Source organism: Candidatus Villigracilis sp., from assembly GCF_057083605.1.
Window position 1 is genome coordinate 1 of sequence record NZ_JBXMTI010000095.1, and the last position, 55,155, is coordinate 55,155.

Sequence of the window (55,155 nt, forward strand, 5' to 3'; positions counted from 1 at the left end):
AGCACGGCTCCCTGAACTAGCTGATCGTTTCTTGAACCAGTTGAATTCGACTGCTTTCAAAAGCTCCTTTCTAGAACGCTACGGCTATGCCGCGATTTGTCCGATGTTTAATTGATTCGTCCATAAGGTCACAAAGATAGTAGTTTATATATGTCGTTGCGAGGAGGGCTCTTGCTCTTCCCGACGAAGCAATCTGCTGTAATTGGGAGACTGCTTCGGAAAAATACGAGAGCGCCTCGCAGCGACATTATTTATTTAGGAGGCATCCCATGTTAGTCGGCGAAAGAATGTCCCGCCCTGTTATTTCGATCACACGAGATATGCCCATTCACGATGCGTTGGCATTGTTCAAGAAGGAACATATCCGCCGTGCACCTGTGCTGAAAGATGGCAAGCTGGTTGGCATCATATCGGACAAGGATTTGTTGAACGCATCCCCATCGCAAGTCACAAGCTTGAGCGTATGGGAAATGAACTATATGCTCAGCAAGATCACGGTCAATGAAGTGATGACGCGCAAAGTATTAACCGTGCAAGCCGATACACCCATCGAAGAAGCTGCGCGCCTGATGGCAGATAACAAGATTGGCGGCGTGCCTGTGATGAAAGCTGACAAAGTCGTTGGCATCATCACCGAGACTGATCTATTCAAAATCTTTCTTGAATTCATGGGCGCACGCACTGTTGGAATCCGCGCGACGGCTGTGGCGGAGGATCACCCGGGTCAACTGGCGAAGATTACCAAAGCCATTGCGGATGCAGGTGGGAATTTTATTTCCTTTGGGCAATTCTCTGGCGCCGATGCGAAGACAGTTATCGTCACCTTCAAGGTGGCTGAAATGAAAATGGAAGATGTTAAGAAGGCGTTATCGAAAGTGATTGTGAAGTTTGTGGATTTGAGACGGTGCTGACCCCGCCACTACGAAACTTTTAAAACTTTTTGCAGCACTGCCAGCAGTTTTGGCCAACTGGTTCCCTTTTCTACAAAGGCATCGCAGCCAGCCAGTGCGCCGCGTTGTTTTGAAACGGCATCGCTATGAATGGAAAGTAGAACTACCAGGGGTGGATGTGGTAGAGCCTTGAGTTGTTGGGTGACAGAAAATCCATCCGTATCAGGTAATTCAATATCGAGAATTACAACATCTGGTTTCAATTTCCTGGCCAGCCGAATCGCTTCTGAGCCGCTGGCTGCCTCGCCTGCCAGTGTCAAACTGGATTCGTCTCGCAGTAACCAGCCCAGGCTCTCTCGTACAGCCTGAGAATCGTCCACAATCAAGATGCGATGGGTGCCTTGCGAGGTACGCATTTACATAATCCTCAATGGATAGTGCCAAGCATAGGTTTGTGGAAATTAGGAGGCGACAAGGGCATGAAGATGAGTCGTGATCTCAACGGCGCTGATGAAGAACATTCCTTATTGCAAACGCTCGGCGAATCACGATAAAGTACGCAGCCATCTTATCTGAAGCGCCAAGCCTATTAGGAATGCCACAAGCAACAAAAGGTATACAGTCTTCAAGACAGGTTCATAGGGAGAAGCCACCAGAGGATTTCCAGGCGGCAGGCGAGTCAACGTCTCTGTTGCGGCTGGAAGCAAATGAAAGAGGATGGTGCTGGAGTAGCTGATGGCTTGAACATACCGCGAGGCGCGTCCAAACCACGTTGTGAGCGCTCCCAGGGTACCGACTCCCAATGCCACGAGAGTGAGTATGGCAAGGATATGTTGCGGTCCAAAGCCATCGTGTTGATAAATCCCGAGAGAGGTGGCGGCAGTTACCGCGGTCAACAAAACATAGGCCTGTCCCAATCGATTTTGGGGAGAAATCTCCTTATGCCGAACCAGCTCAATGAACCCGCAGAACAATGCCACAAGCGCAAAAGCCGTATGAAACACTCCAAGTGCGGTTAGCCCTGGCATTTATTCACCTCAGGTTAGAGATTGCTTCCAACTACCCATTGCCAAATACAATCCACACAGCCCTAAAACAGCGGCAAGAATCAATCCAATCCACAACGTGGGGCTTGCCCAATTCACTTGATTAGCATAACGAGCCATTTGTATGAGGAGAGTTGGCAGAAGCAGAATCAGGATGGGGGTCCCGAGGCGGACGCGTGCTTTGTCGTTCTCGCGAACCATGCCGATCATTAGAACTCCCAGGATCATAATCCAACCGCATAGCGAACGGGCTGTGAGTGGAGTCAATTGCCAGGGGAAGATGGGTATCGGCACGTTTGGAAAAATAAAGACGATAAGCGCGCCCAATGCTAACAAACTGCCGCAGATGATAAACAGCCAGCGCAGCCATACAGGTAAAGGCTGATCTGATTGATTGTTTTGCGGCACCGCCCGGCGTTGATGCCACAAGTACGCGGCGACAAAGATTGGCGGCGGTAAGAGATAACTGGCAAACCAAACATAAAAAGGCGTTATGCCAATTGAGAATTTATCCCAATGAAGAAAGGTTGCCACCAATTGGACGGTAGAAAAGATGGCAGTTGGCAGGATCATGACGCGAATCATTTCCCAGCGTTTGGCAAAGAAGGGAAGCAGGAATAGCAAAGCAGAGGATGCATAAAGAGAACCGAGCACAGCAGCCATTACGACGGGTTGAATCGGCCAGGCGAAATTCGTCTGTGTATCTGCTGGAGAGACGCCAATCGCTAATACGGCACCAATACCGAAGAGCACTTCCACTGCCAACCAGGTTCGCAGGGGCCAGGCAATAGGGGTTCCTTGTGCATTCATGACGCAACCTTTCTCATAGCAATCGAATGATAGATAGTTGGCAGGGCGGCTAATAGAGCCAGCGAGCCTAAAAATAAATGAAAGGGATGGTCGAACGGCTGTAGTCCCAATCCCAATTGTTGACCACTGAGCCATCCTGCTAAACCCAGACCCATGTAAAACAGACCGAAACCAAAAGCAAACCAAAAGGCGCCGCGTTCGCCGCCTCGATAAAAAATTGCGATTGCCAGTATCGAGGTCACAAGATGCAGCGTTGAGTGGATGGGGATCATGTGAGGGATGGCTTGCAAAAAGGGGATGGCTTGATCCAGCATTGGAAAGAAGTAAAAAGCAAATGAAAGCGTGGCTTGAAACACGCCCAGAAAACCGTAAACCGCTGTGTAAAGACGGGCAGGCTGTTTGATCATTTTGAATCTCCCATATAGTTTTTACCGCGCATGACCAGCACCCCAAGGATCAGTGCTGCAAGTGCGAAGCCTCCAAACCAGAGCCAGGTGGATATGTTTGAAGCAGAGAAAAGCGAACGGTGGATAATCGATGCGACAAGCACACCGGCAGTAAGTAGAAGAGATGCCATCGCTACAATACGGACCTCGAGCCAGGTCCGCTGACGACTGAGCATTAAACTCCCGAGGCCATAAGCCAAAAACGGCCCCGCATAAATTTGAACCAACATCCGCGTAACTTTCCAGGGCCAAACATTCACCATTAATTCTGGTGCTGATAACAAAGCCAGTGCAAGTATGGTGAAGAGAAGACCTTGAATGAAGAAATATTTTTGAATCCAGCCTGGCAAGCTTGAGCCAGTGGACTCGCTGCGTGCATTGCGGTGAGTCCAGGTATACCAAAAACCGATTATTGGATAAAGGATATAGGCCCCAAACCAAAACAAAACAGGGCCTCGGCTGAAATCAAACTCGCTCAGATAGAAGAGCGAGATCAGGAACAACATGCCTGTCCATGCAGAGACGATAAAACCTGCCGACCACACTTCTGCATAATGGTGTGCCATCATTGAAGCGGCCATGAGGATCACTGCGGAGAGATAAATGACTCCGATAAAGCGGGCATGCAAGGGCGGCACCAACCATGGGATCGCTTTATCTATATGCTCTGGAATAAAAACCCCCCAGATGCCAACCCATAAAGCCAACAGGCCCACTGCGGCAAAGTATATTTTTTGACCGCGAGTTACAGGTGTCATGGGTTTAACTCCTTAATTTTAGTTCAAGGTGACTCCCTGATGGAGCGTTTTTCGCGAACGAAGGGTCTCGTTTGTCAGTGCTAGAGACCCTTCGCTATCGCTCAGGGTGACACAATTTGGAAAAGTCGAAAAAAATTAGGGTTGTCCACTTCCAACTGTTAGTGCGCCGATAACCACTTGGGCGGCTGTGGAAGCGGGGTCACCCTCAGTCCACGCCATGAAGAGGGTATCGTTGGAAGCCACAGCGTTGAGGCCGAAATCCGAAAGGACGGCATCAAAGTTAAAGCCACCGGAGGGAGTATCCAATGCCCATGTGCCTGTCTGTGGATCGGAGGCGAGATGGCGGAGCTGAACACTTAACGTTCCCGCACCATCATCCTCAAGCCAGGTCACGTATGGTACATTCCCAACGAAGACAATGATCGGCGTGCGTGCATCATGATTCGGGTCCGCATTGAGGCTGCCGCCTACTTGTACAAAACTGTTGCGTGTGGTTGTATCAAGCCGCGAGACGAAGATCTGCCACTTACCGTTCTGGCCGATCTCAGGCCATGCAATCCACGGGACGGTTGATTCTCCGGCCAGTAAACTGCCAGCCGCCATGGATGCATCCTTTGCATCTTTCAGCGGGTTGATGTTCAAAGCACAAGCGGTTTCATCCGGCTGGCAGGCGGGGACGTTGATCCAATTGAAACCACCGGGAGCATTTGCATCCGCAACGCCGCGCGCCGTGAATATTCGGCTGGGGCGATCATGGTCGGCTTCGTGCCAGGTCACCCAGGGAACTGAATTGGCTGTCTCGGCAAAGACCCCGGTAGGATGAAGTGAGTTGCGGAATCGATCCACACTTAAAGTTGGCAGACCATCAGCAATGATCTTGCCGACTGTTTCCCATTTGAATCCGCCAATGATGGCCGGGTCGCCGCTTTCATCTTTCACACCTTTGGAAACAAATATCTGACTGAAAGCCGAATTGGGAGCCTGCTCTTCCCAGGCAACCCAGGGAACAGGCGGTTGACCTGGAGTAGCGGAGCCAGAGAAAATAAATGGATGTGAAGCGGGCTCATTCGTATCTAGATTTATGCTCGCTTCTCCGCCACCCCGATCCTGGCCAGCCTGCTGCCAGAGGCTGGTGTCTGCGCTGAATCGACTCGCGAACACCTGGGGGACATTGTTGAAGCCGGGGCTTGGCTCTGCCCAGGCTACCCAGGGCACAGCATTATTCTCACCTGCCAGGGTGATGGTTGGAAAATCACCTATTGCATTCACATGGATATTTAATGAAGAGCCGCGCGCCTGGAATGCCCCGTCAACCAACTCGCTGACGAATATCTGACGGACATTGCCAGATGAGTTCTCAGCCCAGGTGACCCATAAGCCGTTGGGGCCAAGAACCAATGATGGGTTTTGTGCGGCTTGTGTTGTGTCACGGTTGATAACCCCGATCACACTAAAACTTGGGCCTTGAGGCGGCGATGTGACAGCTGCTGCCTCAGTAGCCACAGGCTGCTCAACAGGGGCTTCGGTTGGTGCAGGCGATGCACAAGATGCCAGTATCAGGCAAACTGTAAGCAAGATAACATGTGCAGATCGGATTGATGTTTTTGTTTTCAAAATATTATTCATGGCTCACTCTCCTATCGCTTGTTTCATAAATAGCTCAACTGTTGCAAGGCAAACCCTGCCGAACAGTGTGTAACAAAGTAATGCCTCATCATTGCATTCGCACCTATGGAGGGCAGATCGGATCAATGTGTTTCTTGCCAGTCTCCAGGCTGCTTTTGATATAGCCTCCGCGAGCGCGGCCATCGTTCAAAAAGATCAACCAGGATTCGCTGTATTCTGTTGGTTCACGATGCTCATGGCCTGCGAGCCAGGGATGGTCAAAGCCTAGAGTGCCGCCATCTGTTGTAGTCACCGCCACTTGAACACGCTCTTTGTCCGGTGTGAGATTTATCGTGATGGTCGAACCGCTTTGTGACTTGCCTTCGGCTTCGAACTCCGTCAATCCTGTTACACGATATAGGCCGCCGTAGTCTTTCACTGGAACAGTCGTGAATGAATAAGTCTTTCCGTCAACGGAAAAAGTGCCAGCGAATCCCGTACTCTGCATGTTGGCTTGCAAACTGGCCTGCCCTGCATCGGAGGTTAGATTTAGTGCGTCAGCCTGCGCTGCGCCGTGAAAAAGGAAGTCCGTGCCCATACCGTCACAGACATAAGCCAGCACATCGCCTGTTGAGTCAATAGCAATGGCGACAAAGAATTCGGTCCCCGGAATCTCACCGACATACTCAACCACGCTCTCGGTCGAGACGCTAGTGGCTGGCGCGTTACTGCCGCAGGCTGCCAGAGCTATAAACATAATCAATATAAATACACTACCTATAAAACGATTCTGATTCATATTTTTCCTTGCGTATCATCAATAAGAGATTAAGGGTTCGTAAAATTCGATGGACTGATTGGCACAGTCGATGCTAGGGGAACGGGGGCGGAGTAGAGCCCGTCCCACCCATGCTCTTTGCCCAGACGAAGCTACTGTTGCTACTCAACTTGGAAACAAAGATGTCGAAACCTCCTGCGCTGGTCAGGTTAGCCGTTGCACGACTGGGATCAAAGTCGGCAGTATCTTGAAAGTACCCTGTCGTATGGATATTTCCACTTTTGTCTACAGCGATGCCATAGCCAATATCATGATTCGCTCCGCCCATACTCTTTGCAAAGACTAAGTTGCCGCTGCCGTCCAACTTGGAAACAAAGATGTCGAGGGGGAATCCAGTTTGTCCCGTTGTATAAACGTTGCCACTTTTGTCTACGGCAATGTCATTGCCATAATCATTGTCCGTTCCTCCCATGCTTTTTGCCCAGACGAAATTACCGTCGCCATCCAATTTTGAAACGAAGATGTCGGAGGCCCCTGCATGAGTCAGGTTGGTGATGCGCGTGCTGGGATCAAAATCTGCAGTGGCGTCGTCAAAATCCCCGGTCGTATAAACATTGCCAGTTGAATCCAGCGCGATTCCAGAGCCAATATCATAGCTGGGCCCGCCCATACTCTTTGCCCAAACGAAGTTGCCATTGCCATCCAACTTGGAAACGAAGATGTCGTTACTCCCCGCGCTGGTCAAATTGAATATGGCTGCCCCAGGGTCAAAGTCGGTGGTAGACCCAAAGTACCCCGCAAAGTATCCCGTCGTATACACATTATTACTTGAGTCTACAGCGATATCTGTGCCTATATCAGCGTATTGACTACCACCCATGCTTTTTGCCCAGACAAAATTGCCATTGCCATCCAGCTTGGAAACGAAGATGTCATGATCTCCCGCGCTGGTCAGGTTGACTATGCCTGCGCCGGGGTCAAAGTCGACGATAGATTTGAAGGCCCCAGTTATACAGATGTTGCCATTTGTGTCTACGGCGATATCTGTACCAAAATCAGCGCCTGTTCCGCCCATGCGCTTTCCCCAGACAAAATTGCCGTTGCCATCCAGCTTGGAAACGAAGATGTCTTGATCTCCCGCGCTGGTCAGGTTGGAGACATGCGTGCCAGGGTTAAAGTCAGCAGTGCCTTTAAAGCTCCCTATTATATAAACGTTACCATTTGAGTCTAAGGCGATATTGACGCCCAAATCACGGTCTGTCCCACCCATACTCTTAGCCCAGACAAAATTGCCGCTGTTATCCAGCTTGGAAATGAAGACGTCATCAATTCCCGCGCTGGTCAGGTTGGCTGTCCCTGGGCCGGGGTCGAAGTCTGCGACGCCTGCAAATGTCCCTACTGTATAAACGTTACCGTTTGAGTCTGTGGTGATGCCGTAGCCAATATCCAGGAATTCAAAGGTGGTATGAAGCGGACTGGTTGACGAATCAGCGTGCACAGGTAGAACGCCTGTTAAGAAGAAAACAATCACAAACACAAGACAGAAGGGTACTCGGAAAAACCTCTTAGTAAACAATATTGACTCCTTATAAGAAACCCTGAGAGTAGAAGAAAAGATCAGTTTATTATTTTCAACCGCATATCCAGCATATCCATCATTGAATGTTCTCCTACTTCAATGTGGTCACGAGAGTTACCGTTATTTGTTCGCCATTTGGTCCAAGCTTAATGCCTAAAGTGTTATCCGAGAGCTGAACAGGCTCAGCGGCAATAGGTGTGACGAATTCAAATCGGCCATTGTATTGTGCAGTAGCCGCGAACGAGCCATCAGCGGAAATCACTGAACCTACGATCACTTCTTCATTGTTATACTGCCCCGTTCCACGATAAAGACCAGTTGGTCCGCCTGCAGGAACTGAAGTTCCGCTAAAGACCATGGTCACGTTATCAATGTTGGTCAGCGTGCCTGTAAACTGATCACCCTGGATCGAACCTGCCAATTCAACGCCATCTGTACTCACCAGTTGGAAGCTGCCATTTGCATCAAGTTTGCCCTCATACCAACGCGCCGATGTCAAATTGAAAGCATCATCCAGACTGCATACATAGGCTTTGAATTTGCCATCTTCAACCACGATTCCAACACGGGCACTGGCGGGTGCGCCGTCTAATGTGGCGATATAGGATGTTGCCCCTGCGGAAGTTGATTGACCTCCACAAGCAGAGAGAATCAGTATTAATGCGATTGCCATGTAAATCAATCTATTATTAATGAAAAGGTTCTTCAATTTTCGAGTTGACATGATAAGTCTCCTTGTATCATTAGCTTGGTAGCCACCGACAACGATAAATATTTTTTCGAACTTACGGAGGACAGATTGGGTCAAAATACGCATCAAGATATTTCACTTTAGCCTGAAGGCTGCTCTTGATATAACCTCCGCGCGCGCGTCCATCGTTCAAAGAAATCAACCAGGCTTCACTGTACTCTGTTGGTTCGCGGTGATCATGATCATCCGGCCAGGCTTTATCAGAATTTAGAGTTTGTCCATCAGGTGTAATGACTTGAACCTGGAGACGCTCTTTATCAGGCGTCAGATTCATCGTGATCGTCGCGCCGCCTAGTGACACGCCTTCAGCATTAAACTCGGTCAATGCAGTAATGTGATACAAACCGCCATAATTATTCACAGGGCCAGCCACAAAGGGATAAGCCTTTCCATCAACGGAAAAAGTGCCAGTGAAACCCTCGCCATCCATGCTGGCTTGTAAATTGGCTTGCCCAGCCTCAGAAGTTAAATTGACCACATTCGCCTGCACTGAGCCTCGAAAGAGATAGTCAATGCCCATGCCATTACAGACATAAGCCAGTACATCACCCGTAGAGTCAACAGCAATGGCAACATACAGATCAGTTTCTGGAATTTCACCGACATACTCAACCATTTTTTCATTGGAAGTCGCCGAGTCTGTTGAAGTTGAGGCGCTGCCACAAGCTGTGAGGCCCAAAAGTACTGCCAATAAAATACTTATAAACTGCAGTCGATTCACATTTTCTCCTTACTTTTCAAAAAAAGGTGTAACTCACCTTGCTCTGTCTCTAATGCACCCATGGAAGTTATGCAAGGTGAGTCATAAAAAATCTATGGGCTGATTGGCGCAGTGGATGCGTCAATTGAGATCAGGAATTGTACGAGCGCGGCGCGAGCGGCTGCGTCATCTAATACTCCGGTTACGCCACCAGCATCGCGGTGAGTTTGATTCTCCAATACACACTCCAGAGTGAGGCAGGAGCCATCATGTAGATATGGAGAGAAGGCGTAGATGCTTAGCAATGAAGGCGGATTGAATCCAAGCTGGCCCAATGCCTGCTGATTATTGGCAGTTTTTTCCAATGGATTGGCCGGGTCGAATGTGCCTACCTGACGAAGGAAACGCGCCAATTGACCAAGAGGCGGTTCTGGATCGACACCGGGAGTGATCGTCTCTTGGAAAGGAGATGAACGTGCGAAGTCAACTTGGTTGGTTGCCCATTTGGCCCCGCCATGACAAGCCTGACAATTGGCCTGTACAAAGAGTTGGCTGCCCTGTGCGATCTGTAAGCCCAATTCGCTATTGGGGTCAACGCCGTTATATGGTGAAACAGGCGAAGGGATGCGGGATTGCGTCCAAGCGACGATTGCATCCCAGGCCGCGATGCCATTGACGTGCAGTTGTGTTCGACCCGTACTGGGCGGATCAAAGGCTTTTACATTTGGATCTTGATCGGTGGTGCCGGCCAGCACGATGAGTCCCTGTCCGCCTGATACACCGCGAATGTTTAGCTCAAAATCTTCCACTTCATCAAAGACTGCTGAATAGTTAAGGATGCGCTGGTCACCGGTTTGATTCGCAATGCTAAATGTGCCGTTGAGTGGAACGGTCTTGCGCGGCCCCGATGCAAATGCCCATACGACACCATCGCTCAAGCCATCAGGATGACAACTGGCACAAGCCTGCCAACCTTCATTGGATAGGCGTTCAGCAACACCCTCATCGAATTCGCCACGGGATGAATTGAACAACTCATTGCCCAGCAGGAATTTGGCTCCATCCGAACCAGCAGCGGGTAAATCTGCTGACGAGACCCGAGCAAGCTCGGCTTCGGGTGAAGCGGTCAAGTCGATCACCGAAACATCTTTCGAGATGTAATTCATCACATAAGCGCGTGTATCCGCATTGTTGATGACAATGCCGCGCGGATTCTTGCCGACATCAATAAGAACCACGCGAGTTGTATCGCCTTCGGCTGGATTTGTCACAACACTTGGAACGCCGTTGTCGTCGAGAGTGATCTTGACCAGAACATCACTGGCCGCCGATACAACGTAACCATCATTGCTTGTATGTTTGAAGGCAATAGCCCAGGGATTTGCAACAAAGAGTTTGGGCTTAAAGGTTTGTGCTTTAACAGCAGCATGTAAGTTAATGGTTCCGCCTGATAATTCAGTTTTAGCTGCAACATCAAAGACAGACAAGAATGCCTGGGTATCAACATTGAATTTGACTGGGCCTTCAGGTGAAGCCGCAACGTTCGGCAGATAACCGCGCCCGTTCTTAAGCACGATAGCCTGGAGTTGGTTTGGATATGCAAACGTGGGGTCTGCATCCGTGCCACCAAATTTTGTTCGGTCTGCGGCGAAACCAGTGTCATGAGCGGCCAGCGTGATCACGCCCTGAATTTGCGCATCATCCGTGGTGGATAAAACAAAGACTTTGCCTTCACTGCCTTGATCGAGGTTAACCCTTCCCGATGCAGTCGGTTGAGACAAAAACTGTGTGACGTAAACAAACTGCTGACCGGTTCCACCGTTGTTATTAGTTATGGCAACACCGCGAGGTTGAACGCCAGGAATCTTAATAGTGGCGACAACTGCATTGCTGGCCGTATCAATGACTGAAACGGTATTGGACGCTGAGTTGGCAACATAGGCTCTGCTTCCATCTGGGGTAAGGGCAACACCGTAAGGCTCTACGCCCACTGGAATATCCTGAGTCTTTTGATTGGACGCCAGGTCAATCACAGATACATTGGCGCTGGCTTGATTGGTGACGTATGCGCGTGTTTTATCTGGCATGATGGCAACCGTGCGTGGCTCATCTCCCACAGTAATTTCTGCCACTTTTGTATTTGCATCACCTGCCACGTTGATGACCGTAACGCTATCATTTAGATTGTTAACTACAACCAAAAGCGCATCATCATCACTGATGGCAATAGGGCTGGAAGAACTGGAATTCTTCGCGATCTGACCAGAGCTTGATACTGGTGCTTGAGTTCCTCCATCAGCAGGGGTAGCGCCTCCACCACAGGCAACTAAAATTAGAAATATCCCCATCGTTATTACAAAACCAATTAAACGAGTCAGTTTCATGGCTTCTCCTTCCACCGATAAATCAATATTTTTACCTTCTTCTAAGAATAAGCGACAATACACCATAATCCAACTATCGCAGGGGAGTAATTAAAATGAAATTGGTTAGCCAAATGGGCTAACCAAAGTTAGGAGAGCGTGCAAACGAAAGTTAGTATCTTCTAAACTTGCTTGTGCTTCACGGCATACAGCGCAGCTTGCGTGCGGTCTGCAACGCCTAATTTGTCGAATATTATGCTTACATAACCTTTAACAGTTCCTTCAGTGAGGGACAGTGCCAAAGCAATCTCTTTATTACTGCGCCCGTCTGCGATCAAACGTAGAATATCCGCTTCACGTTTGGTGAGGCTTGAGTGTAATGGCAGCGTTTCACTTTCGGCTACCTGGCGCATTAGATGCTGTTGCGCTTCGGGATGCAGGGATGCCTTGCCTGCTGCCGTGTCGCGAAGGGCACGCAAAAGGTCAGCTTTAAGTACATCCTTAAGCAGATAGCCGATTGCCCCGGCTCGAATCGCATCCAGCACGCGTTGATCTTCAGCGAAGGTGGTTAAGATCAGCACACGTGCCGAGGGATGGCGGCCCAAGATACGCCGTGTAACTTCAATCCCATCCATATCGGGCATGACCAAATCCATCAGGATCACATCAGGATTCAATTGCTCAACTAATGTAAGCGCAGTTGCACCATCACTGGCTGTTCCGACCACCTCGAACTCGACTTCTTCAGCCAATAAAATTTGCAACCCCTCGCGGACAATTTCGTGATCGTCTACGATCATAACGCGGATGGGGCTCATATTTCGGCATCCTTTATGGGAATGGTTACTTCAACGATTGTCCCTTTCCCTGGTGATGAAATGACTCGTACCTGGCCGCCAATGGCTTCGGCACGCTCCCGCATGGTATTCATTCCAAATCCTCCTTCTCCAGGTTTTTCCCTGATGCCATCAACTCCAGGTGTAAACCCTACACCATCGTCACTAACGGAAAGATACAATTCTTTAGGTTTGCTTGCATTCAACTGAATAATGACTTGATGAGCATGAGCATGTTTGATGGCGTTATTGAGCGCTTCCTGGGTGATGCGATAGATACTTTCTTCGATCACTGGCTTAATTCGAAGGTCTCCCGTTCTTTCCACGGTGAAGTAGGTGGGCGGGTAGTCTTGAGCTTCAATCTTTACATGGATACCCTCGTTGGAAAAATCTACGGCCAGAAGATGTAATGCCTCCAGCAGACCATATCGATGGATTCGTTCTGAGCCTGTCAAAGTGGATGTGACCTCACTCTTTTTATCATCCCCGATGTGCAACTCGAAAAGTAGGGAACGCATCTCTCTTAACGCGGTCTGGCTCAGTTCCAACAAGCGGTCCACACGCGATTGGCCTTCAATCGGATCACGTTTCCAGGCTGGAGCAATGGATTGAGCGATCAGCGTGGTACTGAAGATCAACTGCGTAACTGAATCGTGCAGCTCACGGGCCAACCGTTGACGTTCCTGTAATACAGCCAGTTGCTGGGCGCGTTCATACAGTAATCCTTGCTGCATACGGCTGTCTATGGCCGTTGCCAATTGGACGGCTGTTGCCTGATAGGGCCACAAACTGACTTCGGTCCATTTGTGAGCACCGGGGTAACTAAGAACGACCAATCCAATACGTTGTCCGCGCACCATCAATGGGCACATCGCCAATGCAAGACGCCCTGACTCCTCCTGCATCTCACGCAAATATGCAGTGACACGTGGGTCGATACGTACATCGCTAATGGTCACGGTCTGACCAGCGTCCAACAGGGGATCAAGCGCATCATGTGAATATGGGATGCGTTCTTCAATGCGCTGCGAACCTCCATCGGGAGTCCAACGACCTCGCACCACAACTGCGGTGCGTTGATTTTGTGCATCGAATTCATACAGGCAAACGTTACAGATATAACGCCCATGCTCAGCGACCTGGTCCAGGTAGGCAGAGACCACTTCGTCCACATCACCGGCCAGGCTGATGCGCTGACTCGTTGCGTAGAGCAGGCGCATCTCATCCAGTGCGTGTTCGCTTGTCTCAAACAGCTTCGCGTTATGGATGGCAATGGCCGCATATTTGCCGAATAGCTCCAGAGTCTCTGCATCCCGCTCATTGAATTGATGTGATGATTCGGCACCAATGCCGAAGAAACCGATCATCTTGTCGCCCCAACGGATTGGCACACCTAGCACGGAATGTTCAGCTAATTCAGGTAATGTTGGATATTCGAGGTCGCCATATCGACCCAGTCGAATCGTTTTCCCCTCTTTTAATACATACCCAGCCAGCCCCACGCCGGATGCCATTTCAGCGCCCAATTCCTCTTCAGGCATATTGTAAGTTGCCACAGTGCGGATCAATGGCCCATCCATCAGGTCAACGACCAGGCCTATTGTCCCGTGTGTGGCCTGCATCAGGGATACAGCACCGTCAAGAATTTTTGACAGCAGTGGTTCCAATTCCAAGCCGCTGCTGATCGAAACTATGACGCGCTGCAAGATGTCAACCTGGCGGATGGCATCGGCAATATCCTGTTTTGGAAGAGGTAGAGGTTGGAAGGTTTGTTCCAATTTGTCTTTCTAGCTATCAATATGAAAACTGTGCATAATGTCCGAATTATAAACGAAATGTTTTCCATATCATTCACCCATATTGGCTATGAAGTTTTTTCTCAAACGACCTGAATCAAAACTGGACAGGCATTATCTGTCCAGTTTTGATTCTCAAAGATTATGAGGGGTCGTCACTGCATATTTCTATGCCCATCCCTCAAGCTGACTTTTCAGGGATGCCCTTCAGGCTGAAGTAAACCGTCTTGCTGCGCAGGCTGTAGCTTGCCCAGATAACTTTACCATCCAACTGATATTCATCAAGCAGGATGATGCGCCCGTCTTCCCCAATCTGCTCGACATGGCTGTTCTTGTTCATAGGCAGGCAGGTCACCTTGACTTGTTCATCACTGGTGCTGCCCGTTTGTACATAGCGTTCCAATACTCTACGAATGATCTGTTTATCTTCTGAAAGCATGTTACTCCTTAATCTCAGGCACGTCGGGGGCGAGCAAACGGTTTAGCTCAAGCTCCGCTTGCGCATGGGTAACAGACAAAACGAAGCCCCATTCCCCAAGCAAAGTATTCCGCGATTGTTTTAGGAGTGTCTGGTCACTGTCGTTCAGTGACTTGATCTTCTGATGGGCGGTAATGTCGCGGATCGCCTCACACAGAGATTCTGTGCGGCCATCTTTAAGCAGTTCCAACAGGCGAGTTCGACGTTCATGCCTATCTTCCGGGAGCGGTTTACCCGGGCTAGATAGAATGGCAAGCAGCTTCTTAAATCTGGACTCTGGGCTTGGAGACCGTAACCGGCTTTCCAACTTATCATCCGCCGGAACCCAGACCGTCATATCTCGTATCTGGACCGCATAGTAGAGGATATTTGACCCGGAGACATCCCGCTCCTCAAGTCGGACGACTTGCCCAAATCCATGTGTCCAGTGCATAACTGGATCACCTTCGTGAAAATTCATGAGTACCTCCTGTACAAATTCGATGGGAACAGTAAAAGTGATTGTTCATTAACTGTGTTCTTCCAACCATTGGAGTAAATTGCGAATACTTCCTGTGGCCATGGCTATACTTGTATCGGCAGCGCCATAATAGATGCGGATGGTGTCACCGTCAGATGCGATAGTGTATCCACACGGGAAAACAACATTGTCCACATCCCCATGATGCTCATATGGCTCTTCGGGCGCGAATATCCACTCGTCCCCGCGTTTCAAGCAAAGCTCCGGTTCATTCAAATCAAATAGAGCAAGACCCAATCTGTAAATTGAGCCAGCGGCATTTTGCTTCACGCCATGATAAATCACCAGCCAGCCTTGTGAAGTCTCAATTGGCGGCGGGGAAAGACCGATCTTATTCGCATCCCACCAACTGCCGAGACGGGCTTCCATGATCTTCTTGTGCCCGCCCCAGTTGCTCAGATCCAAAGAGTAGGATATCCACATATGTGCGCTGGCCGGACCGACTGGACGATGAATCAAAGCCCAGTGACCATTAATTCTGTGTGGCAGAAGCGCTGCATCTTTATCCTCTGGTTGCATGATCACACCATAGCGCTCAAAGGAGATGAAATCCTTGGTGAATGCTAGAGCCACGCCCGGCCCACCGCTTGCATAGGCGGTATAAACGATGGCGTACTGGCCCAACTCAGGAACATAAGTAATGCGTGGGTCTTCAATACCCCATAATTCATCTGGATAGCGTTCCGGGTCAGCCATAAAAGTAGGCTTGGAATCGATCTGCCAGTTATCGATACCATTCGCTGAACGTGCAGCACATAAATGGGAATGACCTCGTCGATCCTCAACACGGCAGAGCAACAGAGTGGTGCCATCAGCCAGCAACGTGGCACCGGGATTAAATATGCTATTGACTTGGTACGGCCAATTCGCGGCTGTCAGAATGGGGTTGAGTTTGTGCCGTTGAAATAGGTCCGAGGGATATTTGTTCATTATGAATATGCTCTTTGGGTTGATCAATATTTTCCGCTAACCTTAATTCCAAAAGGGATTGGAGAAAAGCGAGGGTGGATTCTGCACCTTGATTCTCGTTCGTTCGGTCGGGATGTAAACCATCGCGGCAACCACCCGTAGTTGGGTCGTAGACTGGGAGGTGCAAGTCGTTTCGCCCGAGGAACCACTCGAAAGCGCGTCGGGCTTCGGTGTGCCAGCTCTTTTCCCCGGTAATTCGATGAGCTTCAAGGCAGGCTGAAACCATCGCTTGTGCCTCCACAGGTTGTTGATCGAAGCGGGCACGTTCGCCGCCTCGTGGATAAAAGCCGTTGGAGCCGATGGGAACGAAATGTTTTCCTTCCGTATCTGCATGTTGTAATTCGGCAAGCCAACTTAGAGACTCCAAGCCCACAAGTGTCATTTCGGGGTTTGGTATGGATTGGCCGCTCAATAGTATGGCATGAGATAGCGCTGCGTTGCAATAGGTGAGCTTATCCTCAAACCAGTTCCATCCCTCTTCTTTGTTATCCTTGTAAAGTGACAGCAACCGACCTGCCAATTCCTCCTGCACCTGACTGACACGACGATCACCGGCAAACAACTGCAAATACTCATGAATGCCAATCAGTGCAAAAGCCCAGGCGCGCGGACTGGTTGTTTCGAGAATTGAAAGTAGCGATTGCTGAAACATTCGCCCTGCCATATTGTGTAGGGTTGGGGTATTCGAATGGCCCAGTACAACACCCAGCGCCCACAAAGCGCGGCCATGGCTATCATCCGAACCGGTTTCTTCCAGCCAATTTCGCTGATAATCCATAAAGTTACGGAAGCGCCTTGTTTTCGTGTTGAAGGCATGCCAGGTAAATGCAAGATAGCGGGTCGCCAATTCTGTGGCTTCCTTGTTGCCTAACTCCTCCAAAAGCACACTAATCATCAAGGCACGGGCATTGTCATCTGTTGTGTAACCTTCGCTATAGTTGGGTATCGTAAAAATGGCGTGTTGGAATATGCCGGTATCATCCGTGAGATGATGCAGGTGATCCAGTTTAAGAGGAGGAAGTTCACCTGCGCGCTTGTCCAACGCCTTGACGGCAAACTCGGCCTGTGCAAAGTGGCGGCGTTCAGCGCGGGCGCGTTCAAAGGTCTGCATATAACGGCGGGCAACTTGCGGCCATATCATATCGCGACCAAAAAGATAAGCGCGCTTCCGCATGGCATGACGTTTTGACTCATTACCTAGCAGATCGATCACTTGTTCGGCTAAGGCTTGTGGGTCGCTAAATGGCACTAATGCTCCGCGGTCATCTGCCAGCATTTCCTCTGCATACCAATAAGGTGTGGAGATGACAGCCTTTCCTGCACCCAAAGTATAGGCCAATGTACCAGACGTGATCTGTGCCGCGTCGAGATATGGAGTGATATATATGTCGGACGCGCTGATAAATTGGACAAGTTCCTCCAAGCTGACAAAGCGGTTATAAAAGATAACATTTGCTTCCACTCCCTTTTCATGGGCCAGCCATTGCAGGGATAAGCGATACGATTCACCTTCGTTCTGTATGACATGCGGATGCGTTGCGCCGACGACGATATACACCACGTTTGGATACTTGGCCAAAATGGCAGGGAGTGCTGATATAACATTCTCGATGCCTTTGTTTGCTGAGAGCAAGCCGAAGCTTAGTAAGACGCTTTTCCCCTCAACTCCAAATAGATCCTTATGAAAGCTTGGATCTACGAATGGCACATCGGGAATACCGTGCGGGATCAGGTCAATCTTTTCTTCAGGAACATGATAAATACTTTTTAGAAATTCCACTCCGCGTTCGCTCATCACAACCACACGGTCTGAGAGCGAAATGATCTCCTCGAGCACGCGGCGCTGGTCGGCATTGGGATCCTTTAAAATCGTGTGCAAGGTGGTAACAACAGGCATGCGCAATTCGCGCAGAATTTCAAGGATATAACTGCCTGCTTTTCCCCCAAAGATGCCATATTCATGCTGCAAAGAGACCATATCCACGTTATTGATGTTCAGAAAATCGGCGGCTCGGCGATAGGATTCAATATCCTTCTCGGTCAGTTCGAAGCGAACTCGTGACGGGTACTCATAACCTGCTTCGGTATCATTGACAGGCAGAGCGATACATGCCGTGCCTTTGTATTCATCTGCAAGCGCCTCGCATAGATCAGTGGTGAATGTAGCAATGCCGCACTGACGCGGCATGTAATTGCCTATGAAGGCAATGCGCTTGATGATCGAATGGGTTGATTTATCCATATAACTTTTCCTTCCAGACACCCCTGTTGTTAAGAAACTTCTTGATTAATTGATTTCCAAAATAACATTTCTTCCAATTCTAAAAAACAAGCTAATTCATAATTTATACAGGCATCGAACTTGTCTCGTAAATTGGCAGTGCTCGCTTTGCTTCCATAATGTCCTTGAGCAGCGCCAGGTTTTCCTTGAGTTGTTTTTTCATCTTTTTTTCGAGAATGCTCTCATGCAGTTGCGATAAATTCTCTATATTGGCCTGTGTTGATACATCGATCTTTGTACTGCCATCCGCCATTTCGAAGCCATAGATAGTATGAGAGTTCAAGGGTCCTGAGAGGGATTTGTAGCCATATTTCCTGTTCGGTTCGTATTCGGTTACTTCAAAGGTGCTTAGGATCCTGCGCCCCATTAAATGACCAACACTTCGAAAAAATGAGCCCGTGGCACCGACATCTTCAGAAAGTCTATTAGACGCCAATGTCCCATACTGCCATTGGAAATCGTTTTCGGGGGTACTCACAAAATCGAAAACCTGTTTGACAGGCCTGTAAATCATCGTACTTATATTCAAATTAATCATTCAACTCTTTCCTTACAGCTTGCACAACCCATTATGTGAAGCCCCGCTTCTCACTACGCATACTTTTTGAATTGATAATTCAAGTCTGGGAAGCAGGATTCAAACTCACTCATTTTGAGCTAGGTATTCTTGAGATCAGTTCAGGAACAGACCTGTTGAATTGAAAATCATCCGCAAGCATGGATTTTGCATTCTCGAGATCACCCTTCTGAATGGAATCCATGAGGGCTTGCACGATCTCTCTCTTATTCATGATATTTTTTCCTAACTGCTAATCGGTCCAATTCCGAACAAATGGGCTTGGGTATTAATGGATGTTCCCTATGGAACACCCTCCGTTTCCCCCAAAATGATAAACAAACTGTTTATGTAACGCCTGTATTACTATAACACACTATTCGGTCAAAATATGTGGCAATAAAAAGCCTAAAGAGTCTTATTAACCATTCATTTCTTATAACGATCTTGTTGTGATATGACGCTTTAATCCGTTCCGTTCCTCACCTTGACCTGCTTGCCACAAAATTGCCTTGTCTCCCCGATACATATATCCACATTGCAGATGATATCTCTTGACCGCCTATTTGCGAATCGTTTATTTTGCAGTGACAGGAACTTTGTCCTCTGTGCACTGCAAGATGTCACCATTTGGTTCCAGTCGAATGGGGAGGTGCTAGAATATTTTTAAATCCGAATCTTCGCAGCGAAAAAGAAAACCATAAACGTTTTGATGCGTAAATAGTGATGATGAACACTACATACCTATATCCGGGACTCGCTCCCTCCATTACCAAAGCCGCCAGCAAGCAGACATATTACACGATCCGTTTGCTGGCCGACCGCGAAAGAATTACAGATGCCTACCTTGCCTACGCCTATTTCCGTTGGGTGGACGATGCTCTCGACACTGAAGCAGTTTCCAGCCAGGAAAGAGGCGCTTTTGTGGATCGGCAAAAATCACTTTTGGAGAATGGTTATCGGGGAGAGTCTGCCCGTGATGCAACCATCGAAGAGCAAATGTTGATTGAGTTGATCCGAAGCGATACGGAGAGGAATAGTGGTTTGCAGTCTTATCTGCGTAACATGATGGCGGTAATGGCTTTCGATGCCGAACGCCGCGGCAGGTTGATCTCTCAAAATGAATTGAATGAGTACACGCGTTTACTCGCAAGCGCGGTGACAGAAGCCATGCATTATTTCATCGGGCATGGTTGTTATTCGCCGCAGAATGAAGCACGTCATCTGGCGGTGACTGCTGCACATATCACACACATGCTGCGCGATACGTTTGACGACATTGAGGGTGGATACTTTAATATTCCACGCGAGGTGCTGGACGCGAATCACATCACGCCGCAGGATGTGGGAAAGGATGCATATCGTGCGTGGGTGCGAAGTAGAGTGCAGTTGGCGCGAACATATTTTAGGGCAGGCAGGGAATATTTGAATCAAGTTGAAAGCCCGCGCTGCAGGTTGGCTGGCCTTGCATACACCGCTCGCTTTGAATGTGTGCTTGATGCAATTGAGCGGGATGAATATCTCTTGCGCGCCGCTTATCCAGAGCGCAAAGGATTAGGCGCAATCCTGCGGGCAAGTGGATCAATACTCGCGTCATTATTTGTTCATCCTGAAACTCAGCCCGCGTTCAAACCCGTGCCAGTGCGTCAGCGTTCATCGAGATAGTTATGAAATTTCTCTACCGACAAACCGTCGTTTTTACTGCGAAAAGCGCAAAGAGCGTGAAGAATTAAAAAAGTTTTCTTGGCGACCTTAGCGGGCTTCGCGGTTCATTTTGATATAGGCATGACAACAAATATGAAATCAAAATCTGTGATTGTGATCGGCGCGGGTATCGGTGGGATTGTTGCCGCAACTCATCTTGCCCAGCGTGGAATCAAAGTAACTGTCGTCGAGAAAAATTCGCGTGCAGGCGGGCGCTGTGACCGCATCAGCCGCGAGGGTCATCATTTTGATACGGGTCCAACATTGCTTGTAATGCCGCTTTTATATGAAGCAGAGTTTCGTGCGTTGGGAACATCCATGTATGAAAAACTTGACCTTCAACGTGTTGACCCAACCTATCATCTCGTTTTCGATGATGGCAGCCAACTCGCGCTTACATCGGACATGAAATCTATGCAGGAGCAGCTTGAAACTTTTGAACACCGAAGTTTTCAAGGTCTTCTGCGCTACATGGATGAAGGCCATCGTCACTATCATCTTGGCATTCAGAAACTTGTCAATCGTGATTTCCGCAAGGCCTCTGAATTTTTTGCGCCTGAAAATATTCCCCTTGTTTATCAACTGAAACCGCTTGTGAATCACTATCGCAATATGTCAAATTATTTTGATGACCCACGTCTCAAGGCGGCTTTCACGTTTCAAGATGTGTACATGGGACTGAGTCCGTTTGAAGCGCCCGCTACTTTTTCGATGATGCCTTACACCGAATTAGCGCACGGTGTCTATTATCCGCGCGGCGGCATGTACAGCATTGTGGAGGCGCTCATGGACTTGGCACGCGAGGCGGGTGTTGAATTTATTTTTGACTCAACTGTTGAAAAAATTGATGTAAATACAACTCATGCCCACGGCATCATTGTGGGTGGTCAGAAGCTTGAAGCAGACGCAGTCCTAGCGAATGCCGATCTGCCTTATGTGTATAAAGATCTATTGCCCGATAATAATCTCGCTGAATCATTAACTTGCAAACGTTTTTCGTGTTCTGTTATCAGTTTCTTCTGGGGGTTGGATAAGACTTATGAAACACTTACCCCACACACGCTATTCCTTGCAGATAACTATCGCGAAAACTTTGAGAGCATCATTCATGACCTGGGCCTGCCCGACAACCCCTGTCTTTATATCCACGCCCCGACACGGCTCGACCCAGCCATGGCTCCGCCCGGACAAGATACACTGATTGCGATTGTGCCTGTTGGCCACATGAACGAGAATAGGGAGCAAGCGAAGCAGTCCTGTGGACAAGATTGGGGTGAACTACGCGATGAAGCTCGAAGACAAGTCTTTCGCCGATTAGCCACTTTGGGAATCACTGACCTGGAGTCGCATATTAAATTTGAGACTACCTTCACGCCATTGTCGTGGCGCAAACGTTATAACCTGATGAAAGGTTCCACACACGGGCTGTGCCATAATTTGACTCAACTTGGTTATTTCCGTCCCAGCAATAAACATCCCCGCTATCACAATTTGTATTTTACAGGCGCAAGCACGCATCCTGGCACAGGGATGCCCACCGCCATGGTCTCTGGGCGTTTATCCGCTCAGCGAATTCTGGATGATTTCCAAACTCAATCATGAAAGTTCTTGCGCTCGAAGGCAATCTTCCCGCATATTTGATATATGCCCATCATGTTGCGGAATGAAAATGTAAAACCATAGTACTGCCCTTGCCCAATTCACTTTCCAATATGATCTCTCCGCCTTGCGCTTCAACAAGTGTCCTGGCAATTGGCAATCCCAGTCCGAAGCCTGGGATGGTGGATGTATCATCGCCGCGATAAAAACGATCAAAGACGTGTTCCATTTTTCCTGGAGGAATGCCTTCACCAAAATCCTGCACGCGGACTTCAACTTGATTATCCCTTAATTGCGCGGTCATATTAATATTTCCTGTTGAATGCTTGAGGGCGTTATCCAACAAGATCAATGCCACTTGTTTGAACGCATCACGATCTCCTAAAATAATGAGACCTGTAGGAACATTGAGATTGATTTGTCGCTGCGGATCAAGTTGATGCGCCTGACGACAGGTCTCTTCCAACACGGCGGATGCATCGAACGGTTCTTTGACCAGGCTGCGGCCTGCATCTGCACGAGCGAGCAGGAGCAAGTCGTTGACGAGTCGAATGAGGCGATCACTTTCGTCCACCATGTCACTTAAGATGTCAGCTTGTTCTTCGGGCGGTGTGGGCGGGGTGCGGCGCAGGAGACCTAAATTTCCGCGCAGGGTGGTTAATGGAGTTCGTAATTCGTGAGAGACATCTGCCACAAAATCTCTTTGCATCTCAAGGGAATGCTCCACTTTTTGGAAGGCATCCTGCAAGCGTGACAACATAGAATTAAATGTATTCGCCAGTTGTCCCACTTCATCCTGCGGGCCTGTGTAATTGACGCGGCGTGTGAAATCGCGTTCATCACCAATGGTTTGCGCGGTCTGTGTGATGCGGTGGATCGGCTTAAATGTGATGCCCGAAAAACCCCAGCCTATTCCAAATGCAACCAGTACGGTAAGCAAGCCAGCAATTAATAATGTTGTGGCAAGGGATTGAAGGGTGCGATCCCGTTCTGTTAGCGGACGGGCGACTTGTACGATGTAAACCACTTCATGATCCACGATAACGGGGCGACTATAGATCAACATCTTTTCACCGGAGACAGTATCCTTCTCCCACCAGTCTTCTTGGGATTGCAAAGCCTGTAAGCCTTCTTCGCTTAAAGGAAGCGCATCCCCTTCTCTCCCGAAGGGACTGGCAACTAGATTCCCTAGCGGGTCGAGTACGCGGGCGATTTCACGTTCGGGGAAGGACTGGAATTCCTGTGCATTGGAGAATTCATCGAAGGAAACGGGGAAACGATCTTGCCCATCGGGGGGCGGGGCGGGGCGAAAGTTGGGGAAATCCGTATTCAGAGTGGCGTTCGCCAGACGATTGGCGCCAACGGTCAAGTCACGTTCGAGGGAGGAGATGGTGGATTGGGCCTGAATGGTGTAAAGGGCAACCCCAAAGACGGTCAAAGTCAGCGTAAGAATAAATGTATAAAGTAAAGTAAAACGAAGTCGTATTGACATCAATCCTCACGCAATACGTAGCCGATACCACGCACGGTTTGAATAAGTCGTGAACTGCCATCGGCTTCGAGTTTTTTTCGCAGATAGCCGACGTAAACCTCAAGCACGTTGTCGTCGCCGCCGAAATCATAGCCCCACACATCATTGAGGATCTGACGGCGTTCAAGCACCTGACGCGGATGTCGGAGCAGCAGATGCAGTAGATTGAATTCAGTCACGGTGAGGTTGAGGTCCATGCCGCCGCGCTTCGCTTCACGGGTGGAAGGGTCGAGGGTGACATCGGCATATAATACTTTTTGATTCTCAGGCTTGGCCTCCACACGCCGCAACATGGCATGGACGCGCGCGACCAACTCGGCAGGCGCAAAAGGTTTAACGAGATAATCATCCGCACCGCTTTCTAATCCCTCTACGCGGTTCTCAATGGCGTCGCGGGCTGTGAGCATCAGGATCATGGTCTTGTCGTCTTCATCACGCAGGCGCTGTATGAAAGAAACCCCGTCCATCTTGGGCATCATCCAATCGACGATGATAAGATCGGGCCTGTGTGTTTGTACAAGCGGCAGGGCTTCCAGTCCATTGGTGGCAGTGAAAACCTCGAGGTATTCATAGGTCAGTGTGCGCTGGAGCATTTTTAGAAGTTTGGGGTCGTCATCAACGACAAGTATGGCAGGCATACGATCTCACTTTTCTTCATCTTATCATAGCCAACTATAAATAAGTTTGCTGTGAAAATGCTGTGAAGAAAATTTGAAAGTCAAATGTCTTGGATTATTCATGGATTACTCATCCTCTTCTTCCGTCTCATCTTCCGAAACAACAATCTGTACATAGATGGTTTGTCCGAACACTTCATTTTCGCGGTTGGTGAGGATCCAGTACCCTACGTAAGTACCTTCCACATCCGGGGCGATCAGGCTGACGCTGATCTTAGCTTCGTCTCCCGGCGCGACGTATTGATTGATGATGGTCGTTTCGCCGTCCATATCGTAACCGCTGACAAAGATCAGGCTGTATCCGGAGCGCCAGGCACATGTGCCAGTATTTTTGAGCCGCCATATCTTTTTGAAAGGTTCGCCCGGCATCAGGACGGTACCATCTTTAATCGTGATGTCTTTGAGATACTTGGAGTTATCACAATCGGAATAACCGGCGACGTTGGTAAGATACGGCAACGGTGTAGCATACATTTTGGCTGGAGTTGGCAGGGTAGGGAGAGGCGTTTGTGTGGGAGTAAGAGTCGCTCTCGGCGTGAATGTGGCTGCAACAGTGGGCAATGTCTCCTTCGTTGGAGTAACCGCAGATGTCAGTGCCTGTGCGATTTGTGCATCGATCTCCAGGCTGTATCCACTTGCCGAGTCCGCAATTTCTGTGGTTGCCTGTCCGCACGCGCTTAGCAAAATGGCAAGGATAAAAAGTGTGATGAATTTGCTTTTCATGGGTTATTTTCCATGTCGATGCCAAGCGCAACGGTATCGCCTTCGTTCAAACCGGTCTTCACTTCCGCATACAGTTCATTCTGTGCGCCAATCTCGATATATTGAAAGGTCAACCCACTTTCTGTAACGAGGAAAACGGCGTAGCCATTATCAGTTTGGTGCAACGCCTCAAGCGGGACGAGGAGAATATTCTTTGCATCCAAGCTGATGACTTCCACCGAAGCGGATGCGCCGATGGGCAGGTTGATCTCGCTGATGGAAGAATCCAAGTCCACCGTGCCATGCACAGCCGTGGACGTGCCGCTGGTGTAGAGTTCGCTATCCACACTGGCAATCGTGCCGGTGAAGACCATATCGGGCAGTGCATCGAATGTGACTTCAACCGGGTGACCTATCACAGTTTTATCCCAATCGGATTCATCCATATACAGTTCCAGGTAAGCGTGTGAAATATCTGCCACGGTAATGACCGCGCTTGTGTCGATTTCATCGCCAACCGCAATATTCACCGTTAATACCATGCCCTTGATGGGCGTGAGAATCTTTGTTCCATCCAGTTTTTCTTGCGCATCATCGAGGGCGCGTTTTGCAGCTTGGATTTCCAATAGGCTTGGGACGCCGGTGCCTTCGGGAATCTCACCGCTGACCATGGCGTCATATACAGCTTTGGCATCTTCAAGAGCAACTTGCGCATCGTCAATGGCGAGGCGGGTGATCTGAATATCTTCTTCAGTTGGAATGGTAAGATAACTGCCATCTTTGGTGCGCTTTACAAAATTCTCAAAGACATATTCGTTGTAATAATCATTACGAGCCTCATTCAACGAAACAGCTGCATCTTGTAAATATGCCGTGGTTGTTTCCACTTCCGTTTGAGCTTGCGTATCGTTTGGGTTGGCATTCAATTGGGCTTGTGCGGTTTCAAGTGCTTTTTGTGCCTCGACGATCTTCTCCTCCCAATACAGCACATCCGGGCTGACAAGATATTCAAGAACATAACGAGCATCACTGTAATTTTTTTGTGCTTGTGCAAGCGCATCCAGTGCAGAAGCGACTGCGGCAGGAGAGGTCAATTCCATATAGGTGCGCCTGGCTGTTTCATAGTCTGCCTGCGCCTCTACCGGGTCAATTTCCGCCATTAGGTCGCCGGCCTGAACCGTATCACCTGGTTGGACATATACGTTGAGCACTGTACCACTCACTGTGAAGGCGAGTCCTTCTTCATCTTTAACCGAGAGCACACCTGTTCCGCTCGCGGAGAGGGTCAACTCGCCGCGAGTTATGGTGGCGGTTTCCAGGCTGGATTCTTCCGAGGCAGCCTCTTTTTGTGAGGCGTAAACGGAATATCCGCTTATGACCGCAATTGCGATCACAATCAGCACGATACCCGCCCAGGCTCTACCAGGGATTTTGGATAACCAGGTCTTTACATTCATCCGATTTAATTTCTGATCAGGAGTCTGCAATTTCTTGAAGATAGTCGATCACCGCTTGAATTAAAGGAGTAGGGACTCCGCCTCCGCCCATGCTTTGAGCGGGTAGCCCTGCCGGTATTTGATCTCCGCCCTGGGTTCCACTGGGTACATCGCCGCCTGGAAACTGACCGCCAGATATTCCGCCTTCATCGGGCGGTGTGAATCCATCACCATCAGGCGGTGTAAAGCCTTCGCCGCCCGGAGGAGAAAAACCGCCATTGTTACTTGAATTGTTGTTCCCTTGCGGGCGATTCCCACCCATGCCAAGCCCGTTCGCCTGCATCACAGTGAGCATATCTTCCTGTGAGAGTTGCATGGCTTCGATGGCTTGAGTCTGTTCGGGAGTCATTGTCTCGCCGATCTGTTCCGCCAGCGCGTCGATCTCCTCCTGTGCGGCAGTGTCGCTTGTAAGCAGGGAGAGATACACCTGCCAGAGCGGCAGCAATTCTTTCGCCTGTTCAAGGGTGACGGAATTCTCCGTATCCTTGAGGTTGAGCGTGCCGATCACAAGTTTAGTGACTTCCGGTAATTCACCTGAACCGGATGTATTCTGTGTGCCGGGCGTATTTGATTGCGAGATGCCGCAAGCCGACAGGATGAAGGCAAGCAAAATCAATGTTAAAAAGGGAGTCTTTTTCATAATATCCTTTATTCGTAGCGCAGGGCTTCGATGGGATCGAGTTTCGAGGCTTCATTGGCAGGGTAATACCCAAAGAACGCGCCAACGATGGCAGACGAGCCGAACGCGAGCAAAATGGAACTGACCGAGACCACAGTCCGCATGTCACTGAGTGCGCCGAAGATGTACCCACCGCCCACACCCACCAGTACACCGATCAAGCCACCGATGATGCTAAGTAGAAGTGCCTCGGTAAGAAACTGCAGGCGGATGTCGTTAGGAGTCGCACCTATGGATTGACGGATGCCGATCTCGCGCGTCCGTTCGGTGACGCTGACCAGCATGATGTTCATGATGCCAATACCGCCCACGATAAGCGATACGCCAGCGACCCATGCCAGCAGCGAACGAAATGCCGCCGTCGTGGATTCCTGTGTGGAGATGACATCTTGCTGGGTGGTGACGCTAAAGTCAGCAGAATCGAGAGTCACATCGTGCCGCTTTGCCAACAACAATTCGATCTGTGTGATGATGTTGTCAAGGTTTGCATCCGGGTCAACCTCCACGTAAACCATGCGGACGCTGTCGCCCATAATGCGGGCGAACATGGACGGTGTGAACTTTTGAAAGACCACGCTGATCGGCAGATAAACGCGCGAGTCAAAATCGGTACTGCCCACCAACCCTTTTTCTTTGAAAACGCCGATGACTGCCAGTTTGGTATTTCCAATCTTGATGTACTGCCCAACCGGGGTCGACTCACCGAAAAGTTCCTGTGCCAAGCTATAACCAAGCACAACCACTTTGCCCTTGCGTTCGATCTCCTGATCAGTGAAATAACGCCCGTCCGAAATCTCCATATCGCGGACAGATGGAAAGCCGACCGTAGTTCCAAGAATTTCCACATCGTCCAAGGTCACGTCGTCGTATTTGACAGTCTCGCTGGAGTTTTGTTCCACCACCACAGCTGTAACGCCCGTCACGCCGGTTTCGATGGCGGCGGCATCGTCATAGACCAATCCGCCTTGTGGCGGCTGTCCAGGTCCACCGCGCAACAAAGCGCTTTGAACAAAGACCAGGTTCGAGCCGAGGCTGGTGATCTGTTCCTGAATGGAGGCCTCCGTCCCGGCGCTGATGGCAACCATGATGATGACCGCTGCCACACCGATGATGATGCCCAGCATGGTCAACAGCGAGCGGACTTTATTCTTGAGGATCGCCTCCCACGCAATGGTCAGGGCCTCAGCGAGTTTCATGTTGTACCTCCTCTGTCACTTCAGCCTGATGGGTTCCGTTGTGCGTGATGGTATCCACCTGGCCATCCACCAGATTGATCGTCCGTTGAGTGTGTACTGCGACTTTGGGATCATGAGTCACCATCACGATGGTTGTGCCCTGCTCATGCAATTGATGAAGCAGGTTCATGATCTCCGTGCCGGAACGGGTATCGAGGTTGCCGGTCGGCTCATCGGCGATGACCATCACCGGGTCATTGATAAGAGCGCGTGCAATTGCCACTCGTTGCTGCTGACCGCCGGAGAGTTCATGCGGCTGGTGATTCATGCGTGGGCCTAAGCCAACCAACTCAAGCATGGTACGCGCTTTATCCAAACTTTCTTCTTTCGTCTTTGGGTTGACGCGGTTGTACAGGAAAGGCAGCATTACATTTTGTAATGCAGTAGTTCGCGCCAGCAAGTTATAGGCTTGAAAGATAAAACCGATCTTCTGGTTGCGGACAGAGGCTAATTGCACTTTGTCAAGTTGACTCACATCCTCACCGTCGAGGAAGTACTGCCCCGATGTTGGCTGAGAAAGACAACCGAGGATGTGCATGAGTGTGCTTTTGCCCGAACCGGATGGACCCATAATGGCAACAAACTCACCCTGGTAGATCTCAATGTTGACTCCATTCAAAGCCGCCACCTGAATATCGCCCATGCCATAAACCTTGGTGATATCCACTGTCTTAATGATGATATGTGCTGGGCTCATTGTGTCTCCACAATACCAGTTGTGACGGTCTCGCCTGGTTCAATACCAGAAATGACCTCGGCATATAACAAGTCCTGGATGCCAATCTCTACTACGCGCAGGCGGGGCTTGCCGTTTTCCATCACAAAGACTGCATACTGATCACCTGCCTTGTGCAAGGCTTCAATGGGGATCAATACTGCATTTTCTGCCCGCCCGCTGATGACATCCACGGAGGCGGTAGTGCCAAGTGGAAGTTTGAAATCTTCCGTGTCAATCTCGGTCAACTGCACCAGAGCGCGCACCACCGACGTATTGTTGGAGGAATACAAACCGGGGTCAACCTGCGTCACCACGCCGCTGTAGGTTTTGTCCGGCAGAATATCGAAGATCACCTCGGTCTCATACCCCGCCACAACGCTCGACCAGTCCGACTCATCCAAATACACTTCGAGATACGGCTGGCTCAAATCGGCTATCGTCACGACCGATGTGCCGCCGCTCACACTGTTACCGACAGAAATGTCAATGGACATGATCGAGCCCGAGATCGGAGCCACGAGGTGGGTTCCGTCCAGGTCAGCTTGCGCTGCTTCCATGTCCAATCGGGCTTGTTCCAGTTCAGCCAAGTCGCTGCCTGTCGCATTTTCCGGCACCTCGCTGCCGGTCAACGCGGCATACAAATAATTGGCTTCCTGTAAGGTGGCTTTGGCTAATTCCAGATTGGCCCGCGCCTCAAGGACCTCGCCTTCGGAAGGCTTGTTCAAGTCCTTGCCATCTGAAAAATATTTCGGCAGGTAATAATTTTCGTATCGCCATTGCGCATCTTTCAAGTTTTTCTGAGCAATTTCCAGATCAGACTTGGCATTCTCTAACGCCTTTTTCGCTTCTGCATCAGACGGCGACTCTTTGACCTTCGCTTCAGCCTCCACCACGGTTGACTCAGCTTCGGCAAGTTTTTCTTCCGCTCGCAACGCTTCCGGGCTGATGATATAAGCCAGCGTATTCCAAGCATCGGATACATCCAGCGTGGCGTCCGCAAGGGTTTGCAGGGTGGTGGCAATGGCATATGGAGAGGTCAGTTCGAGATAGGTGCGATTTGCCTCAAGATATGCTGCTTGCGCATCGATATCATCGACCTGTGCCAACAGGGTACCTGCTTCCACTTTGTCGCCGACCTTAACGAGGACTTGGGTCACCTCGCCCGCTGTGCTAAACGCAAGATCAGTTTCATTCTCAGAGACGAGAGTCCCTGTGCCACTGGCGTAAATTACCAGATCGCCGCGGGTAGTGGTTGCCGTTTGCAGGGCATTTTCGCTGCCGCTTTCACTGACAGTTTGTGTGCTTTGGTAGTAGATGTATCCACCGCCGCCTGCCGCCAGAACGAGAACAACGATGACGGCGATCCATATCCCTTTTTTAGGCAGTTTGGATAATTTGGAAATAAGGGGGATTTTTCGTGCTTTGCCAGGCATTTCACTAGGTTTGGTTGATGTGGACATAGATTCCCTATATTCAAATAATGAGATCAGTTATTTCCCCATAAATATAAAAAACAAGCCTGTGAAAATCCTGTGAAAATCTTGTGAAATTTATGAGCGTTAGATACGTCTTCAATTTCAGCGAACATTCTATTCCGCGAAAAATCTGTATGAAGCGGCGAAATCGTAAAAAACGATAGAAGTTCACAGGAAATTCTTAGCAGGTGTTCATGGCTTTTTTGGCAAATTCTCAGGTCAAGTCCCTATACTAACCTTCAACCAGGCTGGTTGAAGAAAGGAGTGTCTAGCGGTCCTACTTGCTTCAATGTTTCGATCCCTGAAAGGAGGCAGATTTTGTAACGTAAACGAAGTTCCGTAAGAAAGTCGAGTGTCCTGCGTATTCACTATGCGGGACACTTTTTGTTTATCGTCTTAATGGATTGACTTAAGGGCATGTCATGTTTAGTAAAACATCACAATGCACTTCGATTAAATGCAGGTTTTTGGGCTTTTTGTTCTTTCCCAACCCGCGTGTGTATCGGCAATATCATTACATCAACGCTTTCCTAATTTGGGAATTCGTTTTTTCTCAGCAATTTCACAATCTTTTCTTGGTCTATTCACAGCTTTGTTTTATAGAATGACGACGGACAAACAAAAAGGAAATTCATGTCGAACCATCTCAGTCATATCATCCGGTATTTCAACCGCTTTGAATTGAAATATCTGATCTCTCTCAGGGAAGCAGAACGTTTCAAGACCGCCCTGCGCGCTTATCTGCTCGACGACGAGCACGGCAATGGACGTTACGCCCTCACCACTCTGTACTACGACTCGCCTGACTCCCGCTGTTATTGGGGAAAAGTGGACGGGATCAAATTCCGCCGCAAATTGCGCATCCGTCGCTATGAAACTGAAGCGCCGCTGACAGAGGACACGCCCGTCTTCGTGGAGATCAAGCAACGGCTGGATCGTGTCACTCAAAAACGCCGCGTTATCCTGCCCTATCGCGATGTGTTGACCCTGTGCAATGACCGTCAATTCCCAGATTGTTACGCGGCTGATGACAAGCCAGTCATCGAAGAGATCTATGCCTTCCTTTGGCAGTATAACTTGCGCCCCGCCAGCATTGTGCGTTACGAACGACAGGCATTTATAGGAACGGATTATGACATCGGCTTACGCGTGACCTTCGATACCTCGCTCAACTTCCAAACCCGGCAATTGCTTCTGCACGAGGACCCGATCAGCCTGCCCATGTTCCCAGTGGATAGCGTTGTGATGGAGATCAAAGTCAATGAGCGCACCCCCTACTGGCTGACCGAACTTGTCGCTGCGCACAACCTGTCATTGATCCGCGTCAGCAAGTATTGCCGCAGCATCGAACTGGCACAAAACATGTCGACCACATTTTCAAGATATGCACTTTCTGTTGCCTAGTATGTCACCCTGAGCGCAGCGACACTTGCGCCGCGCGCCAGTGCGGTGAGGGGTCTCTAACTCAAGTACGAGATTCTTCGCTACGCTCAGAATGACAAAGCCTTTAATACACAAAATTTTCAAGGAGTTATACATGGACATTTTCAATTTTCAAGACCTGACCGCCGAGTTTTCAGTACTCGATATTGTCATCATGATGGTGCTCAGCTTTGTATTAAGCGCGTTCATCGGCTGGATCTACAATATCACGCACCGCGGTTCGTCGTACACGCAAAGTTTTGTGATTACGCTCGTGATGAACGGCATGGTCGTGGCATTGGTCATGATGATCGTTGGTTCGAACATAGCCCGCGCATTCTCACTTGTGGGCGCGCTGTCCATCATCCGCTTCCGTAACGCAGTCAAAGAGACACGTGACGTGGGCTTCATCTTCTTCACAATGGCAATCGGCATGGCCGTTGGCACCAAGTTCTATTTGTTGGCAGTGGTCGCGGCAATCGTCATTAGTTTGATCATGCTGCTCATGACCCGCTTCAACTGGTACACGCGCGAAATGGCAAATCAGATTCTGCGCGTACAAGTTCCCAATGGCGCAGCTTTTGACTCTCTTTTTGACAGACCTTTCGTCACATACACATCCTCATCCGAGCTTATCAGCGTGGACTCTGTCCACAGCGGCATGTTGACCGAGTTGACTTACAGTATCGGCATGAAGAAATCGAACCAGATCCAAAACTTCCTGACCGAGATCAAGAATCTCAATGGCAATAACAAAGTTACATTGATCGCTGGCTACAACAGCACAGACTTGTAGCGCAAACAGTCCGCAGATTTTACAGATTATGCAGATTTTTATCTGCGCAATCGATGAAATCTGCGGATGTATTTTTGCTTGAAAAATTAGCCGAATAACTTCTGTAATCGCTCCCAGCCTTGTTTGATCTGAAAGGATTTCATCTTCCAGGTGCCGACAATGCCAAAAGGAATGAATAACACAAAGAGTACATAAACCGCGCCGCTGATAAAGCTGGCGCTTTCGCCAATGTAGCGGCGCAGACCAAAATCAAGCAGGCGGTAAACTACCGCGCCGACCAATGCGCCGTTGAGTGTCCCCACCCCGCCGATGAAAATAATCAACAAAGCTGTGACGGTGAATCCGAGGCTGGCAACATTCGGGCTGACGATTGGCTGATAAAGGGTGTGCATGAAGCCAGCCAACGCGGCAGTCAGTGACGAGAGGGTGAGCGCGGTGAGTTTGAAATAGAAAGTGTTGTAGCCTAACATACGGGCGCGGCCCTCGTTCTCGCGGATGGCTACGCATACACGTCCAGTGGGGGAATCGACAAAGCGTCTATAAAGCAGGTAAACCAAAATCAAAATGGTCAGGGCAACAAAATAGAAGCGCAGGCGTTCATTGGCGGGGCTGATAAACGCAGGTGCGATCACGCCTTGCAGACCCACGTCCGCGCCTGTGTAGGGGCCGAGTTCGCTGGACATGACAACAATATGGAAGACCGAGCCAAGCCCAAGTGTGACCAACGCGAAAGTGATGCCTTTGACTCGCGGCAGGACAAGCCCGAATAGAATGGCTTGCACAATGGCTGCGATAAAGACCAGCCCAAGCGTAGCGGGAAGAGACAATCCCAATGTCTTGATGGATATACCTGTCAGATATGCACCCACGCCGAAGAACATGGAATGACCGAAAGACAACATGCCTGTGATGCCGAAGATCAAGTCAAAGCTTAATGCGTAGAGGGCAAGGATGAATATCTCGATGGCGAGTCCCTGCGCGAATTTTGAGTTGCCACTTTCGTTAGCGAACACAGCCAATGGAGATTCACCGTCCATCAAGCCCACGATGAATGGCAGAAGGATCAGCGCGAGGAGTGTATATAGAGATGCTCGATTGGATGAAAAGAATGCTGACAAGCGGAAGTTTGTTCGTTGGGTCATGGACTATTCCTTTTTGCCGAGCATAAAAATTTTATCGTCATTGCGAACGACCGATAGGGAGCGAAGCAATCCCCAACATTGTGGGAGATTGCTTCGTCGGGAAGAACACCCTCCTCGCAATGACGAAATTTATTTTGTTGGTTTGTCGTCATCGATTATTCCTTTTTACCGAGCAAGCCATTCGGGAGAATGAGCAAAATGATGACCATCAACAAAACTGTGGAAGCGGGCACGAGCGGCGGTGTGGGTTTGAAGATAATATCCGTGAATGGAATGGCGATGCCGATCTGCCCATACTTGATGATGAACTGTTGAATGAGACCGACCAACACAGAACCAAGCGCAGCGCCTGGGTAATTCGTCAGGCCGCCGATGGCAAGAGCGATCAACGCGTTGAGGAAAAGACTCTCGCCCATTGCGTTGGAAAGTCCCATGGAGGGCGCGGCGAGGATTCCGCCGAGGGCGGCGAGTCCGACGCCGAGGGCGAAGACCATGGTGAAGACGCGGCGCACATTGATTCCCAGGGCTTCGACCATTTCACGATCCTGCACACCCGCGCGGATGACCATCCCAAGCCTCGTCCGTTGAAGCAACATCCAAATAGAAATTAACACAACCAGACCAATGATCGGGATGAATATTTCGTTATAAACCCGCACACGTCCATCCAGCAATAAAATTGTCGAGCAATGATTTGCCCACCAATCTGCAAAATTTGTCGCAGGGCACAAATCTCCATCGCCATTGAAGAAGGCGGGTTTCGGCATTACGAATTCAGGCCGCCCCCAAACAGCGCGCACGATTTCAATGCCCACCGCACTCATGCCGAGCGTGAGCATGAGTTGATAGATCGGGCGAATATACAGCGGGCGGATCAACGTTGATTCGATCAACGCACCCAAGCCCGCGCCGCTTATTGTGGCAACCAAAACTGCAACGACAAAAAGCCAGTTTGAGCTGAGACCAGTCAAAGCGGTGGTGAGTGATTCGTTGAAGATAAATACAAACAATGCGATGACCAAGAGAATGGCAAAGCCAACAAAATTTTTCCAATTCAATTTGAATTGTTGTTGAGTTGCGCTGTTGAATAGCGAAATTCCAAATGCGCCGATGATGCTCGCAAGTAATAATCCGATCAACGCCAGCGGTGCGGAGATTTCAGTGAATGCCGCAACTGGCGCAATGAGGCGTGTGCCTGCGTCCGCCATGAATGAATAGGTGACGGGGCTTTGCCCATAATTTTCAACATCCCAAATCGAGATGGGATACCGGGGCAGGATAAAACTAAAGATGAGGATGGAGACGAGGATCAATACCCAGGGGAGAATCCGCTTCATGCTTAAGCCGAGCCTGATTCGGGTAGCGAGAAGCGGGTACACATCTGCGAGAGCGAATCCACTTAACGCCAGCGCGAGCGGAGTCAATAAATCCACAAAGGTGTCAGGGCGGACGAAGACAGTCCAGCCGATGTATGCGCCGATCATGAACAGTGTGCCGTGCGCGAGGTTGAGCACATCCAGCAGGCCGAAGATAAGTGAGAAACCCGAAGCGACAAGGAAAGTGATAGAACCGACAGCAAGACCGCGCAGGAGAGTGATGACGAAATCCTTTTTTTCCATGCCTTGCGCAGCGGCAATGAAGAGCATCGTGATAACGGCCAGCGTAATAATGAGTACGAAGTTTTTTCGGAAGTAAGTGTTCATGTTACGCGGCTCCCAAATAGCTGTGGATGGCTTCTTTGTTGTTGACAAGGTCTTTCATTTTGCCATCCTGCACGGAGCGGCCTTCTTCGATGATGACATAATATTCAGCGAGTTGACTCGCAACCAGGAAGTTTTGTTCAACAAGCACAATGGTGGAATCTTTTGAAAGCTCGCGGATTGCAGCCATCATGTTTTCGATGATGACAGGCGCAAGCCCTTCGCTGGGCTCATCGATCAACAGCAGATGATTATCTGCAACGAGAGCGCGGGCGATGGCGAGCATTTGCTGCTGCCCGCCTGATAGCGCTGTGCCAGACAATGTGATGAGACGTTTAAGGTCAGGGAATAAATTAAAGATAAATTCTTTCTTGCGGAGGTAACCACCTTTGCCGCGCTCGGCGATCTTGAGATTTTCCTCCACGGTCAGGTCACGGAAGATGGCGCGGTGTTCAGGGACAAAGCCGATGCCTTTGCTGGCAATGTCGAAGGAACGCACACCTTGTACTTCGTTTCCTTCATAGATAACTTTTCCTTCGCGCGGAGGTGTTAACCCGATAATGGATTTGAGCGTGGTGGTCTTGCCTGCGCCGTTACGTCCCAGCAAGGCTGTGATGGAGCCTTTGGGCACGCGCACATTTACACCCTGCAAAATGTGATATTGACCGATGAAGGTGTGGATGTTTTGTACGTCGAGGATGTATTCCATGAGACCTCAGGTTAGTGTCATACTCTGGTGGTTGAGTAGGCGGTGTTCGTCCGCCGTATCGAAACCACTGTGTAACTAGAAAACAAAAAGTAACTTGTAAACATGGTGGTTTCGATACGCCCTTCGCTATCGCTCAGGGCTACTCAACCACCGAGGTCCACTTACACATTCAATTCATACAACCCGCCAAGGTAAGCGGTTTGAACTTCTTTATTGGCGGCGATTTCAGCAGGTGTGCCTTCTGCCAGAACCATGCCTTGATGCATAACCGTGATCGCATCTGATACGCTCATGACAACGTTCATGTTGTGCTCCACGAGCATGACGGTTTTGTTGCCTTCTTTTTGAATCCCCTGGATCAATGCGATCAATTCAGGTACTTGCTCAGAAGCCATGCCTGCGGTGGGTTCATCCAATAAAAGGACTTCGGGGTCGGGAGCAAGGATCATGCCGAGTTCCAGTTTGCGCTGGTCGCCGTGTGGAAGGGTACGCGCAAAAGTTTGGGCGCGTTCCTTCAAGCCGACTGTTTCAATGACATTCCAGGTGCGCTCTTCATATTTCTTGAAATGCGAAGAAGCCTGCCAAAATTTGAAGTTGTCACTTCCAAGTGCCTGCGATGCGAGACGAATATTTTCGAAAACGGTGAGATTGGGAAAGATATTTGTGATCTGGAAGGAACGTCCGATACCGAAATGGATCGTACGATGGACAGGCTGATGCGTGATGTCCCGTCCTTTGTAGATGACTTTTCCGCTGGTGGGTTCGAGGTTGCCGCTGAGTAAATTAAAAAAAGTGGTCTTGCCCGCGCCATTCGGGCCAATGATGGCGTGTAATGAGTTCTTGCGGACTTTGATACTCACATCATCCACAGCGACAAGCGCATTAAATTGTTTGCGGAGATTGATCGTTTCAAGGATAATTTCGGTGGTCATATCACCTTCCATGTAAACAGTTCCTAAGAGACTGTCTGAAATCTCAACTTTAGATATGGATTTGTAGGGACACAGCGAAACGATTTACGGCCAAAATCTTGAATTGACTCGCTGTGTCCCTACTTTTCAGATCAGACAATTTCTAAGGGTCTTCAAGACCCTTAGGACTCATTGTATTACGGAATTATTGTCCACTCAGGTTGCCGTAGGGCAGAGAACCGCAACGATCTTTGAGCGTCTCGGGCAATAAGCAAGGAGGTTCAGGGCGGGTGGTGTCTACATATTCGTAGAAGTTGGCATCGGGGTCGGTCACGTTGACGAGTTTGAGGATGTACATATCCTGAATGGCAACATGATCTTCGGGGCGGATGTAGATTGTACCCTTGGGGCCTTCAAATTCCATGCCTTCCATAGCGGTCTTGAGTACGTCACCATTGACGTCTCCGCTCGTAGCTTTGATGGCTTCCACCACGAGGATGGCGGCGTTCATACCATCAGCATCAAACAGGTCGGGCATCACACCGTAGCGAGCCTTGTCCTGTTCCTTGAGGAAATCATTGGCGGCATTATTGGGCGCGCTGTGATGATACAGGATACCCGCGGTGGTGCCGACAGCGTTCGCAAAGAAGGTCGGCATGAGCACGTTGTCGATGAAGGTTGCGCCGAGAGCCATGGATTCGGTCACGCCCTGATCCTTGGCGGCTTGCACCAGGGATACAAATCCAGAGCCAGCCCAGGTGACAATGTATGCTTCAGCGCCAGAGTTTGCGATCTGTTCCATATAGGGAGTGAAGTCGGTAGTGTCCAGTGGAGCAAAGATATCGTCAGCTAAAAATTCTGCACCTTCGAGGGAACAGGCATCGCGGAAGGCGGCAGCGGAACCTTGTCCAAATGCATAATCAGGAGCAATCTGAACGAAGGTCGTGTATTGTTGAGTCAACGCCTTGCATTCGTTGATGGCGTCCTGATAGTTGTTGCGGCTGACACGGAAGGTGTATTCGTTGAAGTTGACACCAGTGATGTCATTGGCGGCGGCGGGGCCCACAATCAGCGGGATCTTGCTTTCGAGGGCAATGCCCTGCAATGTGGCGGTTGCACCCGATGAAACGGTACCAACCAAAATGTTCACCTTCTGAACGTCGATCAATTCGCGGGCGACAGTGGCGGTGTTTTCAGGGTTGCTGGCGTCATCGCGGACGTAGATAATGATTTCGCAGTCATCGATCTTGAAGGTGTTTTCCTGGGTCTGGGTGATGTCAAATTTATCACCTGCGGAACCAGCGGCACCAGTGGCATATTCCATGCCAAGCATGAAAGAGCGGAAAATATGTGCGCCGTAAATAGCAAGCGGACCAGTCGCGTCGCTGATGAGACCAACTTTGATCGGCTCAGCGCAGGTGAGACCAGCAACAGGCGCTTCGGTTGGGGCTTCGGTTGCAACGGGGGCTTCAGTGACAACGGGTGCTTCGGTGGGCGCGGCGGTGGCGGGGGCACAGGCGGCCAGGATCAATGACATGGCGACCAGCGCAAAAGCTAATGTACGAAAGACTTTCATTTTTTTCTCCTCATTATGTTTGTTTGATAACGAAACAACGATCCTTAATGCTTTTAGACATCACCTCCTATTTTGCAAATTCAACAATAGCGCGCGAGGCGGCTTCCGCAATTTCAATTGGGAAGAAGTGCCCCGCGTCGGGAAATATCAAAACTTTGCTATTCGTGATCTTTGCTGCAAGCAGCGCCGCATTTTCAGGTGGGACAACTTTGTCGTGTGCGCCGAACAGGATCAGGGTCGGGAGGGTGAGGCGCGGGAGTTTATTTTCAAAGGCCGCAGCCTCATCCATCAATCCAAGCCCGATTGCAAGTTGTGCCTGATAAAAAGTCGGCTCGATTGGATTTGCCGTGCGCCATTGAATCCACTCTTCGATCATCTCTGGATTTTTCTCCGCCCAGCCTGGTGCGGTGCTGACGACCAATCCATTTTTGAGACGGGTGAGCGCGTCACTCGTAACATCGGTGAGGACTTTCATCGCTTCAGGCGTGACTGGAACATGGTGCAGCCCGCCAAAGTTGGTCGAACACAGAATCAGTTTCGCCACCTTCTCTGGAAAATCAAGCGCCATGGTTTGAGCAATAAACCCGCCCATCGAGTGACCTGCAACAATTGCCCTTTCAATTCCAAGTGCATCCAGCAAACCTGCTGTATCTGCGGCGAGTATTTGCGCGGTGTACGGCCCCGCAGGCTTGTCACTCTGACCCACGCCGCGATTATCAAAAGCGATCACTTGAAAGTGCTCCGCCAAAAACGGAACCATTTTGTGCCATTGCCAATGAGAATAGCCAAGACCAGAGATCAACACGAGCGGTTGTCCCGCGCCATGGATTTCGTAATAGAGTTCGATGTTGTTTGTTTTTATTTTTGGCATACGATCTCCAGTGGAAAGAAGTGGATAGTGGGAAGTGTGTAGTGGTCAGAAAAACTACCCACTATCCACCGCTCGCTACCCACTGTTTTTTCAACTCCACTTTCATTACTTTCCCATACGGTGAGTAAGGCAGTGACTCAACAAATTCCACACGCTTCGGGATCTTGTATTTCGCCAAACGTCCCGAACAGAATTTCAACAGTTCATCTGCGCTGACAGTTTGATTTGGCTTGCAAGCCACGATCATCAAACCGACCTCGCCCCACTTCTCATCGGGCTGTCCGATCAAGGCTGCATCTGCAACCGCGGCATGTTCACGAAATACAGCTTCCACTTCCGCGGCATACACATTTTCGCCGCCGCTGATGATCATGTCTTTGAAGCGGCCGACGATATAGAAATATCCTTCATCATCCATGCGCGCCATATCGCCTGTGTGAAACCAACCATCTTTCAAAGATTGTTTTGTAGCATCCGTATTATTCCAATACCCTATGCACACATGCGGCCCTGCTATGATCAACTCGCCAATTTCACCAGCAGGAACATCTTTGGAATCCGCATCCACCAAACGCATTTCACTGTGAAAGATCGGCTTTCCCACCGAACCTATTTTTCGCAACGCATCTTCATCGCTCATCGAAAAACAATTCACACCCACTTCGGTCAGGCCATATCCCTGGCGCATCGGAACACCCTTTGACCTGCTCCACGCTTCGATCAACGAAGGCGGGCATGGTGCGCCGCCGCTGATAAAAAAGTGAACATGGCTGAAATCCGTTTTTTCAAATTGAGGCGAATTCATCCATACTTGAAATAAAGTTGGCACGCCCAGGATCACGGTGCATTTTTCATCAACGATCACTTGCAATGAAGCATCGGGGTCAAACGAACGCGCCATCACGATCCGTCCGCCCGCATAAAATAATGGCACAAGAAAAACGAACAACCCGCCTGAATGAAACATCGGCGTCAGGATCGGCGAAACATCCTTCTCGCTCAATCCCCACGAAACCACTGTATTGATCGCATTCCACAAAACCTGCCTATGCGGGAGGATTGCGCCTTTCGGGCGACCCGTCGTCCCAGATGTGTAGAGGATGCAATAAGCATCATCTGCTTCGATGACGGGACGCTTCACTTCTTCTGCCGAAGCCTGATTCAGTGATTCTTCATATTTTCCCGCCGCCGGGATATTTGCCCCTTCTAGCGAGATGATATGTTCCATGTTGATCTCACTTCGCATCTCATCATAGACAGACACGAACTCAGGGCCCACGATCAGCACTTTAGGTTGACAGTCATTTACGATATAAGTCAACTCGCGTGATGTGAGTCTCCAATTCAACGGGGCAAAGATTGCGCCGATCTTTCCCAACCCAAATAACAAATCCACATAAGCAATGCTGTTATGCGCCAAAATGGAAACACGGTCACCTTTTTGCACGGCATACTTCTCACGCAAAAAATTCGCGGCACGGTTTGCGCGTTGATTGAGTTCTGAGTACGTGTAACGAATCTTGCTCGTCAGGTCATATAAGGCCTCACGATTGGGAGTTAGGTTGGCGCGAGTGGCAAGAATGTCAATCATATAAGTGAGAAGTGGACAGTGGGTGGTGGGAAGTAAAACCGTCCACCATTCACTGCCCACTATCAACTGCTCTTAAGTCCCTACAACGATTCCGCCATCTACTCGGAGGACTTCGCCGGTAATGAAGGAGGCGTCATCCGAAGCGAGGAAGAGATAGGCGTTGGCAATGTCACGCGGTTCGCCCAAGCGACCGAGCGGAGTGTGAGACTTCATGCCATCCAAAACCTTCTCGGGCATAGCGGTGACCATTTCAGTGGCGGTGAAGCCAGGAGCTACAGCGTTAACGCGGATGTTGAATTTACCCAACTCGCGTGCCCAAACTTTGGTCATACCGATTACACCGAATTTTGTTGCGACGTAGTTGGTCTGTCCGAAATTGCCATCGAGGCCAACAACAGAGGAAGCATTGAGAATTACGCCGCCGCCCTGTTTGATCATCACAGGCGCAACTGCCTGAGCGCAATTGAACACACCCTTCAAGTTGACAGAGATGACGAGGTCGAAATCTGGTTCGGACATTTGCCCGACCAAATTGCCTTCCTTCACCTTGACCAACTGTCCATCACGCAGAACGCCTGCATTGCTGACGATTACGTCAATGCGGCCATATTTTGCAACGACATCATCAACCCATCTTTGAACATCTTCGCGGCTGGTCACGTTGACTTTGTGGAACGCGGCGCCTTCGCCGAGCTGCTTGAGAGTCTCCTGCCCAACGGCTTCGTTGACATCACAAATCACAACCTTGGCGCCTTCCTCGGCGAAACGCAAAGCTGTCGCCTTGCCAATTCCCGCCGCCCCGCCTGTTACAAGAACTACTTTACCTTTCATGCGCATGGTGATAATCCTCTTGATATTTTTTGTAACTACATTTGTTTAGCCAAAAATCCCAAAATGGCTGTATTGAATTCTTGTGGTCTTTCCCAGCAGGTGGCGTGTCCCGCTCCGTGCAGGATGTGCATTTCAGCGTGGGGAATACCTGCTTTCAAGATCGCGGCGTAGGCTGGGCCCTTCAACAAGTCCGCGCCGCCGACGATGATGCAGGTCGGGCAGTTGATCTCGCCCAAGCGGGCGGTAAAGTTCACGTTCAAAAAACATTCACACAAACGGACAACAGATGGAAAGTCCAACAGCTTGTAGCGGCCTTTGGCATCTTCGAGTAGACGCGGGTTGGCGGTGATGAAAGCTGGAGAAAAATTCCATGGGACGGTGGCATTGAAAAAGGCGTTGGAGTCTGCCGTTCGTGCAGAATCAAGCCACCCATCGACAATGATGCGTAACTCCGCGCCGACCTCGCTGACCGTGTCAGCCAATATCAGGCTGAGAGTCCGCTCGGGATATTTCAATCCAAAAGCCTGCGCTACTTCGCCGCCGTAGGAGATGCCCGCGATATGTGCCTTGTCAATGTTCAGGGCTGTCAGCAATGCCGCGAGATCATCCGCGTGCATTTCCATGGAGTATGAACTGCCAGAATGTTCCGACTGTCCCTGTCCACGGCAGTCATATTGCAAGATGCGGTAATGTCGCGCTAACGTCCTGGTCTGAAACGCCCAACTGGTGGCCGCGTTCATGATGATGCCATTGTTGAGAACCAACAGAGGGGTAGTCTCGGAACCGTGGAGTTCGTAGTAGAGTTCAACGCCGTTAGCATGGATTTTAGGCATAGTCAAAACATCCTGTGTGGTGTTAGGTTAACGTATTGTTGTTACAAGCCAGTTACAAAGCTTTGAAGGCCAAATAGGTCTTCTTTGCTTCGCCTTCGCCGAATTCAACGAAATCGACATTCAAAGGTGTTCCAATTTTTATCTCGGCGGGTTTGGATGCATCCAGTCCAGTGATGCGGGCGCTGATGCTTGTGCCTTCTTCAAGTTCAACAATGCCTGAGACGTAGGGATTCTTGCGATCAAAGCCTTGCTCGGCCATGAAAATTGGCCCTGTGTAGATGACCGTGAAGCCAGCAAGTTTTCCTTTGCCGCTGGTCTCGACCCATTCCATCTCTTTGCTGTGGCAATTCGGGCAGATCGCGCGCGGAGGGGCATAGGTTTTGCTGCATTTTGTGCAGCGAGTGGCCATCAATTTATGCTCTGCAATATATTGATTAAACGACGCCGCTGAAAACGGACGGATCGTGGTGGTTTCTTCGCTCATGTTATTTCTCCATTGTGTCATGCTGAACGAAGTGAAGCATCTCGCCCGTAGGGCGGAGACCCTTCGCTACGCTCAGGGTGACACATACTTTAATTTCTCCGCTCATAGACGTGGACTGCACAGGTGGAACCTGTCGCGCCGACGTTGTGAGTCAATGCCAGGTTGACATCGCCTACCACTTGTCGTTCGCCTGCCTGACCTCGCATCTGCTTGAACACTTCGACAGCCTGTGCCACGCCTGAAGCGCCGACGGGATGTCCTTTTGCTTTCAACCCACCTGAGGTGTTGATGGGCTTCGCACCGTTGCGGGCGGTCACGCCGTCTTCGGCGGCTTTGAAGCCTTCGCCTGGGGCAAAGAAACCAAGGTCTTCGCTGGCGATCACTTCCGCGATGGTGAAGCAATCATGTACTTCAGCAATGCGGATGTCTTTGGCGGTTACGCCTGCCATTTCATAGGCTTTTGTCGCAGCGATCTTCGCGGCAGGGATGGCTGTCAATTCGGGGCGGTCGTGCAGGGCGGAGCCAGAAGCCTGACCCGAACCGATGACATGAATGGGGTGGTCTGTGAACTCGTGCATGCGTTCTTCGGCGACGAGCAACACTGCGGCGGCGCCGTCTGTTACGGGGGAGCAGTCAAACAGGCGAAGCGGCCACGCAACTGTCGGGTTGCCTGATTCGTCGTGGAGGAAATCCCAAATGGTGGACCATGTCGGGGCGGGCTTGCCCTTCTTGATCGCAGCCGCGACGCGTCCTTCCATCCACTTTTGAATGGTGACTCCAAATTGGGCATACGGATTCAGGGAAGCATTGTCATGATTCTTGATCGCGACGTTCATGAGATGTTCGGGCTTCATTCCGTAGCGGTGCATGTACGCGGAAGCCATTGCCGCATAAAAGCCAGGGAAGGTGAAGCCAGCGGGAATCTCAAACGGAACATCTGCCGCGGTCGCGAGCGCATCGGTGACGCCTGCGGTGGTGAGCGCGGTCATCTTTTCCGCGCCGCCGACGAGCACTATATCCGCCATGCCCGAGGCAATTGCCATCACACCCTGACGGAGTGCAACGCCGCCTGAGGCACACGCATCTTCGACGCGGGTGGCAGGGAGCGGTAACAAGCCGACTGCATCCGCGAGAAGCGGAGCAGTGTGTGCCTGATGTTCGAACTGGTCACTGGAGAAATTCCCGACATAAAGCGATTCAATGACTGATGTATCGACTCCCTTATCAACGGACTTGGTCATTTCCTTGAATGCTTCGACAAAAAGATCGCGGCTGTTCTTTTCTGCAAACGCCCCGAACTTGGACATACCTGCGCCGACAATTGCAACTCCGCGCGACAGGGACTTTGATTTAGGCATAAAACCTCCTTATTTATTTATGGTAGGGGCACAGCGGAGCGCTTGAAGATTTTCTTGAACACTCGTCTCGCTGTGCCCCTACTGTACCCCTACATAATTTATTTCAAAACTTTCGCAAGCGCCGCCATAAACTCTTCTGGTTTTTCAACGTAGGGAGTGTGGCCTGTATCTGCGATGACAACTTCTTCATACGAACCGCCCTTGGCTTTGTATTGCTCAAGGATGTTGCGGGTCTGGCCAACCATCGGCTGCGGAGGATAGATTTCCTCACCGGGCCAGCCGGGGACGTAGCCCAGCTTGCCGAGGGTGCCAAAATCAAAGAAGGAACTGTCGGAGACGATCATGTCTGAATCGCCGCGAACCCAAAGGATGGAAGGCTTGCTGGCTGCACCGACAAATTTTTCTACGCTGTCACCAACGTACTTGGGAGAAAGCGCATTGATGGGACCAAATTTTCCAGGTGCAACATTCGGCCAATTGCCAGAGGGAACAAAATCACCTGGGTATTTCTGTTCACCCACTTTTTCGGTCATGAGCGAGGAGAGCAGATCTTCTTCACGGGCAGGAACGAAAGGCGGCTTCCAGTAGAAACCGTTCATCACCACGCGCGGCGAAGCCTGCGGATTGTCGCTGCTGCGATCGCCAGCGGCCATCAACTTGGGAAAATCGGGGTTGACAACACCGCCGCCTGAACCTGCAAAGTCATCATAGCAAGGTGTACCGTTGACATCTTTTGAGCCGCCGAAGCCGTACATCGAACCAGGGTTGACAACGGTTCCGCTGAGAACACGTCCGCTGATGGCGCCGACCAAGCCGAACACAACTGTCCCGCCCATGGAGTGACCGACAACGTGAGTCTTTTCAATCTTGAGCGCATCCAGGAAGCTGACTAGGTCGTCGATCCAATCGCCCATGCCGCGAGTGGCGTTGATCAATTTATCTTCGGTGTCGCCATAACCGCGCAGGTCAGGCGCAATGCCGCGAAAGCCAGCGGGCAGTTTGAGCATGATCTCTTCCCAATACGTTGCGGAAGAAGCATTGCCATGCAGGAACAAAACTGGCGTACCGTTTTCAGTTCCGCTGAAGAGGGCGTGCATTTTCAAACGGGGGGTATCAACAACCTTGGATGTGATACCGGGTAAAGTTGGTACTGTTGACATGTTATTCTCCTTTGGATTGGAGTCAAAAGTCTTTGCGAAGCATCCCTGTGGGACCAGACTTTTGACTTTGACACGGGATTTTCTTGCTTTCTAATTTCAAACGTCGGGAGACGTTTGAATCCATTGCTCTTTCAACTCGCGCTTGAGTATTTTCCCTGCTGCTGAAATGGGCAGGGCTTCCATGAAACTCACTGACTTGGGGACTTTATATTTAGCCAACCGCTCTGTCATAAATTTCAATAACTCTTCCTCCGTCGCGCTTTGATTTGGTTTCAACACAACACAAGCCTTGCCAACCTCGCCCCACTTTGCATCGGGCAAGCCGATCACAGCACACATGTGGACGGCAGGGTGCTGGTACAACGCCTTTTCAATTTCGGCGGGATACACATTCTCACCGCCGCTAATGAACATATCCTTCTTTCGATCGACGATGTAAAAATAACCTTCGTCATCATATTGAGCGAGATCGCCCGTGTGAAAATATCCGCGCTCATCGACGGCAGCTTTTGTAGCTTCTGGATTGTTGAAATAGCCAGAGCTGTACGATGGACCTTTGAGAACTAATTCACCCGCCTCATTCGGACCGAGGAACTGATCCTGTTCCCCGACGATTTTGGCGTTGACGAAAAAGTTTGGTCGGCCAATGGATCCAGCCTTGCGGATGGCGTCTTCAGGTGCGAGTGCAAAAATGCCAGGCCCGAACTCGGTCATGCCGAAGCCTTGCTTGAAGCGGATGCCTTTCTCCTTGGTGTACTTCTCCACCAGCGGAACAGGCAACGGTGCGCCGCCTGATGTGCAAAAACGCAGCGCAGACAGATTCACGGAAGCCCAATTTGGCGCAGTGGTCAGCATTTGATACATGGTCGGCACAGCCGCAAAGATGGTTACCTTCTCGCGTTCAAGCAGATTCAAGACTTGAGCAGGGTCAAAGGCGCGGATAAGAATCGTCGTCCCGCCAAAGATGACTTGCGGCAGGGTGTAGACGAAAAGTCCGCCCGTGTGGAACATGGGGAAGACGTTGAGATACACATCGTTATGTGTCACATCATGGATGACGGTGTTGAGCGTATTCCACGCGATCATGCGATGAGACACTTCCGCGGCTTTGGGCAGACCTGTCGTTCCGCCAGTGAATATCAAGGCGGCGGTATCCTCTGCTTCGAGACTGGGACAGGTAACGGCGGAGTCAGAGGCGGATTGGAGAGTCGGCTCGAAGGGCAGGCTTCCTTCGATTCCATTTCCATCTAAATGAATAGTGGGTAGTGGGTAGTGGGTGGTGAGATTCGCGACGTTTTCTTTGAAGTCATCCGAAAAAATAAGAACTTTGGGATTTGTGTAGTTGAAGATTTCGAGCAGTTCCCGCCAGTGCGAACGCCAGTTGAGTGCGGTGTGGATGGCGCCGAGTTTGGAACAGGCAAAGAAGAGATCGAGATGTTCGTACCCGTCACGGGCAAGGATAGCAACGCGATCACCTTTTTGGGTGCCCTGTGACTTCAACCAATTGGCAAGTTTGTTGGCGCGGCGATTCGCGTCTCGAAAAGTTAATCGCCATTCAGGAGATTTGCCCGCGTCGATGAATGCAAGTTTGTCGGGGGAGTAAAGTTCTCTGCGTGCGAGATAATCACCGATGTACATAAGAACTCCAGTGGGAAGTGGATAGTGGGTGGTGGATAGTTAAGAGCCTTAGTGTGGAAGCTTGTTGATTAAGGCGTAGGTCATTTTACGAATTTCGAGGATGAGGTCGAAGATGGGCTGGGCGTTTTCTTTGGTGACATAGCCTAATTCAACGGCAACAACAAGTTGTGTGTCGAGTTCTGCCGCTGAGCCAATTGCAATGTGAAGGAATTGACGAAACTCACCTGTGTGCTGTCTGTCTTGTCCTTCTGCGATATTGGATGGAATAGAAACGGCCGCACGCTGCATTTGGCTGGCAAGCCCATAAGTTTCTGATTTTGGAAAACTTTGTGTCAAACCATAAACCAACTTAACCAGTTCAATGCCTTTCTGCCAAACCTTCAACTCACGATAACTTCTCACGGTTTCAGTCATAGCCATCTCCTTGTATTTTTCTATCACCAAACGCTATTTACTTTACACTGTCCACTTCACACTACCCACTATTCACTACTTCCACTTCCAAACCGATGACGCCATCGTAATTCCGCCGCCGCTGGCACAGAAGAGGATCACATCCCCTGGCTTGGGACCTTTGCCTTGGGCGATCGCATTATCTAATGCCATGATCACGCACGGCGAACCTGTGTAGCCCCACTTGTCCATGACCCAGTGAGTCTTCTCAATGGGCTGCTTGAGCAAGTCCATCATCACTTCGATGGTGCGGAGATTTAATTGAGTGAAATAATATTGATCGACATCATCAAAAGTTAATCCCGCTTTATCGAGTGCGCCTTGCATCAGTTTGGGCCAGTATTCGGTGTTGAAGGTCTTGGGGAATTTCTTGACGAACTCCACTTTCGGCCCGCCAAATTGCGCCATGTTCTCAGGTGTGCATGGACGATAGGTTCCGCCCGTGTAAATTCCCAGCGCATCGTGGAAGGAACCGACTGCCAACAGGTTCGAGCCGAGGAAACCCTGTTCCTTGCCAATGCCCAAAACGACTGCGCCCGCGCCATCCGCGAAAAGATTGGCGGTCTTCTTATCCTTGTAATCAATGAAGCGGCTCATACCATATCCGCCAGCCACAAGGATGTACTTCATCTGCGGCTCGGTCATCAGGTATTTTGCACCTTGGTCGAGCGCCGTCACCCAGCCCGCACAAGCAGAATTGATATCGTAGCAGCCAGCCTTATCCGCGCCGAGTTTGTTCTGCACGACAATGGACGTGCTGGGGGAGAGGTAATCGGGGGTATCGGTAGAGACAATGATCAGGTCAAGATCGGCGGCGGTGATACCTGCACGCTCAAGCGCTTTCTTCGAGGCTTCTACGATCAAATCGGATGTGACTTGTTCGGGGGCCATCCAGCGGCGCTCTTTGATGCCGACATTTGCCACAAGCCACTCGCTAGTGGATTCGCCCATGAGCACATCCACTTCGGCGTTGGTCACTACTCGTTCAGGAACATAACTTCCCGTGCTGAGAATTTGTACGTTACGCATAATACCTTCCGTGATAGGAGTCCAACGTCTCCAGACGTTGACTTGTTATTACTATGCTCCAAAGTCAGGGGACCCTTCGACAAGCTCAGGGCATCGCTTTGGAGTCTTTAATTCATCCAACGGGACAAAACGGCGCATAAATTCAACGGCTTCCTTCCACTCGTTGAAGGTGATCTCTTCCGCATTTTGGATGTGGCGGATTGTGCCGTGATATGCAGGCGTTTCCGCTGACAATTCTTCCATCACAAAACGGATAATGAAAGATGAAATCAGCGGTGGAGTGATAGCGTCCATTGGATATAAATTATCAGAAGGCGGTAACAGGGGGGTTACAAAGGCAGTGGGCAGTGAGCAGTGGGCAGTTGTCAGTAGCAGTTGGCGGAAGGCAGAAAGCAGAGCGCAGAAAAGTGAACCGCAGAGGCGCGGAGGTCGCGGAGAAAACCCCGTAGGGGTGTAATGATTCTAGAATTGAAGATAGTGAAATAGCAGAACCCCGAAGGGGTGGCATAAATGCCTCATGACATCCTTCGGGGTGGAAAATTATGTGAGAATAATTTTGTTTATGGGTTTACGAGCGAATTAGCTTTTTATAAAGTTCCTGTGTTTCTGGCGAAGGTGGCACGTCGAGTTCATCCTTCAAGGTTTGCAGGCAGCGTTGATATGTCCGTGCGAGCTGACCGCGGTCACCTAAATAATTATAGGCCACCATGAGATGACGATAGGCGCGTTCCCAGCAATTGTCTTTTGCGAGCACACGTTGGCACAGGTCAATGGCTTCGGCGTGTTTATTCTGTTCGAGCAGCAGCTCCACCAAACGATCGGCTGATTCAAGGAAAAGGGATGCCAATCGTTCGCGTTCTTCCGCCGCCCACGATTCATACAAAGCTTCAGGCAGGTATTCACCCCGATAATAATCTACTGCCTGTTGAAGCAAATGGACATCAGACTTTCTCGCCTGACGCGCGGCGCTTACAAATTTATCCACATCGAGCCATAGGTCTGCATTGGGGCGCAGGGAGTAGGTACTGCCTTCCCGCAAAACAAAAGCCGATTCACTGCCAGGGTCGCGATCAGGTTCCAACACTTGATACAAAGTATTCAACGCGATCTTGAAATTTCGCTGGGCAATCGAAGGGTCGGCTTCGGGCCAGAGGTGTTCACAAATCTGGTCACGGTCAAGCGGCGAGTGACGGAACGTTAGTAACAACTGAAAAATTTGACGTGCAGTCTCGCGCCGCCAGCCATTGGATGGAATTGCCTCGCGTCCTCTCCAAACCTGAAAACTGCCCAGCGTCTGCACGCGGAGTCTAAACCCAGGGTGGATACCCACTTCCTTTAACCCGAGATTCTCCAGCAAGCGATTGATGTATCCGCTCTCCCAGCCGTTTTGGCGGGCATGTAACAGCAGAGGAATGAACATCCTTTCATCATAAGGGCCTAATAATGTCGGGCGCGTGAAGAAAAAGTAATATCCATTTTGCTGGCAGACTGCCAGTGTATCGGGCAATATTTGCGCAATGCGTTCGAGCTTCTTTTGCTTGAAATATCCATATGCAAGCCACAGGCGCGCGGCACTTCGGCCAAACGAATCGCTGCATTCTTCAAATCCTAAAATAGCGCGATTGAGCCAGGTCTCGGCAGCTTCATAGCGCGCCGCCATCACCAGGCTTGCACCCATTGTCAGGCGCGTCAGCGAAGCGATCCATTCATCGCCCGCTTCGACAGCGATCTCAATTGCTTCTTGTGCATGACGCTGCGCACGCTGAAGGTCACCGCGATAACCGTATGCGCGGCATAAACCCCAATCTGCTTCCACCAACAGGCGCGGCACTTCCAGACTACGGCTTAACTCAATGCTTTTTTCAAATTCGGTTAATGCGCGTGTGGCGCTGTCATCTTGTGTGTTCATGCTCAGATTCAGCGCATGTCCCTGGCGCATATGCCCAACTGCTGTGACAAAGGGGGACTTCAACTCGTCGCCGCGCCGCGTGCCGTCCAATGCGGATTGATATGCGTGCTTGCTCATGCCCATGAAGGAATAGATCAACGATAATAATAATTTCGTCTCGCGGTGAGCCCGCGGGGTTTGGACAGGTTCGCGGTTCTCGGTTTCAGCAAGTTCCTCGAGCCCAAGCCTTGCCTCCTCCAAACGGCCTGTGCGTAAAAGCACGCGGTACAACAACTGATCGTTCGATGGACCTTCGGCGCGCAAATCCTCTGCCCGCTGACGTAAGCGCTCCGCTTCATTTACATGCCCTGAGTTGAGTTTGTTCTCAGCCAGCAATTCAAAGAGACGCACCTGCGCCTCGCGGTCTTCAAAGCCATCGCTCAAGCGGATCGCTTCTTCAAGCAATTTCTCTGCCTGGCTGGGATTCACTGTATCGAGATACACACGTGCCTGTCCACGCAAGGCACGCGCGATGCCATCCTGTTGACCGAGCCCACGCCATGTCATTTCGGCTTGCTTGTACCATCCCTGTGCTTCGTCGAAGCGGCTGTGCATGCGCGCCAATTCACCGAGGGTGAACATCAAGACGGGGTGCTGATGCAGACTCAAGGATGGGAGTGAGTCAATGTATGTCGTAAGCGTATCCAGCCGTCCCGTAGAAAGAAGCGTGGTTGCGTAGGTGTCAAGCAAATCTGCAACTTCATCCCATGCCTGCGCTTCAAGCAGATGATAAATCGCAGATTCAGGATTCTTGTGTGAGAGAAAATATTGAGCGGCGTCGCGATTCCATTGATTGCGTTTTTCGATGGGGGATTGCTGCCGCAGGAAATTATGAAAGATGTGATGATATCGCAAATGCCCTTCGGAAGTTTCAACGACGAAGAGATCCTGCCGCCGCAGATACGCCAGCATGGAGGATGAATCGTTGGCGTGATAGCCTGAAGCCCAACGCAGCGCATCACAGACTTCGGGGAGCAGGTCGCGCAGCGTGGCGGTGATGAGCAGAAATTCGCGCACATCGGCAGGCTGTCGTTCAAACACTTCATGCGCGAGCATTTCGAACAACATCTCAAGTGAGTCGGCTTGCCAGCGCAAAGGGAACTCGAGCGTTAAAGGGGATTGCGTGCGAATGCTTTGCCAGATGAGTTGAAGACCGATTGCCCAACCTTCGGTATAGGTCAGCAATGAATCGACTTCATCGCCCGCCAATTCCATTCCGTATAGATTGCCGAATAATGAAGTGACTTCGCCTTTGGTAAAGGTAAGCACAGATTGATCGAGCAGGAGAGCTTCGCCTTGCGCGCGCCAACGGGTGAGTGTTGGCAATGTGATCGTGGGCCTGCCTGATAGCAGTACATGAAGGTTGATGGGAGCCAAGCCGATCAAACGGTCCAAAATATGCGGCAGTTCATTGCCATTGGTCAGAAGGTGTGCATCATCCAAGACAAGTAAGGTGGGCTGTAATGCAGTATCCGCCAATGCGTTGATGATCTGATCCAAAACCCCGCGCCAGGGCAACGGCCCTTGTGTGCCATCCCATTCATCCAGAAATGATGTAGGCAGGTTTGTTATTTCGGGCAATGAGTGTTGAAGTGCGTAACATAACTGCAGAAGAAAAACCAGCGGATCATTATCTTCTTCGTTGACTTGATACCAAATGACGGGGTGAATCTCACCTGCCAGTTCTGCCAGTGCAGTGCTTTTTCCATAACCAGCTTCGGCCTGCAATATGGTGAGACGATGCCCCAATGCCTGCGTCAATATCTGATTAACGCGTGGGCGTGCCAGCGTTCGCGTATTGCGAGGCGGGGGGATTGCTTTGGTTCGAAGGATGCGAGAAAGAGCCATGGGAGATAATACAAATTTCGGCTGAAGTTTATCCTAAAATATGTGTACTGTGTTAGTTACCCCAGAGTGGGCGACAAGGCTTTGTTGAAAGCCCAAAATTCTTTAACGCGAATTGTACGAATTGGCGAATACTGCGAATGGTTTGATGAAAACCATCAACACTCCTTACGCCGTCCACACGCTTCGCGTGCTACGCAAAGAACGGCGACTTGAGCCTCTAATGTGATGACAAATGACACATGACAAGATGGGTGGGATTGATATAGTATTTCCATAGAGAACCAGAAAATCTGTTCTTAATCTTTCACTATCTAACACCCCAATTTGGGTGGTTATACAGAAATCCGTCTGGTTAAGCCATAGTTAGGCGCTGGCATAAACCTGTTCATAATTGCCATATATCGTTTTGACAGAACGAAACCAAGGAGTTTGCTGATGAAAATAGTAATGAGCCTAGCTGAAACTGATGATGGGACGTGGGGAGGTTTAACAAGATTTCGTCCAATAGCAAACGCATTTCTTGATCGTGGTCACGATGTCGCCTTCTTCGTACCTGAGAAAATGAAAGAAAGGCTATCAAAGGAAAGGTTCAAGATATTCACCACGCCTGAACCAACTTTCTTTGGCTTGCCAAAATTCATCTCCGACATTCTGACAAGCCGTTCATCAGAAGCGATTCCGCCCGCAAAAGAAGGTCAGGATTTCGGTGATATATGGTTGGTTTATCGGATTAAAGGAATGGCGAAGACATCCTACTTGAAGAAGTTAGTGGAGAGAGAGCTGATTTTACTGAATGAAATTAAGCCTGATGTGGTTATTTCAAATTTTGATCTTGGTCTCTTTCTCGCAGCGCGGATACGTAAAATTCCGATAGTAACCATGTATGCTTCGGCAAAAAAAGTTGGCGTGGGCAGCACCTCATGGAAGAGTGTCAACAAGGCGGTCAGGAAAGTTTTCGCAGGTTTTGGTATTATGTCCTTGTTTCCAGAAAAACTCTGCTACGGAAACGACGTACTCAAAATCGTTCCGTCCATTCCCGAATTGGAAGATCTCGAAAACGAGCCGAATGTGCATTTTGTGGGTAGTCTTCATACTCAATCAAGTTCAAAATTACAAAAAACATTTACCCCAGAAGAAGGGAAACGTTATATTTTCGTTTACATGGGTACTGGCGCACTCCCATTCCATGTAGTCAAAGAAAAAATCCTGCAATTCATGAGCGATAAACCTAATCATATATGTATCGTGAGTTCTCAAGCGGTAAAACAAAAAGAAGTGATTGGTAATGTGGAATTTACTTCTTTTATTCCTGCTGACGAACTACTACCATACTGCGACTTTGTTATCAGTCATGGCGGACTAAACACCATTATCCAATCTCTATCGTTGGGCATTCCATTGATTTTATTTCCTGGTCCAATATTTGAAAGAAGATACAACGCCCGAAAAGTCCAGAAACTTGGCGCTGGCATAATGGGTGAGTCAAGTAACTTCACAAAGCAGTGGTTAGATGTTGTTTTTAAATCACATAAGCAATACGAAGATGGTGCAAGAAAGATTGCTCCTATGTTTTCAGGATATGGTGGAGTTGACTCAGCAGTAGAAAAAACAATCGCATGGGTAAAAAGCGCCTAACACAGCGTGCGCCCGACTGGTGGGGAGTCGCCGCGTTTTTAGGCAGGTTGTGCGGCTTGAGGTTGGTTCCGTCAAAACGGCGTTCTCTCATCCCGCCCATCAGCGGGTAACGCAGACCGTTGAGACTGTCGAAAAAGTCACTTTTCAAAAATAATTTTTGAAAAGTGGGACAGAAACGCTGAAAGGCGTCTGGTTTTTGGTGTTCCGCACAACACTTTGGCAACATTTTGGCAATTTTTTAG

At 49.9% G+C, this 55,155-nt stretch carries 50 protein-coding genes; 6 read left to right on the forward strand and 44 right to left on the reverse strand.

Features of this window, described 5'->3' with window-relative positions:
- Positions 1-269: 269 nt before the first annotated feature.
- On the forward strand, positions 270-911 hold the full coding sequence (locus tag AC14M5_RS13660; RefSeq protein ID WP_484030228.1) for a CBS domain-containing protein: 642 nt from the start codon (positions 270-272) through the stop codon (positions 909-911).
- 8 nt (positions 912-919) lie between these two features.
- Here AC14M5_RS13660 and AC14M5_RS13665 read toward each other — a convergent pair whose 3' ends face one another.
- From AC14M5_RS13665 to AC14M5_RS13755, 19 genes are all read right to left on the reverse strand, one after another.
- Positions 920-1,306, reverse strand: a complete 387-nt coding sequence (locus tag AC14M5_RS13665) for a response regulator transcription factor (protein WP_484030229.1) — start codon at positions 1,304-1,306, stop codon at positions 920-922.
- A gap of 129 nt (positions 1,307-1,435) precedes the next feature.
- Entirely contained in the window at positions 1,436-1,918 is a 483-nt protein-coding gene (locus AC14M5_RS13670; RefSeq protein WP_484030230.1) for a DUF2306 domain-containing protein, read from the reverse strand.
- 9 nt (positions 1,919-1,927) lie between these two features.
- The gene (locus AC14M5_RS13675; RefSeq protein ID WP_484030231.1) at positions 1,928-2,746 is read right to left on the reverse strand and encodes a hypothetical protein; all 819 of its coding nucleotides are present in this window, start codon (positions 2,744-2,746) and stop codon (positions 1,928-1,930) included.
- Positions 2,743-3,153 (reverse strand): hypothetical protein, encoded by a 411-nt coding sequence (locus tag AC14M5_RS13680; RefSeq protein ID WP_484030232.1) that lies wholly within the window; start codon positions 3,151-3,153, stop codon positions 2,743-2,745. Before AC14M5_RS13680 ends, AC14M5_RS13675 begins: the two co-directional genes overlap by 4 nt.
- On the reverse strand, positions 3,150-3,950 hold the full coding sequence (locus tag AC14M5_RS13685; protein ID WP_484030233.1) for a hypothetical protein: 801 nt from the start codon (positions 3,948-3,950) through the stop codon (positions 3,150-3,152). Before AC14M5_RS13685 ends, AC14M5_RS13680 begins: the two co-directional genes overlap by 4 nt.
- A 135-nt stretch (positions 3,951-4,085) precedes the next feature.
- Positions 4,086-5,576 (reverse strand): hypothetical protein, encoded by a 1,491-nt coding sequence (locus tag AC14M5_RS13690; protein WP_484030234.1) that lies wholly within the window; start codon positions 5,574-5,576, stop codon positions 4,086-4,088.
- Between the two features lie 103 nt (positions 5,577-5,679).
- Entirely contained in the window at positions 5,680-6,354 is a 675-nt protein-coding gene (locus AC14M5_RS13695) for a hypothetical protein (RefSeq protein ID WP_484030235.1), read from the reverse strand.
- A 73-nt stretch (positions 6,355-6,427) separates the two neighbouring features.
- Positions 6,428-7,909 carry an SBBP repeat-containing protein gene (locus AC14M5_RS13700; RefSeq protein ID WP_484030236.1) on the reverse strand — a complete coding sequence of 494 codons (1,482 nt, stop codon included), beginning with the start codon at positions 7,907-7,909 and terminating at the stop codon, positions 6,428-6,430.
- 94 nt (positions 7,910-8,003) lie between these two features.
- Positions 8,004-8,636: a hypothetical protein gene (locus AC14M5_RS13705; protein ID WP_484030237.1), complete on the reverse strand. Its 633-nt coding sequence runs from the start codon at positions 8,634-8,636 to the stop codon at positions 8,004-8,006.
- Positions 8,637-8,697: 61 nt separating this feature from the next.
- Positions 8,698-9,384: a hypothetical protein gene (locus tag AC14M5_RS13710; protein WP_484030238.1), complete on the reverse strand. Its 687-nt coding sequence runs from the start codon at positions 9,382-9,384 to the stop codon at positions 8,698-8,700.
- A 92-nt stretch (positions 9,385-9,476) separates the two neighbouring features.
- Complete coding sequence (locus tag AC14M5_RS13715; RefSeq protein ID WP_484030239.1) at positions 9,477-11,747, reverse strand: beta-propeller fold lactonase family protein; 2,271 nt, start codon at positions 11,745-11,747, stop codon at positions 9,477-9,479.
- 161 nt (positions 11,748-11,908) lie between these two features.
- Positions 11,909-12,544: a response regulator gene (locus tag AC14M5_RS13720; RefSeq protein ID WP_484030240.1), complete on the reverse strand. Its 636-nt coding sequence runs from the start codon at positions 12,542-12,544 to the stop codon at positions 11,909-11,911.
- A complete protein-coding gene (locus AC14M5_RS13725; RefSeq protein WP_484030241.1) occupies positions 12,541-14,340 on the reverse strand; it encodes a sensor histidine kinase in 1,800 nt (599 codons plus the stop codon). The genes AC14M5_RS13720 and AC14M5_RS13725 overlap by 4 nt, the downstream gene beginning before the upstream one ends.
- A gap of 199 nt (positions 14,341-14,539) precedes the next feature.
- Positions 14,540-14,797, reverse strand: coding sequence for a hypothetical protein (locus AC14M5_RS13730; RefSeq protein WP_484030242.1), 258 nt, complete (start codon positions 14,795-14,797; stop codon positions 14,540-14,542).
- Position 14,798: 1 nt separating this feature from the next.
- Positions 14,799-15,296, reverse strand: coding sequence for a CarD family transcriptional regulator (locus tag AC14M5_RS13735; RefSeq protein WP_484030243.1), 498 nt, complete (start codon positions 15,294-15,296; stop codon positions 14,799-14,801).
- 48 nt (positions 15,297-15,344) lie between these two features.
- The gene (locus AC14M5_RS13740) at positions 15,345-16,286 is read right to left on the reverse strand and encodes a glycoside hydrolase family 130 protein (RefSeq protein WP_484030244.1); all 942 of its coding nucleotides are present in this window, start codon (positions 16,284-16,286) and stop codon (positions 15,345-15,347) included.
- Entirely contained in the window at positions 16,201-18,567 is a 2,367-nt protein-coding gene (locus tag AC14M5_RS13745; RefSeq protein ID WP_484030245.1) for a glycosyltransferase family 4 protein, read from the reverse strand. Before AC14M5_RS13745 ends, AC14M5_RS13740 begins: the two co-directional genes overlap by 86 nt.
- 103 nt (positions 18,568-18,670) lie before the next feature.
- On the reverse strand, positions 18,671-19,144 hold the full coding sequence (locus AC14M5_RS13750) for an SRPBCC family protein (protein WP_484030246.1): 474 nt from the start codon (positions 19,142-19,144) through the stop codon (positions 18,671-18,673).
- Between the two features lie 109 nt (positions 19,145-19,253).
- Positions 19,254-19,397 (reverse strand): hypothetical protein, encoded by a 144-nt coding sequence (locus AC14M5_RS13755; protein WP_484030247.1) that lies wholly within the window; start codon positions 19,395-19,397, stop codon positions 19,254-19,256.
- A gap of 491 nt (positions 19,398-19,888) precedes the next feature.
- Between AC14M5_RS13755 and AC14M5_RS13760 the strand changes: the two genes are divergently transcribed.
- Together AC14M5_RS13760 and AC14M5_RS13765 are read left to right on the forward strand one after the other, a co-directional pair.
- Positions 19,889-20,827, forward strand: a complete 939-nt coding sequence (locus tag AC14M5_RS13760) for a phytoene/squalene synthase family protein (protein WP_484030248.1) — start codon at positions 19,889-19,891, stop codon at positions 20,825-20,827.
- 120 nt (positions 20,828-20,947) lie between these two features.
- Positions 20,948-22,468: a phytoene desaturase family protein gene (locus AC14M5_RS13765; RefSeq protein WP_484030249.1), complete on the forward strand. Its 1,521-nt coding sequence runs from the start codon at positions 20,948-20,950 to the stop codon at positions 22,466-22,468.
- A gap of 49 nt (positions 22,469-22,517) precedes the next feature.
- Here the strand turns inward: AC14M5_RS13765 and AC14M5_RS13770 are convergent, their stop codons facing one another.
- From AC14M5_RS13770 to AC14M5_RS13805, 8 genes are all read right to left on the reverse strand, one after another.
- The gene (locus tag AC14M5_RS13770) at positions 22,518-23,957 is read right to left on the reverse strand and encodes a sensor histidine kinase (RefSeq protein WP_484030250.1); all 1,440 of its coding nucleotides are present in this window, start codon (positions 23,955-23,957) and stop codon (positions 22,518-22,520) included.
- Complete coding sequence (locus AC14M5_RS13775) at positions 23,957-24,634, reverse strand: response regulator transcription factor (RefSeq protein ID WP_484030251.1); 678 nt, start codon at positions 24,632-24,634, stop codon at positions 23,957-23,959. The genes AC14M5_RS13770 and AC14M5_RS13775 overlap by 1 nt, the downstream gene beginning before the upstream one ends.
- A 105-nt stretch (positions 24,635-24,739) precedes the next feature.
- Positions 24,740-25,396 carry an NBR1-Ig-like domain-containing protein gene (locus AC14M5_RS13780; RefSeq protein WP_484030252.1) on the reverse strand — a complete coding sequence of 219 codons (657 nt, stop codon included), beginning with the start codon at positions 25,394-25,396 and terminating at the stop codon, positions 24,740-24,742.
- Positions 25,393-26,832 (reverse strand): efflux RND transporter periplasmic adaptor subunit, encoded by a 1,440-nt coding sequence (locus AC14M5_RS13785; protein WP_484030253.1) that lies wholly within the window; start codon positions 26,830-26,832, stop codon positions 25,393-25,395. Before AC14M5_RS13785 ends, AC14M5_RS13780 begins: the two co-directional genes overlap by 4 nt.
- A gap of 16 nt (positions 26,833-26,848) precedes the next feature.
- Positions 26,849-27,511 carry a hypothetical protein gene (locus AC14M5_RS13790; protein ID WP_484030254.1) on the reverse strand — a complete coding sequence of 221 codons (663 nt, stop codon included), beginning with the start codon at positions 27,509-27,511 and terminating at the stop codon, positions 26,849-26,851.
- Between the two features lie 8 nt (positions 27,512-27,519).
- Positions 27,520-28,746: an ABC transporter permease gene (locus AC14M5_RS13795; protein WP_484030255.1), complete on the reverse strand. Its 1,227-nt coding sequence runs from the start codon at positions 28,744-28,746 to the stop codon at positions 27,520-27,522.
- Positions 28,733-29,482 carry an ABC transporter ATP-binding protein gene (locus AC14M5_RS13800; protein WP_484030256.1) on the reverse strand — a complete coding sequence of 250 codons (750 nt, stop codon included), beginning with the start codon at positions 29,480-29,482 and terminating at the stop codon, positions 28,733-28,735. The genes AC14M5_RS13795 and AC14M5_RS13800 overlap by 14 nt, the downstream gene beginning before the upstream one ends.
- Entirely contained in the window at positions 29,479-30,963 is a 1,485-nt protein-coding gene (locus AC14M5_RS13805) for an efflux RND transporter periplasmic adaptor subunit (RefSeq protein ID WP_484030257.1), read from the reverse strand. Before AC14M5_RS13805 ends, AC14M5_RS13800 begins: the two co-directional genes overlap by 4 nt.
- Positions 30,964-31,611: 648 nt before the next feature.
- Between AC14M5_RS13805 and AC14M5_RS13810 the strand changes: the two genes are divergently transcribed.
- Together AC14M5_RS13810 and AC14M5_RS13815 are read left to right on the forward strand one after the other, a co-directional pair.
- Positions 31,612-32,382 carry a VTC domain-containing protein gene (locus AC14M5_RS13810; protein ID WP_484030258.1) on the forward strand — a complete coding sequence of 257 codons (771 nt, stop codon included), beginning with the start codon at positions 31,612-31,614 and terminating at the stop codon, positions 32,380-32,382.
- Positions 32,383-32,515: 133 nt separating this feature from the next.
- Positions 32,516-33,196 (forward strand): DUF4956 domain-containing protein, encoded by a 681-nt coding sequence (locus tag AC14M5_RS13815; RefSeq protein ID WP_484030259.1) that lies wholly within the window; start codon positions 32,516-32,518, stop codon positions 33,194-33,196.
- An 86-nt stretch (positions 33,197-33,282) separates the two neighbouring features.
- Here AC14M5_RS13815 and AC14M5_RS13820 read toward each other — a convergent pair whose 3' ends face one another.
- The 17 genes from AC14M5_RS13820 to AC14M5_RS13900 form a co-directional block, all read right to left on the reverse strand.
- Entirely contained in the window at positions 33,283-34,338 is a 1,056-nt protein-coding gene (locus AC14M5_RS13820) for a branched-chain amino acid ABC transporter permease (protein WP_484030260.1), read from the reverse strand.
- 155 nt (positions 34,339-34,493) lie between these two features.
- The gene (locus tag AC14M5_RS13825; protein ID WP_484030261.1) at positions 34,494-36,041 is read right to left on the reverse strand and encodes a branched-chain amino acid ABC transporter permease; all 1,548 of its coding nucleotides are present in this window, start codon (positions 36,039-36,041) and stop codon (positions 34,494-34,496) included.
- A gap of 1 nt (position 36,042) precedes the next feature.
- Positions 36,043-36,747 (reverse strand): ABC transporter ATP-binding protein, encoded by a 705-nt coding sequence (locus AC14M5_RS13830; protein ID WP_484030262.1) that lies wholly within the window; start codon positions 36,745-36,747, stop codon positions 36,043-36,045.
- Between the two features lie 161 nt (positions 36,748-36,908).
- Complete coding sequence (locus tag AC14M5_RS13835; RefSeq protein ID WP_484030263.1) at positions 36,909-37,679, reverse strand: ABC transporter ATP-binding protein; 771 nt, start codon at positions 37,677-37,679, stop codon at positions 36,909-36,911.
- A gap of 184 nt (positions 37,680-37,863) precedes the next feature.
- A complete protein-coding gene (locus AC14M5_RS13840) occupies positions 37,864-39,234 on the reverse strand; it encodes a substrate-binding domain-containing protein (RefSeq protein WP_484030264.1) in 1,371 nt (456 codons plus the stop codon).
- 67 nt (positions 39,235-39,301) lie between these two features.
- The gene (locus tag AC14M5_RS13845) at positions 39,302-40,105 is read right to left on the reverse strand and encodes an alpha/beta fold hydrolase (RefSeq protein WP_484030265.1); all 804 of its coding nucleotides are present in this window, start codon (positions 40,103-40,105) and stop codon (positions 39,302-39,304) included.
- Between the two features lie 61 nt (positions 40,106-40,166).
- On the reverse strand, positions 40,167-41,756 hold the full coding sequence (locus AC14M5_RS13850) for a class I adenylate-forming enzyme family protein (RefSeq protein ID WP_484030266.1): 1,590 nt from the start codon (positions 41,754-41,756) through the stop codon (positions 40,167-40,169).
- Positions 41,757-41,768: 12 nt separating this feature from the next.
- Complete coding sequence (locus tag AC14M5_RS13855) at positions 41,769-42,533, reverse strand: beta-ketoacyl-ACP reductase (RefSeq protein WP_484030267.1); 765 nt, start codon at positions 42,531-42,533, stop codon at positions 41,769-41,771.
- A gap of 29 nt (positions 42,534-42,562) precedes the next feature.
- Complete coding sequence (locus AC14M5_RS13860; protein WP_484030268.1) at positions 42,563-43,360, reverse strand: alpha/beta fold hydrolase; 798 nt, start codon at positions 43,358-43,360, stop codon at positions 42,563-42,565.
- Positions 43,361-43,412: 52 nt separating this feature from the next.
- A complete protein-coding gene (locus AC14M5_RS13865) occupies positions 43,413-43,844 on the reverse strand; it encodes a Zn-ribbon domain-containing OB-fold protein (protein ID WP_484030269.1) in 432 nt (143 codons plus the stop codon).
- Between the two features lie 89 nt (positions 43,845-43,933).
- Complete coding sequence (locus AC14M5_RS13870) at positions 43,934-45,202, reverse strand: thiolase C-terminal domain-containing protein (protein ID WP_484030270.1); 1,269 nt, start codon at positions 45,200-45,202, stop codon at positions 43,934-43,936.
- Positions 45,203-45,300: 98 nt separating this feature from the next.
- Positions 45,301-46,362 (reverse strand): alpha/beta hydrolase, encoded by a 1,062-nt coding sequence (locus AC14M5_RS13875; protein ID WP_484030271.1) that lies wholly within the window; start codon positions 46,360-46,362, stop codon positions 45,301-45,303.
- A 96-nt stretch (positions 46,363-46,458) separates the two neighbouring features.
- On the reverse strand, positions 46,459-48,000 hold the full coding sequence (locus AC14M5_RS13880) for a class I adenylate-forming enzyme family protein (RefSeq protein WP_484030272.1): 1,542 nt from the start codon (positions 47,998-48,000) through the stop codon (positions 46,459-46,461).
- A gap of 48 nt (positions 48,001-48,048) precedes the next feature.
- Entirely contained in the window at positions 48,049-48,414 is a 366-nt protein-coding gene (locus tag AC14M5_RS13885; RefSeq protein WP_484030273.1) for a four helix bundle protein, read from the reverse strand.
- 75 nt (positions 48,415-48,489) lie between these two features.
- Entirely contained in the window at positions 48,490-49,482 is a 993-nt protein-coding gene (locus AC14M5_RS13890; protein ID WP_484030274.1) for a 3-oxoacyl-ACP synthase III family protein, read from the reverse strand.
- Between the two features lie 51 nt (positions 49,483-49,533).
- The gene (locus AC14M5_RS13895) at positions 49,534-49,776 is read right to left on the reverse strand and encodes a hypothetical protein (RefSeq protein ID WP_484030275.1); all 243 of its coding nucleotides are present in this window, start codon (positions 49,774-49,776) and stop codon (positions 49,534-49,536) included.
- Positions 49,777-50,050: 274 nt separating this feature from the next.
- Complete coding sequence (locus AC14M5_RS13900) at positions 50,051-53,278, reverse strand: AfsR/SARP family transcriptional regulator (RefSeq protein WP_484030276.1); 3,228 nt, start codon at positions 53,276-53,278, stop codon at positions 50,051-50,053.
- Positions 53,279-53,713: 435 nt separating this feature from the next.
- Here AC14M5_RS13900 and AC14M5_RS13905 point away from each other — a divergent pair, with 435 nt between their 5' ends.
- Positions 53,714-54,913 (forward strand): glycosyltransferase, encoded by a 1,200-nt coding sequence (locus tag AC14M5_RS13905; protein ID WP_484030277.1) that lies wholly within the window; start codon positions 53,714-53,716, stop codon positions 54,911-54,913.
- The last annotated feature ends 242 nt before the right edge of the window (positions 54,914-55,155 follow it).

Bases quoted from the DNA above. Each gene is read 5' to 3' on its own strand.
- AC14M5_RS13780 (WP_484030252.1), bottom strand. From the start codon at position 25,396: ATGAAAAGCAAATTCATCACACTTTTTATCCTTGCCATTTTGCTAAGC.
- AC14M5_RS13670 (WP_484030230.1), bottom strand. From the start codon at position 1,918: ATGCCAGGGCTAACCGCACTTGGAGTGTTTCATACGGCTTTTGCGCTT.
- AC14M5_RS13675 (WP_484030231.1), bottom strand. From the start codon at position 2,746: ATGAATGCACAAGGAACCCCTATTGCCTGGCCCCTGCGAACCTGGTTG.
- AC14M5_RS13835 (WP_484030263.1), bottom strand. From the start codon at position 37,679: ATGACCACCGAAATTATCCTTGAAACGATCAATCTCCGCAAACAATTT.
- AC14M5_RS13685 (WP_484030233.1), bottom strand. From the start codon at position 3,950: ATGACACCTGTAACTCGCGGTCAAAAAATATACTTTGCCGCAGTGGGC.
- AC14M5_RS13880 (WP_484030272.1), bottom strand. From the start codon at position 48,000: ATGTACATCGGTGATTATCTCGCACGCAGAGAACTTTACTCCCCCGAC.
- AC14M5_RS13790 (WP_484030254.1), bottom strand. From the start codon at position 27,511: ATGAAAAAGACTCCCTTTTTAACATTGATTTTGCTTGCCTTCATCCTG.
- AC14M5_RS13810 (WP_484030258.1), top strand. From the start codon at position 31,612: ATGTCGAACCATCTCAGTCATATCATCCGGTATTTCAACCGCTTTGAA.
- AC14M5_RS13830 (WP_484030262.1), bottom strand. From the start codon at position 36,747: ATGGAATACATCCTCGACGTACAAAACATCCACACCTTCATCGGTCAA.
- AC14M5_RS13775 (WP_484030251.1), bottom strand. From the start codon at position 24,634: ATGCCTGCCATACTTGTCGTTGATGACGACCCCAAACTTCTAAAAATG.
- AC14M5_RS13730 (WP_484030242.1), bottom strand. From the start codon at position 14,797: ATGCTTTCAGAAGATAAACAGATCATTCGTAGAGTATTGGAACGCTAT.
- AC14M5_RS13680 (WP_484030232.1), bottom strand. From the start codon at position 3,153: ATGATCAAACAGCCTGCCCGTCTTTACACAGCGGTTTACGGTTTTCTG.
- AC14M5_RS13705 (WP_484030237.1), bottom strand. From the start codon at position 8,636: ATGTCAACTCGAAAATTGAAGAACCTTTTCATTAATAATAGATTGATT.
- AC14M5_RS13870 (WP_484030270.1), bottom strand. From the start codon at position 45,202: ATGCCTAAATCAAAGTCCCTGTCGCGCGGAGTTGCAATTGTCGGCGCA.
- AC14M5_RS13815 (WP_484030259.1), top strand. From the start codon at position 32,516: ATGGACATTTTCAATTTTCAAGACCTGACCGCCGAGTTTTCAGTACTC.
- AC14M5_RS13765 (WP_484030249.1), top strand. From the start codon at position 20,948: ATGACAACAAATATGAAATCAAAATCTGTGATTGTGATCGGCGCGGGT.
- AC14M5_RS13660 (WP_484030228.1), top strand. From the start codon at position 270: ATGTTAGTCGGCGAAAGAATGTCCCGCCCTGTTATTTCGATCACACGA.
- AC14M5_RS13905 (WP_484030277.1), top strand. From the start codon at position 53,714: ATGAAAATAGTAATGAGCCTAGCTGAAACTGATGATGGGACGTGGGGA.
- AC14M5_RS13875 (WP_484030271.1), bottom strand. From the start codon at position 46,362: ATGTCAACAGTACCAACTTTACCCGGTATCACATCCAAGGTTGTTGAT.
- AC14M5_RS13840 (WP_484030264.1), bottom strand. From the start codon at position 39,234: ATGAAAGTCTTTCGTACATTAGCTTTTGCGCTGGTCGCCATGTCATTG.
- AC14M5_RS13825 (WP_484030261.1), bottom strand. From the start codon at position 36,041: ATGAACACTTACTTCCGAAAAAACTTCGTACTCATTATTACGCTGGCC.
- AC14M5_RS13785 (WP_484030253.1), bottom strand. From the start codon at position 26,832: ATGAATGTAAAGACCTGGTTATCCAAAATCCCTGGTAGAGCCTGGGCG.
- AC14M5_RS13865 (WP_484030269.1), bottom strand. From the start codon at position 43,844: ATGAGCGAAGAAACCACCACGATCCGTCCGTTTTCAGCGGCGTCGTTT.
- AC14M5_RS13795 (WP_484030255.1), bottom strand. From the start codon at position 28,746: ATGAAACTCGCTGAGGCCCTGACCATTGCGTGGGAGGCGATCCTCAAG.
- AC14M5_RS13695 (WP_484030235.1), bottom strand. From the start codon at position 6,354: ATGAATCAGAATCGTTTTATAGGTAGTGTATTTATATTGATTATGTTT.
- AC14M5_RS13740 (WP_484030244.1), bottom strand. From the start codon at position 16,286: ATGAACAAATATCCCTCGGACCTATTTCAACGGCACAAACTCAACCCC.
- AC14M5_RS13805 (WP_484030257.1), bottom strand. From the start codon at position 30,963: ATGTCCACATCAACCAAACCTAGTGAAATGCCTGGCAAAGCACGAAAA.
- AC14M5_RS13720 (WP_484030240.1), bottom strand. From the start codon at position 12,544: ATGAGCCCCATCCGCGTTATGATCGTAGACGATCACGAAATTGTCCGC.
- AC14M5_RS13890 (WP_484030274.1), bottom strand. From the start codon at position 49,482: ATGCGTAACGTACAAATTCTCAGCACGGGAAGTTATGTTCCTGAACGA.
- AC14M5_RS13770 (WP_484030250.1), bottom strand. From the start codon at position 23,957: ATGTCAATACGACTTCGTTTTACTTTACTTTATACATTTATTCTTACG.
- AC14M5_RS13900 (WP_484030276.1), bottom strand. From the start codon at position 53,278: ATGGCTCTTTCTCGCATCCTTCGAACCAAAGCAATCCCCCCGCCTCGC.
- AC14M5_RS13665 (WP_484030229.1), bottom strand. From the start codon at position 1,306: ATGCGTACCTCGCAAGGCACCCATCGCATCTTGATTGTGGACGATTCT.
- AC14M5_RS13745 (WP_484030245.1), bottom strand. From the start codon at position 18,567: ATGGATAAATCAACCCATTCGATCATCAAGCGCATTGCCTTCATAGGC.
- AC14M5_RS13715 (WP_484030239.1), bottom strand. From the start codon at position 11,747: ATGAAACTGACTCGTTTAATTGGTTTTGTAATAACGATGGGGATATTT.
- AC14M5_RS13690 (WP_484030234.1), bottom strand. From the start codon at position 5,576: ATGAATAATATTTTGAAAACAAAAACATCAATCCGATCTGCACATGTT.
- AC14M5_RS13820 (WP_484030260.1), bottom strand. From the start codon at position 34,338: ATGACCCAACGAACAAACTTCCGCTTGTCAGCATTCTTTTCATCCAAT.
- AC14M5_RS13895 (WP_484030275.1), bottom strand. From the start codon at position 49,776: ATGGACGCTATCACTCCACCGCTGATTTCATCTTTCATTATCCGTTTT.
- AC14M5_RS13800 (WP_484030256.1), bottom strand. From the start codon at position 29,482: ATGAGCCCAGCACATATCATCATTAAGACAGTGGATATCACCAAGGTT.
- AC14M5_RS13855 (WP_484030267.1), bottom strand. From the start codon at position 42,533: ATGCGCATGAAAGGTAAAGTAGTTCTTGTAACAGGCGGGGCGGCGGGA.
- AC14M5_RS13760 (WP_484030248.1), top strand. From the start codon at position 19,889: ATGATGAACACTACATACCTATATCCGGGACTCGCTCCCTCCATTACC.
- AC14M5_RS13860 (WP_484030268.1), bottom strand. From the start codon at position 43,360: ATGCCTAAAATCCATGCTAACGGCGTTGAACTCTACTACGAACTCCAC.
- AC14M5_RS13885 (WP_484030273.1), bottom strand. From the start codon at position 48,414: ATGACTGAAACCGTGAGAAGTTATCGTGAGTTGAAGGTTTGGCAGAAA.
- AC14M5_RS13735 (WP_484030243.1), bottom strand. From the start codon at position 15,296: ATGAATTTTCACGAAGGTGATCCAGTTATGCACTGGACACATGGATTT.
- AC14M5_RS13755 (WP_484030247.1), bottom strand. From the start codon at position 19,397: ATGAATAAGAGAGAGATCGTGCAAGCCCTCATGGATTCCATTCAGAAG.
- AC14M5_RS13750 (WP_484030246.1), bottom strand. From the start codon at position 19,144: ATGATTAATTTGAATATAAGTACGATGATTTACAGGCCTGTCAAACAG.
- AC14M5_RS13845 (WP_484030265.1), bottom strand. From the start codon at position 40,105: ATGCCAAAAATAAAAACAAACAACATCGAACTCTATTACGAAATCCAT.